Origin of the sequence: Methylobacterium marchantiae, assembly GCF_042679825.1 — a bacterium.
In the GTDB taxonomy this organism is placed as follows: Bacteria; Pseudomonadota; Alphaproteobacteria; order Rhizobiales; family Beijerinckiaceae; genus Methylobacterium; species Methylobacterium marchantiae.
In genome coordinates this window covers 1-57372 of the sequence record NZ_JBHTND010000028.1, presented here as the reverse complement: position 1 = coordinate 57372, position 57372 = coordinate 1, and the positions used below count along the sequence as shown (strand labels likewise).

General features: G+C 64.4%; 46 protein-coding genes, 1 pseudogene and 1 riboswitch (1 of these 48 only partly in view). Of the genes and pseudogenes, 22 read left to right on the top strand and 25 right to left on the bottom strand.

The window, feature by feature from the left end; genetic code table 11:
* Positions 1–712, bottom strand: partial view of a lysophospholipid acyltransferase family protein gene (locus ACFQ4G_RS17690; RefSeq protein WP_238207477.1) — the 5' portion only. Its footprint begins 26 nt before the window's first position; only the first 712 of its 738 coding nucleotides appear in the window; it begins with the start codon at positions 710–712; its stop codon lies off the left edge, out of view.
* Positions 713–851: 139 nt separating this feature from the next.
* Here ACFQ4G_RS17690 and ACFQ4G_RS17685 point away from each other — a divergent pair, with 139 nt between their 5' ends.
* A complete protein-coding gene (locus tag ACFQ4G_RS17685; RefSeq protein ID WP_238207479.1) occupies positions 852–1661 on the top strand; it encodes an exodeoxyribonuclease III in 810 nt (269 codons plus the stop codon).
* 229 nt (positions 1662–1890) lie between these two features.
* On the opposite strand, the gene ACFQ4G_RS17680 is transcribed toward ACFQ4G_RS17685, so the two are convergent.
* Positions 1891–3705, bottom strand: coding sequence for a hypothetical protein (locus ACFQ4G_RS17680; RefSeq protein WP_238207481.1), 1815 nt, complete (start codon positions 3703–3705; stop codon positions 1891–1893).
* 185 nt (positions 3706–3890) lie between these two features.
* A riboswitch (SAM-I-IV-variant riboswitch) is annotated at positions 3891–4001 on the top strand.
* Between the two features lie 51 nt (positions 4002–4052).
* On the opposite strand from ACFQ4G_RS17680, the gene ACFQ4G_RS17675 reads away from it, so the two are divergent.
* The gene (locus ACFQ4G_RS17675; RefSeq protein WP_238207484.1) at positions 4053–5111 is read left to right on the top strand and encodes a threonine aldolase family protein; all 1059 of its coding nucleotides are present in this window, start codon (positions 4053–4055) and stop codon (positions 5109–5111) included.
* A 36-nt stretch (positions 5112–5147) separates the two neighbouring features.
* Here the strand turns inward: ACFQ4G_RS17675 and ACFQ4G_RS17670 are convergent, their stop codons facing one another.
* On the bottom strand, positions 5148–5498 hold the full coding sequence (locus ACFQ4G_RS17670; protein ID WP_238207486.1) for a 4-fold beta flower protein: 351 nt from the start codon (positions 5496–5498) through the stop codon (positions 5148–5150).
* Between the two features lie 144 nt (positions 5499–5642).
* Complete coding sequence (locus tag ACFQ4G_RS17665) at positions 5643–5996, bottom strand: hypothetical protein (RefSeq protein ID WP_238207487.1); 354 nt, start codon at positions 5994–5996, stop codon at positions 5643–5645.
* Between the two features lie 406 nt (positions 5997–6402).
* Here ACFQ4G_RS17665 and rpsO point away from each other — a divergent pair, with 406 nt between their 5' ends.
* The 3 genes from rpsO to ACFQ4G_RS17650 all read left to right on the top strand — a co-directional run bounded on the left by rpsO (position 6403) and on the right by ACFQ4G_RS17650 (position 10181).
* Positions 6403–6672, top strand: coding sequence for a 30S ribosomal protein S15 (gene rpsO / locus ACFQ4G_RS17660; RefSeq protein WP_018044126.1), 270 nt, complete (start codon positions 6403–6405; stop codon positions 6670–6672).
* Between the two features lie 212 nt (positions 6673–6884).
* Entirely contained in the window at positions 6885–9056 is a 2172-nt protein-coding gene (gene pnp, locus ACFQ4G_RS17655) for a polyribonucleotide nucleotidyltransferase (protein WP_238207488.1), read from the top strand.
* Between the two features lie 540 nt (positions 9057–9596).
* Positions 9597–10181, top strand: coding sequence for a hypothetical protein (locus ACFQ4G_RS17650; RefSeq protein ID WP_238207489.1), 585 nt, complete (start codon positions 9597–9599; stop codon positions 10179–10181).
* A gap of 405 nt (positions 10182–10586) precedes the next feature.
* Here ACFQ4G_RS17650 and ACFQ4G_RS17645 read toward each other — a convergent pair whose 3' ends face one another.
* Positions 10587–11648 (bottom strand): tartrate dehydrogenase, encoded by a 1062-nt coding sequence (locus ACFQ4G_RS17645; protein ID WP_238207490.1) that lies wholly within the window; start codon positions 11646–11648, stop codon positions 10587–10589.
* Positions 11649–11872: 224 nt separating this feature from the next.
* Between ACFQ4G_RS17645 and ACFQ4G_RS17640 the strand changes: the two genes are divergently transcribed.
* The gene (locus ACFQ4G_RS17640; RefSeq protein ID WP_238207491.1) at positions 11873–12094 is read left to right on the top strand and encodes a YgaP family membrane protein; all 222 of its coding nucleotides are present in this window, start codon (positions 11873–11875) and stop codon (positions 12092–12094) included.
* 97 nt (positions 12095–12191) lie between these two features.
* Here ACFQ4G_RS17640 and ACFQ4G_RS17635 read toward each other — a convergent pair whose 3' ends face one another.
* A complete protein-coding gene (locus tag ACFQ4G_RS17635; protein ID WP_238207492.1) occupies positions 12192–12458 on the bottom strand; it encodes a GlsB/YeaQ/YmgE family stress response membrane protein in 267 nt (88 codons plus the stop codon).
* Between the two features lie 229 nt (positions 12459–12687).
* Here ACFQ4G_RS17635 and ACFQ4G_RS17630 point away from each other — a divergent pair, with 229 nt between their 5' ends.
* Positions 12688–13047 carry a RidA family protein gene (locus ACFQ4G_RS17630; protein ID WP_238207493.1) on the top strand — a complete coding sequence of 120 codons (360 nt, stop codon included), beginning with the start codon at positions 12688–12690 and terminating at the stop codon, positions 13045–13047.
* A gap of 42 nt (positions 13048–13089) precedes the next feature.
* Positions 13090–14226, top strand: a complete 1137-nt coding sequence (locus ACFQ4G_RS17625; protein WP_238207494.1) for a polyamine ABC transporter substrate-binding protein — start codon at positions 13090–13092, stop codon at positions 14224–14226.
* 90 nt (positions 14227–14316) lie between these two features.
* Here ACFQ4G_RS17625 and ACFQ4G_RS17620 read toward each other — a convergent pair whose 3' ends face one another.
* The 3 genes from ACFQ4G_RS17620 to ACFQ4G_RS17610 all read right to left on the bottom strand — a co-directional run bounded on the left by ACFQ4G_RS17620 (position 14317) and on the right by ACFQ4G_RS17610 (position 18064).
* Positions 14317–15417 (bottom strand): hypothetical protein, encoded by a 1101-nt coding sequence (locus tag ACFQ4G_RS17620; protein ID WP_238207495.1) that lies wholly within the window; start codon positions 15415–15417, stop codon positions 14317–14319.
* A 2-nt stretch (positions 15418–15419) separates the two neighbouring features.
* Positions 15420–16712, bottom strand: a complete 1293-nt coding sequence (locus ACFQ4G_RS17615) for a hypothetical protein (protein ID WP_238207496.1) — start codon at positions 16710–16712, stop codon at positions 15420–15422.
* Between the two features lie 944 nt (positions 16713–17656).
* A complete protein-coding gene (locus tag ACFQ4G_RS17610; protein ID WP_238208121.1) occupies positions 17657–18064 on the bottom strand; it encodes a DUF3597 domain-containing protein in 408 nt (135 codons plus the stop codon).
* A 269-nt stretch (positions 18065–18333) separates the two neighbouring features.
* On the opposite strand from ACFQ4G_RS17610, the gene ACFQ4G_RS17605 reads away from it, so the two are divergent.
* From ACFQ4G_RS17605 to ACFQ4G_RS17585, 5 genes are all read left to right on the top strand, one after another.
* A complete protein-coding gene (locus tag ACFQ4G_RS17605; RefSeq protein ID WP_238208120.1) occupies positions 18334–19362 on the top strand; it encodes an ABC transporter substrate-binding protein in 1029 nt (342 codons plus the stop codon).
* A 4-nt stretch (positions 19363–19366) separates the two neighbouring features.
* Entirely contained in the window at positions 19367–20119 is a 753-nt protein-coding gene (locus ACFQ4G_RS17600; protein ID WP_238208119.1) for an ABC transporter permease, read from the top strand.
* Entirely contained in the window at positions 20119–20874 is a 756-nt protein-coding gene (locus tag ACFQ4G_RS17595; protein ID WP_238208118.1) for an ABC transporter ATP-binding protein, read from the top strand. The genes ACFQ4G_RS17600 and ACFQ4G_RS17595 overlap by 1 nt, the downstream gene beginning before the upstream one ends.
* Positions 20875–21001: 127 nt before the next feature.
* Complete coding sequence (locus ACFQ4G_RS17590; RefSeq protein ID WP_238208117.1) at positions 21002–21217, top strand: hypothetical protein; 216 nt, start codon at positions 21002–21004, stop codon at positions 21215–21217.
* Positions 21218–21220: 3 nt separating this feature from the next.
* Positions 21221–21436 (top strand): alkylphosphonate utilization protein, encoded by a 216-nt coding sequence (locus ACFQ4G_RS17585; RefSeq protein WP_238208116.1) that lies wholly within the window; start codon positions 21221–21223, stop codon positions 21434–21436.
* Positions 21437–21439: 3 nt separating this feature from the next.
* On the opposite strand, the gene ACFQ4G_RS17580 is transcribed toward ACFQ4G_RS17585, so the two are convergent.
* Complete coding sequence (locus ACFQ4G_RS17580) at positions 21440–21697, bottom strand: hypothetical protein (protein WP_238208115.1); 258 nt, start codon at positions 21695–21697, stop codon at positions 21440–21442.
* Positions 21698–22052: 355 nt separating this feature from the next.
* Between ACFQ4G_RS17580 and ACFQ4G_RS17575 the strand changes: the two genes are divergently transcribed.
* Both ACFQ4G_RS17575 and ACFQ4G_RS17570 read left to right on the top strand, forming a co-directional pair.
* The gene (locus tag ACFQ4G_RS17575) at positions 22053–23867 is read left to right on the top strand and encodes an adenine deaminase (protein WP_238208114.1); all 1815 of its coding nucleotides are present in this window, start codon (positions 22053–22055) and stop codon (positions 23865–23867) included.
* Between the two features lie 205 nt (positions 23868–24072).
* Positions 24073–24255: a hypothetical protein gene (locus ACFQ4G_RS17570; protein WP_238208113.1), complete on the top strand. Its 183-nt coding sequence runs from the start codon at positions 24073–24075 to the stop codon at positions 24253–24255.
* Between the two features lie 574 nt (positions 24256–24829).
* Here ACFQ4G_RS17570 and ACFQ4G_RS17565 read toward each other — a convergent pair.
* The 7 genes from ACFQ4G_RS17565 to ACFQ4G_RS17535 all read right to left on the bottom strand — a co-directional run bounded on the left by ACFQ4G_RS17565 (position 24830) and on the right by ACFQ4G_RS17535 (position 31667).
* Positions 24830–24964, bottom strand: a complete 135-nt coding sequence (locus tag ACFQ4G_RS17565) for a hypothetical protein (protein ID WP_379040725.1) — start codon at positions 24962–24964, stop codon at positions 24830–24832.
* Between the two features lie 180 nt (positions 24965–25144).
* Positions 25145–25903, bottom strand: a complete 759-nt coding sequence (locus ACFQ4G_RS17560; RefSeq protein WP_379040723.1) for a GNAT family N-acetyltransferase — start codon at positions 25901–25903, stop codon at positions 25145–25147.
* A gap of 56 nt (positions 25904–25959) precedes the next feature.
* On the bottom strand, positions 25960–26670 hold the full coding sequence (locus ACFQ4G_RS17555; RefSeq protein ID WP_238208110.1) for a class I SAM-dependent methyltransferase: 711 nt from the start codon (positions 26668–26670) through the stop codon (positions 25960–25962).
* A gap of 117 nt (positions 26671–26787) precedes the next feature.
* A complete protein-coding gene (locus ACFQ4G_RS17550) occupies positions 26788–28269 on the bottom strand; it encodes an exopolysaccharide biosynthesis polyprenyl glycosylphosphotransferase (protein WP_238208108.1) in 1482 nt (493 codons plus the stop codon).
* A gap of 173 nt (positions 28270–28442) precedes the next feature.
* The gene (locus tag ACFQ4G_RS17545) at positions 28443–29438 is read right to left on the bottom strand and encodes an NAD-dependent epimerase/dehydratase family protein (protein ID WP_238208106.1); all 996 of its coding nucleotides are present in this window, start codon (positions 29436–29438) and stop codon (positions 28443–28445) included.
* 463 nt (positions 29439–29901) lie between these two features.
* Complete coding sequence (locus ACFQ4G_RS17540) at positions 29902–30690, bottom strand: WecB/TagA/CpsF family glycosyltransferase (protein ID WP_238208104.1); 789 nt, start codon at positions 30688–30690, stop codon at positions 29902–29904.
* Positions 30687–31667 (bottom strand): UDP-glucuronic acid decarboxylase family protein, encoded by a 981-nt coding sequence (locus ACFQ4G_RS17535; RefSeq protein ID WP_238208102.1) that lies wholly within the window; start codon positions 31665–31667, stop codon positions 30687–30689. The genes ACFQ4G_RS17540 and ACFQ4G_RS17535 overlap by 4 nt, the downstream gene beginning before the upstream one ends.
* Positions 31668–31935: 268 nt before the next feature.
* On the opposite strand from ACFQ4G_RS17535, the gene ACFQ4G_RS17530 reads away from it, so the two are divergent.
* The 4 genes from ACFQ4G_RS17530 (at position 31936) to ACFQ4G_RS17515 (ending at position 38386) form a co-directional block, all read left to right on the top strand.
* Entirely contained in the window at positions 31936–32793 is an 858-nt protein-coding gene (locus tag ACFQ4G_RS17530) for a glycosyltransferase family 2 protein (RefSeq protein WP_379040719.1), read from the top strand.
* 256 nt (positions 32794–33049) lie between these two features.
* Positions 33050–34480: a polysaccharide biosynthesis/export family protein gene (locus ACFQ4G_RS17525; RefSeq protein ID WP_238208100.1), complete on the top strand. Its 1431-nt coding sequence runs from the start codon at positions 33050–33052 to the stop codon at positions 34478–34480.
* Between the two features lie 97 nt (positions 34481–34577).
* Positions 34578–36923 (top strand): GumC family protein, encoded by a 2346-nt coding sequence (locus tag ACFQ4G_RS17520; protein WP_238208099.1) that lies wholly within the window; start codon positions 34578–34580, stop codon positions 36921–36923.
* 215 nt (positions 36924–37138) lie between these two features.
* Entirely contained in the window at positions 37139–38386 is a 1248-nt protein-coding gene (locus ACFQ4G_RS17515) for a hypothetical protein (protein ID WP_238208098.1), read from the top strand.
* A 65-nt stretch (positions 38387–38451) separates the two neighbouring features.
* Here ACFQ4G_RS17515 and ACFQ4G_RS17510 read toward each other — a convergent pair whose 3' ends face one another.
* Entirely contained in the window at positions 38452–39855 is a 1404-nt protein-coding gene (locus ACFQ4G_RS17510; RefSeq protein WP_238208097.1) for a right-handed parallel beta-helix repeat-containing protein, read from the bottom strand.
* Between the two features lie 212 nt (positions 39856–40067).
* Positions 40068–41510 carry an O-antigen ligase family protein gene (locus ACFQ4G_RS17505; RefSeq protein WP_238208096.1) on the bottom strand — a complete coding sequence of 481 codons (1443 nt, stop codon included), beginning with the start codon at positions 41508–41510 and terminating at the stop codon, positions 40068–40070.
* Positions 41511–41929: 419 nt separating this feature from the next.
* Here ACFQ4G_RS17505 and ACFQ4G_RS17500 point away from each other — a divergent pair, with 419 nt between their 5' ends.
* Positions 41930–42766 carry a LuxR C-terminal-related transcriptional regulator gene (locus ACFQ4G_RS17500; RefSeq protein ID WP_238208095.1) on the top strand — a complete coding sequence of 279 codons (837 nt, stop codon included), beginning with the start codon at positions 41930–41932 and terminating at the stop codon, positions 42764–42766.
* A gap of 44 nt (positions 42767–42810) precedes the next feature.
* On the opposite strand, the gene ACFQ4G_RS17495 is transcribed toward ACFQ4G_RS17500, so the two are convergent.
* The 3 genes from ACFQ4G_RS17495 to ACFQ4G_RS17485 form a co-directional block, all read right to left on the bottom strand.
* Positions 42811–44241 carry an HlyD family type I secretion periplasmic adaptor subunit gene (locus ACFQ4G_RS17495; protein WP_238208094.1) on the bottom strand — a complete coding sequence of 477 codons (1431 nt, stop codon included), beginning with the start codon at positions 44239–44241 and terminating at the stop codon, positions 42811–42813.
* Positions 44238–46010, bottom strand: a complete 1773-nt coding sequence (locus ACFQ4G_RS17490) for a type I secretion system permease/ATPase (RefSeq protein ID WP_238208092.1) — start codon at positions 46008–46010, stop codon at positions 44238–44240. Before ACFQ4G_RS17490 ends, ACFQ4G_RS17495 begins: the two co-directional genes overlap by 4 nt.
* A gap of 282 nt (positions 46011–46292) precedes the next feature.
* The gene (locus ACFQ4G_RS17485) at positions 46293–48194 is read right to left on the bottom strand and encodes a right-handed parallel beta-helix repeat-containing protein (RefSeq protein WP_238208090.1); all 1902 of its coding nucleotides are present in this window, start codon (positions 48192–48194) and stop codon (positions 46293–46295) included.
* A gap of 341 nt (positions 48195–48535) precedes the next feature.
* Here ACFQ4G_RS17485 and ACFQ4G_RS17480 point away from each other — a divergent pair, with 341 nt between their 5' ends.
* The gene (locus tag ACFQ4G_RS17480; RefSeq protein ID WP_238208088.1) at positions 48536–49570 is read left to right on the top strand and encodes an AraC family transcriptional regulator; all 1035 of its coding nucleotides are present in this window, start codon (positions 48536–48538) and stop codon (positions 49568–49570) included.
* Between the two features lie 151 nt (positions 49571–49721).
* On the opposite strand, the gene ACFQ4G_RS17475 is transcribed toward ACFQ4G_RS17480, so the two are convergent.
* The gene (locus tag ACFQ4G_RS17475) at positions 49722–51077 is read right to left on the bottom strand and encodes a UDP-glucose dehydrogenase family protein (RefSeq protein ID WP_238208086.1); all 1356 of its coding nucleotides are present in this window, start codon (positions 51075–51077) and stop codon (positions 49722–49724) included.
* Between the two features lie 412 nt (positions 51078–51489).
* On the opposite strand from ACFQ4G_RS17475, the gene ACFQ4G_RS17470 reads away from it, so the two are divergent.
* Positions 51490–55470, top strand: a complete 3981-nt coding sequence (locus ACFQ4G_RS17470; RefSeq protein ID WP_238208085.1) for a non-ribosomal peptide synthetase — start codon at positions 51490–51492, stop codon at positions 55468–55470.
* Positions 55471–55550: 80 nt separating this feature from the next.
* Here ACFQ4G_RS17470 and ACFQ4G_RS17465 read toward each other — a convergent pair whose 3' ends face one another.
* Both ACFQ4G_RS17465 and ACFQ4G_RS17460 read right to left on the bottom strand, forming a co-directional pair.
* Entirely contained in the window at positions 55551–56753 is a 1203-nt protein-coding gene (locus ACFQ4G_RS17465) for an FAD-dependent oxidoreductase (RefSeq protein ID WP_238208084.1), read from the bottom strand.
* Positions 56754–57270: 517 nt separating this feature from the next.
* Positions 57271–57372, bottom strand: a pseudogene (locus ACFQ4G_RS17460) (IS481 family transposase); the annotation flags it as partial.

The window sequence follows — 57372 nt, the reverse complement described above, 5'->3', positions numbered from 1 at the left end:
CGCTACCCCGCCAGCGATCCAGCTCCGCGTCGATCGCATCCTGCGTGCCGCGCATGAACTCGCCCCCGCTCAATCCCGGCTTCAGGGTCGCGAGGTAGCTCACCACCACGGTTCCGGGGATGTGGCGCGAGCCGCCATGGGGCCAGTACAGGCCGGAATTCACCGCCACCGGCAGCACCGGCAGGCCGAGCTTGGCGTAGAGAAGCTCGACCCCGCGCTTGAACTGCACCGGCGCGTCGATGGTGCTGCGGGTCCCTTCCGGGAACATCAGGATCGAGCGCCCTTCCGCGATGGCGAGCCGGCTCTCGTCGATCATGGTGCGCAGGGCCTGGGTGCCGTTGGCCCGGTCGATGATGATCATCGGCGAGCGGCGCAGGAACCAGCCGACGATGGGGATCGCCACGAGTTCGCGCTTGGCGACGATGGCGACGTTGGGGATCAGGATGAGGAAGGCCAGGGTCTCCCAGGCCGATTGGTGGTTGGCCACGATCAGGCAGGGCTCCGCCGGGATATGCGCCCGCCCCTCCTCCACGTAGCTGAGGCCGACGATGTGGCGCAGCCCGAACAGGATGCCGCGCGACCACAGCCGCGTCGCCGCCCGGATCGGCCGGGTCGGGCAACCGAGGATCGCGAGCACTACGAGGGGGAACGCGAACAGGGCGGTCCAGCCGGCCCAGTAGACGTTGAAGAGCGCAGAGCGGGTGCGCGACACGACGGGCGATCCTTCCTGTATCTTCTACGGCGCGTTCCTTCCGATGGCGGAACGCGGCACTTCTGCGGCGACGGGCAGGCCGATCCGGTCTATCGAAGCGGCCGGTCCCGATCCTTATGACACATGTGAGCTAGACCCGTTGCGCCTCTCCGTCACCACCTGGAACATCAATTCGGTGCGGCTGCGCATCGATCTCGTCCTTCGTTTCCTCGCGCTGGCGAAGCCCGACGTGCTCTGCCTGCAGGAAACGAAATGCCCGGACGACGCCTTTCCGCTCAAGGCCTTGCGCGGTTCCGGCTACGACCACGTCGTGTTCGCCGGGCAGAAGGGCTATAACGGCGTCGCCATCCTCTCGCGCTTTCCGCTGCTGACCCGCGACGTCATGGCCTTCTGCGAGCGGCCGGACGCGCGCCACATCTCGGCGGTGCTCGGGCCGGAGGCCGGCGCGGCCGCCGGTCTCGTGATCCACAATTTCTATGTCCCCGCCGGCGGGGACATCCCGGATGTCGGCCTCAACCCGAAATTCGCGCACAAGCTCGATTTCCTGCGCGATCTGCGCGCCTGGGGCGGGCGGCGCGTGGCCGGCCCGGCGATCCTGGTGGGCGACCTCAACGTGGCGCCGCTGGAGCACGACGTCTGGTCGCACAAGCAGCTTCTCTCCGTGGTCAGCCATACGCCGGTGGAGACCGAGGCGCTGGAACTCCTGCGCGGCGAGGCCGGCTGGATCGATGCCGCCCGCCTCCTGACGCCGGAGCCGGAGAAGATCTACACGTGGTGGAGCTATCGCTCGCCCGACTGGTCCGCGGCCAACAAGGGGCGGCGCCTCGACCATGCCTGGATCTCGCCGGACCTCATCGGCACCGCGCGCTCCGTGGACGTCTTTCGCGAGGCGCGCGGCTGGGAGCGGCCCTCCGACCATGTCCCGGTGACGCTGACGCTGGACCTGTGAACGGCCCGCCCTGACCCCGCGTCATGCATCCGATCGAGGAACGCAACCGCGCGTCGATCATTGCTCTCCGGACAGGCGGCCTCTCCCGAGGCCCGCATTCCCCTCGCTCCGGAGTTCCTCCTTCATGCGCAAGCTGATCCTCGCCTTCATCCTCCCCAAGGTCGTGTCCTACCTCCGCCGCCGCTATGCCGGCCGCTCGGGCCGCCCCACGGCCTGAGGACCAACTCCCTCACCTGTCCGCGCGGAAGCGCCAGAGCAGGATCGGGGTCGAGTCCAGGGGGACGCGTTCGAGCCATGGCACGGAGGCTTCGCTCCTGGTGAGGCGTATCGCGAAGGGAACCGGTCCCGTCTCGGGATCGGCTTTGCGGCACAGGACGAGATAGGTCGCGCCGGAGTCCGCGAGGGCGTGCCTCAGCGCCGCCTCGTCGCCATCGAGGCCTTCGATGGAGGCGCGCAGCCCGGCGATGGCCCGATGATAGGGCGCGGCCACCACGCCGTGATGGGTGTGGACCAGGATCGGCGGTCCGTTGTTGATCGCCGCCAGGACGGTCCCGGCCTCGACCCGGTCCAGGGGAGCGAGGGACGCCTGGGCGGTGCAGCTCTGCCATGCGGCGACCGGCGAGCCGGTCTGCTGGTCGCTCGATCGGGCCAGCGCCAGGGGCACGGCCCAGACCTTCGAGACGAGAAGCAGCGCCCCGGCCAGCATCGCGGCCTTTTGGCGGACCGGCGCGTCCTCGCGCAGCAGCGTGATCGCACGGTCGAGCATCGGACCGGCGACGAGGGCGATGAAGCCCGAGGCCACATAGATCCCCCTGAACTGGAACTGCACCAGGACGGCTCCGGCGAGCAGGAACAGGGCAGTCAGCATCGCCGCCCGCCTGATCGCCAGCGGGCCGCGCCATGCCGCCCAGCCTGCGATGGCGGCTGCCAGGAACAGCGGCATCACGTTGGCCAGGGCCTCGGCGGTGTTCGTCGCCAGGAGCGTGCGGAACGGCAGCATCTCCATCACCTGGTTCAGCCACGCCGTGCGCACGATGGCCGGCATGCCGGTGAACGGCCCCGAGAGGCACGCCGTGAACAGGGCGGCGAAGGCGGCGATGGCGGCCAGACCGAGCGATCCGGCGAAGGCGGCCCGGCGGAGCGGCGTCGTGAGGCGGGGTGCGAGGACGCGTGCTCCGATGGCGATCCCGGCGCCGCAGCCGGCGATCCAGAGCCAGGGCGGCGAGAGGGCATCGCATTCCGTGGTCAGCCACAGAGCCGGGTCGGTCTGCGCGGAGAAGAGGACGAGGGCGCCGCCCGACAGGCACAGGGCGAAGGCGAGGAGCCTCGCCAGGGCCCGTTCGCCGGTGAGGATCCAGTCTCCGACGAGGAACAGGGCGCCAAGGGCGATGAAGGGCAGTGCTTCGAGGCCGACGGCGAGGGAGCAGGCCGCGAACAGACCGCCGAGGGAGGCCTGCCGCCACGACCTGTCGTTGCCGGCGAGCGCCATGCCCAGGCCGAGGATGAACAGGATCTGGATGTTGTGGTGGTCGATCCGGCCGAAGGCGAAGAGGCCCGCGAGTTCGCCGGCCTGGGTCGCCGCGAAGAGCGACAGCATGGCGGCGCGTCGATTGAAGCGCGCGGCGACCGCCCGGTAGACCAGACCGAGATAGAGGCAGAACAGCAGCGGCGGCCATAGGGCGACCACGAGGCCCTCCGCCAGCGGGCGCCCGACGAGGGGGCTCGCCGCCGCGATCAGGCCGGCGAGCGGCGCGTCGACGAAGCGCGACCAGTGCATGCCGGCCCCCGCCGGCGGCATCAGCCGGTGCTGCACCATCTCGAACCAGCCCTGGCCGGCGAGCAGGTCGCGCACCTGGACGAGGCGCATGTAATCGTCGGTATCCGGCAGGTTCAGATGCCGGACCACGTCCAGGAAGGAGCCGACCGGATAGAGGCCGTAGAGGCCGGCGGCGAGGAGCAGCCACAGCACCGCCGGATGATCGAAGGGCGAGCGCTCCGAGCCGGCGCGTGACGGGAGCCGGTCCGTCGTCGATGCTGAAGTCACCGGTTGCCGTCCTCGACCAAGCGTGCAGATCGGCGCCGATACCACGCCACCCCCTTCGGGATTCTGTCCGGAGACGGTTAACGAGGCTCTCGCATCGGCCCGACGCGCGAGCTTCGCCGCGACAGGGAAAGGGCGAAGCGCTCGCCGCCCGGCGTTGCGGCCCGGTGGTGCCGCTGATATGCATCGCCCGGCATCAAGAGTCGCGGCGACGCCCGACGCCAACCTGCTGATCCGAGCAAGGTGGAGCCCTCATCGACAGAGGGGATGTGGCCGAACCGGCAACCAAACGGGTTTCGCCACGCGTCGCTTCGCCCCTCGTGCGGGACCGACCGAAGGCGAGCGAGACGATGAATTCCGAACTCCAGCAATTCGCCAGCGACAATTACGCCGGCATCTGCCCCGAGGCGTGGAGCGCCACCGAAGCGGCCAATCGCGGCTCGGTGCCGGCCTATGGCGAGGATGCCTGGACGAAACGGGCCTCGGACGCGTTCCGCGACCTGTTCGACAAGCCGGATGCGGAGGTGTTCTTCGCCTTCAACGGCACGGCCGCCAATTCCCTGGCGCTGGCCTCGCTCTGCCAATCCTATCACAGCGTCATCTGCTCGGCCTCGGCGCATGTGGAGACCGACGAGTGCGGCGCGCCGGAATTCTTCTCGAATGGCTCGAAGCTGCTGGTGGCGGCGAGCGCGGACGGCAAGCTCACCCCCGCCCTCATCCGCGGCCTCGCCACCAGCCGCTCGGACATCCATTTCCCGAAACCGCGGGTGGTGACGATCACCCAGCCGACGGAGACCGGGCAGGTCTACAGCCTCGACGAGATCCGGGCGATCTCGGCCACCTGCCGCGACCTCGGCCTGCGCCTCCACATGGACGGGGCGCGCTTCGCCAATGCCTGCGCCGGCCTCGGCTGCGAGCCCGCCGAGATGACCTGGAAGGCGGGGGTCGATCTCCTCTGCTTCGGCGGCACCAAGAACGGCATGGCGGCGGGCGAAGCGATCCTGTTCTTCGATCCCGTCCTGGCCGAGGATTTCGGCTATCGCTGCAAGCAGGCGGGCCAGCTCGCCTCGAAGATGCGTTTCCTCACCGCGCCCTGGGTCGGGATGCTGGAGGACGGCGCCTGGCTCCGCAACGCGGCCCACGCCAATGCCTGCGCGCAGCGTCTCGCCGAGGCGGTGGCGGAGTGCCCCGGCTTTGCCGCCATGTTCCCGGTGGAGGCCAACGCGGTGTTCCTGAAGGCCGCCCCCGAGCGGCTGGAGGCCCTGCGGCAGCGGGGCTGGCGCTTCTACACCTTCATCGGCGGCGGCGCCCGCTTCATGTTCGCCTGGGATTCGGACCCGGCGCGCATCGATGCCCTGGTGCACGACATCCGGGCGGTGAGCGCGGCGGCGGACCCCCTCTCGGCCTGACCCGCCGGGCCGGTCCGCGAGGGAGAGGACCGCGTTCTAGATCAGGTCCTTGAACTCGCGGCTCGACCATTCCCGCGAGAAGGCCGGCTTTGGCAGATGGGCCTGGGGTGCCCCCTGCTCCGGTCGCCGCTTGGCCGGGCTCGGCGCCTGGCGCGACTGCCGCTGCGGCTTCTCCGGGCCGCCCACCGCGTCGAACTCGAAGAGCAGCCGGCGGCCGTCATCGGCGAAGATCCAGCCGTTCTCGACCCAGCCGATGAAGCGGCCGGAATAGGCATAGATCCGGCCGTCCTGAATGAAGGCCGCGGCGTTGCCGTTCCAGAGGTAGACCGTCCGCTCGTCGGGACTGACCGCGGTCGCCTGCCCGTCGTGGTCGAAGAACTCGATCATGATGCGTGTCGCCTTCCCACGCGCGGCGGATCGGCCGAAGCGTCCTCGATTGGTAGCGACCCGCAGGGGGAAGCGCGAGTTTAATCGGGCTTAGGGGCTCCCAAGGCTTCGGGCTCGACAGGGTCGCGACCCGGCGCGGGCGCCCTACTCTTTCGGCTTCTCCGGTTGCAGATCGTCCCGCGGCTTCTCCTGCGGCACCGGATCCCGCGGCGGCGCAGGCGGCATCTTCCCGGCCAGCTCGTTGGAGAGCATGTCGGCGTTCTGCCTGACGAACCGCTTCATCTCCCCGGGCGTCACGCTCCAGACGACCGCCGCGATGAAGATCAGGGCTGCGATCGTGTAGGAAAATCCCGCGAAGATGCCCAGCCACCCGAGCAGCAGCGGGACGAGGCTGATGACCCCCGCCACGAAGAACGACGTTGTAAGGTAATAGCACGATACAAAAGTAATAATTGCAACCGCTATCGGTTTTACAATCCTGATGATCGATGATTCCATGCTATCTCCAATGTAAAAGCGGCTATAGGTTTGTGAAGAGCGGCGAATTTGTGGTCTTTCGCCGGTATGAATGGTCCGGTCACGCAAGTCCAGATATTGGGATATTCCCGACCGGTCCGAATGCGCGCGATCGCCGGATGCGCATGCCGCGGCTTCGATGCGGGGCCGGTTCCGTCGTCCGGCCTCGTCCCGAGCCGCGACGGGCCATCGGCGCCGGGGGTGGCACCGCCCGCGGATTCGTGTATGTGTTCCCGCGCCTCGACCCGGAAACGGGCACGGGGCCGAACCTGCTTGTGGACGCGACCGTGCTGGACGACATCCCGGCACAGGCCACGCCTCAGGCCGAGGCCGACCCTCCCGAGGAGGGCCACCTCGCTCCGACAACCCCCGTTTGAAAGGGACAGCGATGTCGATTTCGGCAGAGCGCAAGACCGCGCTCATCAAGGAATACGCGACCGGCGGCAAGGATACCGGTTCTCCGGAGGTCCAGGTGGCGATCCTCACCGAGCGGATCACCAACCTCACCGGCCACTTCAAGACCCACGGCAAGGACAACCATTCCCGCCGCGGCCTCCTGAAGATGGTCTCGCAGCGCCGCTCGCTGCTCGACTACGTCAAGCGCAAGGACGAGGCCCGCTACCGCAGCCTCATCGAGCGTCTCGGCATTCGCCGCTAAGGCGACGTTCACGCGGTTCCGGGCCCGGCCCGGGGCCGCGTTTTGACAGTTCGGGCTGCCGGAATGGGTCCGGCCACCCGAAAACCGGGCGACTTGGAGGCGCGGAAGCGCCGGGGACAGGATCGCGCGGCGCTTTGGCTCCGTCTGCCGAGCGCCGCGCCATCTTGCCCCTGGCGGCGCCGGGTTCGCCCGACCGCAGGAAGGCAAGACATATGTTCGACGTACAACGTGAAGAGCTGATGTGGGGCGACCGCAAGCTCGTCCTCGAGACGGGCAAGGTCGCCCGCCAGGCCGACGGCGCCGTGATGGCGACGTATGGCGAGACTTCGGTGCTGGCCACCGTCGTGTCGGGCAAGGAGCCCAAGGCCGGAATCGACTTCCTGCCGCTCACCGTGAACTACCAGGAGCGTGCCTACGCCGCCGGCCGCATCCCCGGCGGCTACTTCAAGCGCGAGGGCCGTCCGTCCGAGAAGGAGACCCTGGTCTCCCGCCTCATCGACCGCCCGATCCGCCCCCTCTTCGTCGAGGGCTGGCGCAACGACACCCAGGTCGTCGTCACCGTCCTGACCCACGACCTCGAGAACGATCCCGACATCCTCGCCATGGTCGCGGCCTCCGCCGCCCTGACCCTGTCGGGCGTGCCCTTCATGGGCCCGATCGGCGCCGCGCGCGTCGGCTACGTCAACGGCCAGTACCTGCTGAACCCGCCGGTGCCCGAGCTCGAGAACTCGACCCTGGACCTCGTCGTCGCCGGCACGCAGGACGCCGTGCTGATGGTGGAATCCGAGGCCAAGGAGCTCGACGAAGAGGTCATGCTCGGCGCCGTGATGTTCGGCCACAAGCATTTCCAGCCGGTCATCGAGGCGATCATCCGCCTCGCCGAGAAGGCCGCCAAGGAGCCCCGCAACTTCCAGGCGCCCGAGAACGGCGACGTGGAGAAGGCCGTCCTCGACGTGTGCGAGGCCGAGCTGCGCGACGCCTACAAGAACACCGTCAAGCAGGAGCGCTACGCCGCCGTCGACGCCGTGAAGGCGAAGGTGATGGCCGCGCTCTGCCCCGCCGAGGGCGAGGCCAGGTTCCCGGCCGAGAAGGTCAAGGCCGCGTTCAAGGAAGCGCAGTCGAAGGTCGTGCGCTGGAACATCCTCGACACCGGCTCGCGCATCGACGGACGCGACGTCCGCACCGTGCGCCCGATCGTGTCCCAGGTCGGCGTTCTGCCGCGCGCCCACGGTTCGTCGCTGTTCACCCGCGGCGAGACCCAGGCCCTCGTGGTCGCCACCCTCGGCACCGGCGAGGACGAGCAGTTCATCGACGCGCTGGAAGGCACCTACAAGGAGACCTTCCTGCTGCACTACAACTTCCCTCCCTATTCGGTGGGTGAGACCGGCCGCATGGGCTCCCCGGGCCGTCGCGAGATCGGCCACGGCAAGCTCGCCTGGCGCGCCGTGCACCCGGTCCTGCCGCCGGCCCACGAGTTCCCGTACACGATCCGCGTCGTGTCCGAGATCACCGAGTCCAACGGCTCGTCCTCCATGGCCTCCGTCTGCGGCGCCTCGCTGTCGCTGATGGATGCGGGCGTGCCCCTGCGCCGTCCGGTGGCCGGCATCGCCATGGGCCTCATCCTCGAGGGTGAGCGCTACGCCGTGCTGTCCGACATCCTCGGCGACGAGGATCACCTGGGCGACATGGACTTCAAGGTGGCGGGCACGGAAGCAGGCATCACCTCGCTGCAGATGGACATCAAGATCGCCGGCATCACCGAGGAGATCATGAAGGTCGCCCTGCATCAGGCGCAGGAAGGCCGCGTCCACATCCTCGGCGAGATGGCGAAAGCCCTCACCGACGCCCGTCCCGAGCTCGGCGAATACGCGCCGCGCATCGAGACCATGCAGATCCCCACCGACAAGATCCGGGAAGTGATCGGCACCGGCGGCAAGGTGATCCGCGAGATCGTCGAGAAGACCGGCGCCAAGATCAACATCGACGACACCGGCACGGTGAAGATCGCCTCCAGCGACGGCAAGGCCATCAAGGCCGCCTATAACTGGATCCGCTCGATCGTGGCGGAAGCCGAGCCGGGCATGATCTACGACGGCACCGTCGTGAAGACGATGGAGTTCGGCGCCTTCGTGAACTTCTTCGGCGCCAAGGACGGCCTGGTCCACATCTCGGAACTCGCCGCCGCGCGCGTCGCCAAGGTCACCGACGTCGTCAAGGAAGGCGACAAGGTCAAGGTGAAGTTCCTCGGCCAGGACGACCGCGGCAAGATCCGCCTCTCCATGAAGGTCGTCGACCAGACCACGGGCGAGGACATCACCGAGAAGCTCAAGGCCGAGCGCAACGCCGACCAGGACCGCGCCCGCGGCCCGCGTCAGGACGCGTAAGCAGGCTGACATATGAAGAAGGGGCGGTTTTCACCGCCCCTTCTTTGCTTACAAGAACTACAAATTTCAGGCGAGTTGGGTGAGCACCCAAGTCACTGCCTGCCGATTGTAGGGCGGCATTGTGTTGTGCTTAGCGATAGGTGCCGTGGTGGAGGGCGTTCCCTCGACCCGCCAAATACCAGACTCAGGACATTTTTCCCCGGTCTTTGCCCGGGTCCCGATGGCTGCTGACATGTCTACGTTCCTTAACCGAAAAAAGGCGTAGACCTTGACGCAATCGATCAGATGACGCATCAGAGATGCGTCGCGTAAGCGACTGCCCCGGCGTCTACACCGGTGCCGGGCCAAACTACACAAGGCCGTCTGCTTGCTTTACGAGGGCTGGGCAGACGGCCGTTTTAATTTGAGCCAGAATTTCGGAGTAACCCGAGTCTGAAATCGGGTCAACAGCCGCTTTGCAGGGTTTTCGGTTTCTGCGGTTTGCAACGTTGCAAAGAGTCCGCGGCGCTGCTTTTCTAAGTGTCATGGCGAGGTTACCCCATGACGTTGGATCACCAATTTTTGAGTCAAGCGCGGCGAGACTTGGAGCGTGCTGAGATTGCACGTTCCAAGGCGGAGACTATGGTTATTGCTGCCGAGAAAGATATAGCACGACTGCAGGGTTTTATTGAGCAGTATGAGCTTTACGCTAGAGAGCTAGAGAAAACACAAAGTACAATTCGCAGCCGTCTTTCAACGCGCAGTTTAACCGACGTTGCTGTTTCGATTATTGAAAAAGCAGAAGGGCCTATAAGCATTCAGGCTATATTGAACGGACTTCAGGTTATGGGTATTGAAGTCGGTGGTGAGAATAAATCTGCGAATCTCGCTGCGTATTTATCTAAAGATAATCGTGTCCGGTATGAGAGGGGGTCGGGCTGGATGATCTCAGTCGATGCGTTGTTCCAGGATGCATCGACAAATTCTTCGAATCTGGCTCAGGGATCGAATTTTGATCAAAATTTATCACCTTCAACCTTTGGAGAGGTAAGGAGGAGATACAGAGAGAGTAACGCCCACTCCAACCCAACGCGATCAAATCACCCCCATGCATCTCTGAACCGAGATGAGGATATTCCAGTATAAGAATATAGTCTTATAATGGAGTTATGCACATGTCATTCGCGGCCTTAGGATTCCTGTGGAAAACTCAGCGTAGATTTTGTGGTTAAACCAATTTTCCAACGGCACCGATGTCCCTCATACTCGAAATTTGACGGAGTTGCCGTGTGCCTTACGGCTTTGCAAAAGCCGTTCACCAGAGGTCCTAGCCCTCAAGGGTAGAAATTTTGCTTTCGCCGTGCCGGCCGACTTTATTGATCGATTTAATCATATCCGCGCCACACTACTGTGATTTTGGAGCCTCGTGCGTTTGGGGAACAGCAACATCACGCAACAGACTGTTCGAATGCATGATGGCGGTTCTCAGCTTGCTGGTTGCGATGTCTAAACTCTTGCAGGCGCCTTCATTGCGGATGCCCTGACCCCGGATCAGTTCGAGACGGCCTCGGCGATGGCCCGGCCCAGCTCCTGGGTGGTGGCGGTGCCGCCGATGTCGGGCGTGCGCGGTCCCTCGGTCAGCACGGTCTCGATGGCCCGCACGATGGCGTCCGAGGCCTGGCTGTGCCCGAGATGGTCGAGCATCATCGCGCCGGACCAGATCTGGCCGATGGGGTTGGCGATGTTCCGGCCGTGGATGTCGGGGGCCGAACCGTGGACCGGCTCGAACATCGAGGGGAAGTCCCGCTCCGGGTTGAGGTTGGCGGAGGGCGCGATGGCGATGGTGCCGGTGCAGGCCGGGCCGAGATCGGAGAGGATGTCGCCGAACAGGTTGGAGGCCACCACCACGTCGAAGCGGTCCGGGTTGCGCACGAAATGCGCGGAGAGGATGTCGATGTGGAACTGGCTCGGCGTCACGTCCGGGTATCGCTCGGCCATGAGCTGGAAGCGCTTGTCCCAATAGGGCATCGAGATCGACATGCCGTTGGACTTCGTCGCCGACGTCACCTGCCGGGCCGGGCGGGACCGGGCCAGTTCGAAGGCGTAGCGCATGATCCGGTCGACGCCGCGGCGGCTGAAGACGCTGGTCTGCATCACGACCTCGTCGTCGGTATCCTCGAAGCTGATGCCGCCGATGGCGGAATATTCCCCCTCGCTGTTCTCGCGGACGACGATGAAGTCGATGTCGCCCGGCAGGCGGTCGCGCAGGGGCGAGGTGATGCCGGGCATCAGCCGCACCGGCCGGATGTTGGCGTATTGCTGGAAGCCCCGCCGGATGGCGATGAGCAGCCCCCACAGGGACACGTGATCCGGCACGGTCGGGTAGCCCACCGCGCCGAGGAAGATGCCGTCGTGATGGCGGATGGTGGCGAGCCCGTCCTCGGGCATCATGCGGCCGTGCTCGAGATAGTAGTCGCAGCTCCAGGGCAGCTCGTCCCAGCGGAAGTCGATGCCGAATTTCCGGCCGGCCGCTTCGAGGACCCGGATGCCCTCGGGGACGACCTCCTTGCCGATCCCGTCTCCAGCGATGACTGCGATGGTGTGGCTTGGCATGGCGGATCTCCCTGGGTGCCGCGATGGTCGGCGTCTTCCAGGGTGTACGTCCTCCGCGTTCGATGCAGAACGGCGAAAGATCGCAGGTCGAACGTGACGAAACGTGCACGATCGCCCTGCCGGCGGAGGCGCCGCTGCGGGAGCCGAATTGAGCCGGCTCGAGGCGGAACACCCATCCTCATGCCGCGTTCGCCCCGCGACGCAACACGAGGAGTCCTTCGACCATGGCAGACCCGATGATCCCGAGCATCTTCGAGGGTGAGAGCAACCTGTCGACCACCGAGCGGGCCGTGTCCGTGGTGCTCGGCCTCGGCATCGCCGCCGCTGCCGCCCAGCCCCGCCCGAACAAGTGGCTCAGCCTCGCCGCCCTCGTGGTCGGTGCCGGCCTCGCCATCCGGGGCGCCACCGGCCATTGCCCGATCAAGCAGGCCGGCTACATCTCCTGACCCCGGACCCGGACACGAAAAAGGGGCGCTCCCATGGGGCGCCCCTTTTTCGTCGTCTCGATGAAGCGCGGGCCGCGAGGCCCGCGCCGGTAGTGTCTCAGAGGGTGGTGGCACGACGATTCTGAATAAAGCCCCAAATTGCCAGCACGAGGCATGCCCCTATGATGGAGGCAATCCAGCGAGCTCCATCGTTTGGTCCATACCAACCCGTCAACTGACCTAGGAAAGTCATCAGCACGGCGCCAGCGATTCCAAGAAGGGTAGTCATAATGAAACCTGACGGCTCATTGCTGCTACCGGGCATGATAAACTTCGCAATGACACCGGCGACGAAGCCGATGATGATGGTCCAGATGATACCCATGGGATGGTCCTCGATACGCGGAGGCCGGGGGTGTCCCGTCCTGACTTGGCCGTATGTGCTCATGCAACGCCGCATCGCGGGATGGGTTGCGCGCCCGACGGCGATTGTGTCGCATTCGGGCCACGCAAGGTGCATCGCCCCTTTACGGCCGGGCGCCCCGCGCGGCACAACGGGCGCCGTCCCCTCCTCCTGGCGCCTCCTGTCGGCGCCACGCCACGAGTTCCCCCGCATGACCACGATCACCCGCTTCGAATCCGGCGCCCGCATGAGCCAGGCCGTCACCCATGGCGACATGGTCTACCTCGCGGGCCAGGTGGCCGGCACGGTGGTGGGGGCCGGCGTCACCGCGCAGACGCAGGAGATCCTGGCCGAGATCGACCGGCTGCTGGCGCTCGCCGGCAGCGACAAGACCCGGCTCCTCACCGCCACGATCTACCTCGCCGACATGGCGACCTTCGCCGAGATGAACGCGGCCTGGGATTCCTGGGTCTCGAAGGAGAACCCGCCCACCCGCGCCACGGTGGAGGCCAAGCTCGCGGGGCCGGAATACCTCGTCGAGATCGTCGTCACCGCCGCCAAGCTCGCCTGACGCCAAGCTCGCCTGAATCTGGAACACGCGAGGAGCCCGCCGATGCGCCGGATCGTTTTCGTCATCCTTCTGATCGCGCTGGCCCTCAGCCTCGCCGGGTCGCTGTTCCTGGCCTTCGCCTTCCTCAACTCGGCGCAGGCGCAGGAAACCAAGGAGCGGGTGGTCAACATCTACAACTGGTCGGATTACATCGACCCGAAATCGCTGGAGGCCTTCACGAAGGAGACCGGCATCAAGGTCGTCTACGACACCTACGACAACAACGAGATCCTGGAGACGAAGCTGCTCGCCGGCCAGTCCGGCTACGATCTCGTGGTGCCCACCGGGCCGTTCCTGCAGCGGCTGATCAAGGCCGGCGTGTTCCGGCCCCTCGACAAGGCCAAGATCCCCAACCTGAAACACGCCTGGCCCGAGATCGCCCAGCGCCTCGCGGTCTACGACCCCGGCAACGCCTATGCGGTGGACTACATGTGGGGCACCACCGGCATCGGCGTGAATCTCGGCCCCGTGCGCGAGCGCCTCGGCCCGAACCAGCCGCTCAACACCTGGACCCTGGTGCTCAACCCGTCGCTGATGGCCAAGCTGAAGGATTGCGGGGTGATGATGCTCGACAGCCCCGAGGACCTGATCCCGAGCATGCTGCCGGCCTACGGGCTCAAGCCCGACACCAAGCGCTGGGACGACATCTCCCAGGTCACCGACGCCCTGTTCAAGGTGCGCGGCTCGGTGCGAAAATTCCACTCCTCGGAATACATCAACGGCCTCGCCAACGGCGATCTCTGCCTCGCGGTGGGCTATTCCGGCGACGTGATGCAGGCCAAAAAGCGCGCCGAGGAATCGAAGAACGGCGTCGAGATCGCCTATTTCATCCCCAAGGAAGGCGCGCTGATGTGGTTCGACGCCCTCGCCATCCCGAAGGACGCGCCCCACCCGGAGGAGGCGCACATCTTCATCGACTACATGATGCGCCCCGAAGTGGCGGCGGCCAACACCAACTTCGTCGCTTATGCCAACGGCAACCTCGCCGCCAAACCCCTGGTGAAGCCGGAGATCCTGGGCAATCCCGGCATCTACCCGGACGAGGCGACGATGCAGCGCCTGTTCACCAATCAGGCCTGGGACGACCGGACTCAGCGGTTTGTCACGCGGAGTTGGACGCGGGTGCGGACGGGGCGGTAATAATAAAATCCACAAGATCTAAATAAAACGATTGCCATCGATGAGTAAAAATTGATGGCAATCGAAGCTTTGTATTTTTATTTACAAGTTTTAAGTCGTAAGTGCCACTAATTCGTCTATTTCTTTGTCCATTCTTTCCGAAAACTCTATCGGAAGTTTAAATATCTCTGTTGCATAAACTCCTATACGCTTGGTGAACTGTCGGGCTCTTGGCTTAGCGAAAAGGCGTCCCGCCCGCACATCTGATGCGTTATCTCGGTCACCCAAGTAGCGTAAGCTTAATTCACGTAAAGCTATTGAGCTATTGCGCACTTGCGTTGGTGCTTCAAGCATTCCGCGCAAAAGTTGAATCATTTGAGGCCAGGCGACTAATGTAGTCTCCGGTTCAATTTTCCTATCGTTTGTAGAAAGGAGTTCATACATTCGACGAAGCGTGGAAACTCCTTCTTGTCCTCCCCAAACGTAGTATCTCAATATCGAAGTGAACTCTCTTTCTTCGTCTGACAAATCAAGAATATTACGTATGTCGCCTATCATCATGCTAAGTAAAATAGAAACAGATAAGGTGGCTTCCGTAAATATTGCCATATGAGCTTGTTTTTTTGGGTTTAATTCCCCCTTGTGATCTAGGACTCGCGATATCAATCGGCGAAGCGATTTGGGGGCATCTGTCGTAAGAGGAACCTCCTGCTGGATTGCTTTTAGTATTCCCTTAATACAGAATTCCTTGGCCGATTCATCAAATAATCTATGCCAATTTTCCAATGATCCGGCATATGAGCGAGCAATTTTGTATTCTGCATTTGATGCCGCTGCATAATCATCAAACAAGCCCGATCCGAAGATTCTGACATTTAACTTCCGCGCGGCCAATCGATGGGCTCGCTCAGCGGGCTTCCCCATCAAAATTATGCCTTCATCGGCTCCAGCATATTTCATCAATCCCGACAGCCAAAGTGCTCTAGCAAATGCAGGGCCACCTGTTCCTTTGCAGTCAAATATTGTTCTTGTTACGCTTCCGTCTTCTCGGAGGAGTAGTCCGAGAACATCAATGTCGGTTAATAATTTTGGAGATTCTGAAAGGTCGACCCCCGTTCGTACATCGACTTCTAGGAATGGAATTAGTCCAGAAGTAATGCAGAATTTAAGCGCGCGCTCTTTCTCGCCGTTGTCCTTGTCGCTACGTGCCATTATTAAACAAGCCTCAGTGTTAGCTGTCCCCATTGCTCCATTGCGGCAGCGCTTGGACTTATCTTTTGTCTTTCACGAAGATTTTTACTTCCAAGAACTGAGCTAACATATTTATCATCCATTTGCATCAAAGCGCGGGCTTCGTTATCGATCCGCATCTCGGGCCGAGATTCTCCACCCTCAGCAAGGGAGATCGCAAGTCTCACGGCTTCCATATTTTCTTCGGTTTTCCGCAGATGAAATTGATGCCACCCTGGCTGTGTTTCAACAAAATATCCAATGTTAAACGTCGCTGCGACTTTTCCATATTGTTGCCGTGCCTCGGTATTTGCGCGGAGGTATCCATCTCTCAACAGAGCATTCAAAACTACTGCGGGCTTCCTTATCGGGTACGAGAAGGGAAGAAGCTGACCCTTCCGGACAGCGGCGAGCAACGCCATGGCGCGCTCATATATTTCTCGATTCCCTGGAGAAAGTCGCGCGGAACCAGGTCGTGGAGTAAATAGAAATGTCTCATTAAATGTGCCAATTTCGATTGTCGGAGGTTTCAGCATATTTTCAGAAGCTAGCATTCGTATTAGTTCGATCTGAACAGCGGTAAGACGTTTTCCTGAAATTTCCTGACGTGCAATAATCAAGCTCAGCGGCCACCCTTGATTTTCTTTAATAACCGATAAGACATAAGAAAAATCGGAACCGCCGACTTTGGCAAGCAGATCCGCAAGGCCGCTATTATTGTCTGAAAAATAAACTGGGCTTAATAATACTGTTTGTCCTCTGACTCTGTGGCCTGTGATAAGTCCACTTTGCTCGCCGATAGTAAGACATCGATCCGCAAGATTCTTTTCGATTCCAGTCTGTGCTAACAGGCGATCCCTGTTCTCCGGTCTGTTTTGTAGTTTAGCCATAATTGCTACCATGGCTTGTTCGGTTTCACTCAGTTTAAATTCGGCTGAGTAATCTCCTATTTTCTCGTAAACATCTTCAAAGTAGGGAACTTGCGGATCAACTCTGTCAATTGTGCGTCCAGTCTCATAAAGGCGGACCATTCCAACTTCGCTTAAGTTGCGAAGGACAGATTTTAGGGCAACTGTTGGAATGTTAAATAAGCTATCGGAAACCTTTGCTAAAACTGAGTAGCTCAGTTCTGGCAGTCCTCGTATCTGAATGGCCAGAGATGCCGCCATTCCGATTGTTCGAAGATCATCAAAATCCCCGACTTCGTAAGATCCAATGCCACTTTGGATATCGCTTGCGAACTCAGCCAAATTTTTGCCTTTAAGCGCGTCGCTCACTTTATAACATCTCCTAACCGTAATTATTTATACTCGAATTTCTTATTCTCACTAGAACATTCGAGGCGGAGACCAAAGATATTCGTTGTTTCTCCCTACAGACACGTTACGGGAAAATCATGATCGCATCAACCTTAGGCTGCGAAACTGCCGTGCCGGGAGCTAACTATGTTCAGGAGTATGGCCTAGCTTCATCGCTCTTGGTTGGATGGTCGTAAGAAGCCTACGTAAAAACATTGACAAAATTCCTATCCCATGCCTATATCCCCACACCTGCCGCCCATCGAAGGGGGCTCGCCCGGTGACCGACCGGGTGGGCTTGAAGGGCGGTGGGGCGGTGCCCGCGTCGGTGGTGTCGGTCACCATCGCCCCGGGCGGCGGCTCGATAGTCTGGGGCTCGGATGAGGGCATGGTAGGTCGGGAGTTAAATGCCCCGCCACTGACCCCGTCTGGGCTGCCGAGATGAGGTTTGCGGCCCCTCCAATACGAGAGGGCGTGCGGGGCAAAGTCCGTTCGGTCAGCCGGGTCGGGATGCACACGACCACCTGTGGCGCGACGCAACGCGAGGACCGCTGGAGACACCGCGACGCGAAACAGGCCCCGGCGGGAACGCCGGAGCCTGACGGGACGCCGGGGGACCGGCAAACAATTCTAGCGCTCAATGGGTTCCGCGGCGTCCCGCGTCCCCCTCTGGTGCTGCGACTTGGGTCGAGTTTCTCGGGTCGGGTTTCTTGGGCCATGCCCCCGGCGCTTTTTTGCGCGCGGGGGTGAAGGTGTTTGGGGAGGAGGTAAGGCTTCCTACGAATCGCCCCGTCTTCCCGGGGCCGCGAAGCGGAGCCCCGGAATGACGGCCGGTCGTTTCGCGTTGACGCGAGGCACCCTCCCCTATCCGAAGGTCGATCTCGGGCAAGCCCGAGATCGGGTGGGGAGGGGTCAGATCGGAATCAATCCTTCAGGTCGGCCGGCACCTTGCCGCCGTTCTCCTCGAGCTTCTTGATCACCTGCTTGTGCAGCCAGACGTTCATCGTGGCCGAGTCTTCCTTGTCGCCGGTGTAGTGCAGCTCGTCGGCGAGCGACTTGCGGGCGCTGAGGCTCGAATCGATGTCGAGGAGCTTCATCAGGTCGACGATGGAGGTCCGCCAGTTGAGGGTCTGCGGGTTCTTGGCGGCCATGCCGTTCAGCACGGCTTCCACGTCGACGGGCTCGCCCGAGGCGGCCGGGGCCGAGCCGGTGGAGGCCGGCGCGCCGGTGCCGGAGCTGCCGGACGTGTCCGCAGGGGCGGCGTCCGCACTGGTGCTCCCGCCACCGAACGGGTGGAGAATCTTGCTGACGATGCTGCCGAGGAAGCTCATGGCGTGGTGTCCTTGTCGTTGACCGGCCGCCGAGACGGGCGGCCGGGTTCCTGTCTTAACATGGCAGGGCCGAGCCCGTTCCGGTTTGACGCGGCCGGCCGGCGAAGAAAGCCGTCGCGGCGATGCCCGGACGGAGAAGACGCGTCCCGATCGACGGCGCGAGGCCGATCTTGTCCTCACGGGTGTTTGAAGATTCCGGCAGCTGTGGCATGGCCGGGCCTCGGCTCCTCGCGGGCCGGCCTCTCCCGCCCCGGAATCCGGACCACCCGATGCGCCCTTCCCTCCCCGTCCTCGCGACGATCCTGGCCACCCTGGCCGGATGGCTGATCGCCGCCCCCGCCTCGGCCCAGACGGCCCCGATCCCCATGCGGATCGGCGTCATCCCGGTCATCGGCGCCTCGCCGATCTTCGTGGCGAACGGCGAGGGCTGGCTCAAGGAGGCGGGGCTCGCCCCCTCCTTCACCACCTTCGAATCCGGCCCGAACATGATCCAGGCGCTCGCCTCGGGCACGATCGACGTCTACGTGGCCGGGGTCGCGCCCCTCGCCGTGGCGCGGACCAAGAACATCGACGTCCGCGTCGTCGCCGCCACGGCGGTGGAGGAGATGGTGTTCGTGGCCGGGCCGAAGCTCGCCCCCTACTTCGCCGACGGCGCCGACAAGGCGGAGGCCTTCGCGCAGTTCAAGGCCAAGGAGGGCCGCTCGGCGCGGCTGGCGACGCAGCCCCTCGGCTCGGTGCCCAACACCACCCTTCAGCATTGGCTGTGGCAGGTGGCGAAGGCCGACAAGGCCAATGCCGAGGTGGTGCCGATGGGCATCGACGCCACGCAGCAGGCGATGCTCGCCGGCGCCGTGGACGGCGCCTCCATCCGCGAGCCCGCCCTCACCATCGTCCAGGGCCGCAACCCGGGCATCAAGCTGATCGCCACCGGGGCCGAGATGTTCCCCGACCAGCCGGGCACGGTGGTGGCGGTCTACGGGGCCTATGCCGACCGGAACCCCGCCGCCGTCGAGGCGCTGGTGCGCTCGCTCATCCTCGCCAACGACATGCTGAAGACCGATCCGGCCCGGGCCGCGACGCATGTCCTCGCCGCCCTCGGCAAGGGCATCATCGACGCCGCCACCATGCAGAAGGCCATCACCTCGCCGGCGGCGAAGTTCACCGTCGATCCGCGCGCCATCGTCGCCGCCACCAGGGCGATGCAGGCCTATCAGGTCTCCATCGGCGCCCTGGAGAAGGACGTGCCCCTCGATGGGCTGTTCGATTCCCGCTACTACGAGAAGGCGATCGCGCGCTGACCGGATGACCGCCCTCCGCGCACCCGCCCTCGCCGCCCTCGGGCTCCTCGCCTTCCTCCTGTTCTGGGAGGCGATGCCCCGGCTCGGGCTGATCAACCCGGCCTTCCTGCCGCCGCCGAGCACGATCCCCGCAGCCTTCCTCAACGAGATCCGCCTCGGGGTCTGGGGCGAGGCGGTGTGGTCGAGCCTGAGCCACTACCTCGTCGGCCTCGTCACCGGCGCCGGGGCGGGCATCGCGCTCGGCGTCCTCGTCGGCATGTTCCGCGGCTTCGAGGCGCTGACCGCCTGGATCGTGCGCCTGCTGCGCCCCATCCCCGGCCTCGCCTGGGTGCCCTTCGCCATCATCTGGTTCGGGGTCCAGCCCTCGGCCGCCGTCTTCATCATCGCCATCGGCGTGTTCTGGATCGTGTTCTTCGCGACGCAGGGCGCGGTGCGCGGCGTCGACCGCGACCTCGTCGAGGTGGCCCAGGCCTTCGGCTTCCGCTCGCCCCTGTCGCGCCTCACCAAGATCCTGCTGCCGGCCGCCACGCCGGGCATCCTCGTCGGCCTGCGCACGGCCCTGGGCCAGGCCTGGATGGCGGTGGTCGCCGCCGAGATCTTCGGGGTGCCGGGCGTCGGCGCGCGCATGATGCAGGCCTCCAGCCTCCTCTCCACCGACATCGTGGTCGTCTACATGCTCACCATGGCCGGCCTCTACGGCCTGTTCGACACGGGCTTCGTCGCCCTCCAGGGCTGGCTCCTGCGGTGGCGCGCCTGATGGACCCGATCATCGCCATAAGTGGCCTCAGCCTCGCCTACGAGCGCGACGGGGTGCGCAACGTCATCCTGTCGGAACTCGACCTCTCCATCGCTCGCGGCGAGTTCGTGGTCATCGTCGGCGAATCCGGCGTCGGCAAATCCACCGTCCTGCGGGTCCTGATCGGGCTGGCCGAGCCCAGCGGGGGGACGGTGCGCCTCGCCACGCGCGAGGGCTGCCGCACGCCGATGGCGCTGGTGTTCCAGGACGCGCGCCTGCTGCCCTGGCGCCGGGTGATCGCCAACGTCGCCTTCGGTCTCGAAGGCAGCGGCCTGTCGAAGGCCCAGCGCTTGGCGAAGGCGCAGGAGATGCTCGACCTCGTCGGCCTCGGCGATCTCGGCCATCGCTGGCCGCACCAGCTCTCCGGCGGCCAGCGCCAGCGCGTCGCCATCGCGCGCGCGCTCGCGGTGGACCCGGACGTGCTCCTGATGGACGAACCCTTCTCGGCGCTCGACAGCTTCACCCGCGAAGGGCTTCAGGACGAATTGCAGCGCATCCAGGCGGCGACGGGCAAGACCATCCTCTTCGTCACCCACGACATCGACGAGGCTGTGACCCTCGCCGATCGTGTCGTGGTCCTCGCCGGCAGTCCCGGACGGGTCGCGGCCGACATGGCGATCGACGTTCCCCGCCCGCGCCTGCGCAGGGATACGGCCCTCACGGCCGCCGCACGACAACTGCGCGCCGAATTGTCCGGGCGGTCGGCGGAACTGTGAGCGTCGGCGACGGCGAGGCTTCGCTCAGGAGGTATCAAGGCGACGCGCCATTGCATCCCACGGGCAAAGCCTGCATCGCTCCGCACCCGAGGCCGCTCCGACGGTCGATCGGTATGGAGACCCTGCCATGACGTCCGACGAGATTTCCGACCTCAACCGCGCCCGCGCCAGCCTCTCGCGCCAACGCAATGCGCTCGCCAAGCGGATCGGTTCGAGCGAGCTCGCCGCCGCCTCCGCCGCCGAGGATTTCATGCGCATCCTGCTGGCCATCGAGGCGGTCGACCGGACGTTGGCCAATGCCGGCCAGCCCTACATGCCTCCGGCCGTCGACGCGGAAGCCTGAGCCATGGCCGACACCAAGGATGCCAACGGCACCAAACTCGTCGACGGGGATTCCGTGACGTTGGTGAAGGATCTCAAGGTGAAGGGCACATCCACCACCTTGAAGCGCGGCACGCTCATCAAGAGCATCCGCATCACCGACGATCCGGAAGAGATCGAGTGCAATGCCGAAAAGGTGAAGGGTCTCGTCCTGAAGACGCAATTCCTCAAGAAGGCCTGAGGATCAATCGCCCGAGACGGTACTCGGCACGCGGATCGGCGAGCGGCTGAGGCTCCGGATGGCGCGGGAGGGACGACCTGACTTCTCGGCGATGGCGCGATCCTGCTCTTCGATCAGCTGACGGGCCGGCTCGTCGCCGTCGAGGCCTCCGAGGATTTCCATGGGAACCCGGCGGTTCGAGGCACGGGACTCGTCTTCGTAGAGGACGTCGAACAGGACGGAGCCCCGCTCCTGCGGTTTCGACTTGGTGCGCTTGGCCATGACGGATGCTCGATCGAGAAAATGGAAGACGTCTACGGTTGAAGGTCCTGGAGGCTGAATGTCCGGCGTTCGACCAGCGGTCTCGTCGGCACCCCGACATCACGGCTGCCTCCGATCGATTGGAGCGGCTGCGACGGGACTCGAGGCGCTACATGGTCCCGGCGGAATGGGTTGGCAACCCGCTTCGCGCCCCGGCATGCTGTCGCGCGGGATCACGATCACTCGTGAGGCGAGTTCGTCTTCGAGGCGATCCGTCCCCCAGGCGAGCCGGACGGTGGCACGCTGCGTGCCACCGTCTGAAGGAACCGGGCCGCCATAGGCGGTGCCGACGGACGCGACGAGGAGCCGACCGACGATGACCGATCCGATGCCGCTGACACGCTTTTCCGTCGCGCCCCTGAGCCGGATGACTCGCCTTCTCGCCGCTGTCGCCGGCGGACGGGCGGAGCCGGATCTCGTCATCACCGGCGCGCGCATCCTGTCCACCTATTCTGAGCGCGTGCGGCCCGGCTGCGAGGTCTGGATTGCCGGCGGCCGCATCGCCGCCGTGAAACCGGCCGGCACCTATAAGGGGTCCGCTCCGCGCTACGATGCCGGGGGCGCCATCCTCGCGCCGGGCCTCGTAGATCCGCATCTGCATATCGAGAGCAGCATGGTGACGGCCTGCGCCTACGCCGAAGCCGCCCTGCTGAATGGCACCACGACCATCGTCTGCGACAGCCACGAGATCGGGAACGTCCTCGACGCCGACGGGATCGCCTGGATGCTGGAAGATGCTCGCGCGGCACCGCTCAACATCTACCTCACGGTTCCGAGCACGGTCCCCGCCACGTCGCCGGAATTGGAGACCGCCGGCGGCGACCTCACTGCGGCAAAGATCGGAGCCCTGTTCGATGCGTGGCCGGAGGCGATCGGACTCGGCGAGAAGATGGATTTCGTCGCGGTCGCCGAGGGAGACGAGCGGGCGCATGCCATCATCGAAGCGGCTCTCGAACGCGGGCGGCCGGTCTCCGGTCACATCTACGGCCGCGGCTTCGTCGGTGCCTATGCTGCCAGCGGCGTCACCGACACCCATGAGGCCATCGACCAGAACATCGCAGACGACCTTCTGGAGGCCGGGTTGTGGATCTATCTACGCGGCGGGCCGCCGACCACGCCGTGGCACAGTCTGCCCAAGGCCATCGGTACGATCATCGAGCTCGGGGCCGCGGCCAAGCGCGTCTGCGTCTGTACCGACGACCGGGACGCGCAGGACCTCCTCGCCTACGGGCTCGATTGGGTGGTGCGCGAAGCCATCCGCATGGGCATCCCGCGTGAGCAGGCCTGGTCGATGGGCTCCCTGCACCCCGCAACCCGTTACGGACTCGACGGCGAGATCGGCGGATTCGGCGGAGGGCGACGGGCCGATCTCGTTCTCCTCGACGACGATTTCATCCCGCGGACCACGTGGTACGGCGGCCAATGCGTCGTCGAGGACCGCACGATCACGCCCCTCCTCGACGCTGCTCTCTCGCGGCCCTACCGCTACCCGGCACCGGCCTATGCGACGATGCATCTGCCACGACCGGTGCCGCCCCTGGTCCCCGCACTTCCCGCGCGCGCCTGTGTCGTCAATGCTATCCGCACCACATTGCCGGGTATCGAACTGACGCACGAGCGATACGCCCTGACGCCGGGGGCAGACTGGCCGACGACGCTGCGCGACAACGACCTGTGTTTCGTCACCGTGATCGAACGCCATGGTGGAGTCGGCAATGTCGCGCATGGATTGCTGCGCGCTTTCGGCCTCAAGCGCGGCGCGGTGGCGAGCAGCGTCGGCCATGATTCCCACAACGTCATCGTTGCCGGACTGAACGAGGACGACATGCGTGTCGCCCTCAATGCCCTGTCGGCGACCCAAGGCGGCGTCTGCGTCGTCGAGGAAGGCAGGGTCATGGCCATGGTTCCGTTGCCCGTGGCAGGGCTCATCTCCGATAAACGGGTCGGGGTCGTCGCAGAGGAGGTCCGTCTGTTGAAGGAAGCCTGGGCGCGGGCCGGATGCACGATTCCCTATATGGGATTCAACCTGATCCCCCTCTCGGTCATTCCCGAGATCCGGATCACCGATAAGGGACTCGTGCTGGTGCCGGGCATGAGAATCGTTCCGCTGTTCGAAACGCACGACGCATAAGAGCAGCGGCAGGGAACCCGGTCGCGACTCGCCCCGTTAAGTTTACAGGTCTCAACAGCCTTTCCCATGCCGGCTTGCCCAAGCCGGGCAATGCCATATCGGTCAGCCATATTGTCCGTTGAGGCGATTGGCTGGCCGTTTTTGCGTTGACGTCAGTAGGACCTTTCAGGTCCGCTGGATGGAACGCCGTTCTTGGAGTGAGTTTATGCGGAATCTTCTGACGCTCATCGTTCTCGGTTTCGTCGGCTTCGTCCTTGTGGCGATGTTTGTCGCGCCGACCCAGCCGGAATTACGCGCTTGGTACCTGAAGAATGCCTGCGAGCATCTCGACAAGGTCTCCGCTAAGATCTGCGATCCCCTGCGTGAGGGAAGCGGCCAAGCGCTCTGATCAGACAGGCATTCGAGATTTGTCGTTTTTGGCGGGAGAGCAACCAAGTGTTCCAAAAGCTGACGGAGTCCAGCGTTTTGTCCCTCATCTTGCTGATGGCTGCTAGATCTCTGGATGCTGCACTCGCTCAGGCTCGCTTCAAACGGCTCGATCGAGGCTGGTATCAGGATCGCATGGCGGGCGCGGTGACAGTCTCGGAGCGGCTTCGCCGCGTGAGAATATGAAGCGAGGTGATCGCAAACCCCACATTTGCTATCGCCCCGATACCGGCCGTCATTCGCGGTTGATCCCGTACGAATGTTAATCGAGGGCATAAGTAAAAGCCGGTTTTTATCCGTCTTTTCGTCCATCGTCTGTGGGCGTACGGGATCAACGATATGACGACCTGACGCACCAAGCAAAAAAAACCGGGCTTCCATCCTGCTGGAGCCGGGCTCTCTTGTATCGAATGGACTGGGTATGAACAGGGCGCCCCGATCAGCGGTAGGCTTCCCGAGACGATCGTATCCTTTGTCTGGAATGAACGTGTAGACGCAATTCTTTTCAGCGAGCCCTTGTCCGGCTCACCGACTTCTCAGATCAAATAGAGCGTTACCGTTGCGCGGAATACCTTCGGACAATGGGCGGCGCTCACCATTCGCATGGCTTCGTCGACTGTGATCCGGCGGTCGAGTGCCAGTTCTTCGATCGTAATCCAGGTCGATGTCATGTGGCTCCTCACGCATTGTATCTAAACACAACTGGGGTAGCCCGAATTTGTTCAACATCACCGTTTCGGTGGAATCGGGCCAGTACACCATCGGTGGGTATGGCGAGAGTGTTCGCAATCCCGTCGATCCGGCCGAGGTTCGTCCAGGTTTCGGCCTCGGCGAGGTTACCGGCTTTTGCATCAGGAGGGTAGGGTCGCGCCTGCCGAAGCGAGTTCATCTGCATACGGCGACAAACCGGAGAAATGCCGCAAGGCCATCGCGCCGAACAGTGAACGTCGTTCGACCCTTACGATGTAGGGTGAAAAGCCCGCTTTCCTGCAGCCGCGAAGCGACGGGACGTTGTTGCTATCGACGAAAGTGATGACACTGCGGCAACCGATATCGAGCCCGCGCTCGGAGATCAGCGCCATTGCCGCCGACATGATACCTTTTCCACGATAGGCCGCCAGCGTGTAGGCGTTTTCGAGGAGCGCCTCGTCCTGCTGGAGCACAGGAAACCACGATTTGGGGAAGAAGGCCTGGATCCGCGTGTTCTGGTCAGATCCCATCAACCATTGGCAATAGCAAGGCATGCCATTTCGAAGGTCCACGGCCACGTAGCATTGCGGGATATCGGCCGAGAAATGGGCTCGTCGGGTCGCCAGCTCCACCCGCTCCCTCCGGCTCAGACTGTCCTGATTTTCAGGGAAGAGCAGCGGAACGTCCTCTGCCGTGAGCTTGCGCACCGAGATCGGAATTTTGGCGGAGGGCGCCGAGAGGGCGACCTGAAGGTCCCGGCGGAGCCCGAGCGTCAGCCGTCTCTCGTAGACCAAACCGAGAGATCGCTTCCCGAATTCGGAGAACCGCCGCTGCGATGCCAGCTCACTGGCGACCGCCAGAGCATTCTGGAACGTGCCCATGTCGATCTCCCTGAGATTGCTTGAGGATTCGAGGAACACCGCCGCCTGTGATGTCGGTCATGGAGACGGCGGAAAACCGAGACGGTCTCTTCTGCTCATCTCCTTATGGAAACGAAAGACTTCGTCAGGGGACCGAACCTTTCCCGGTGCAATTCCCCATCGGGGAACAGTTCGGTCATCTGGCGAGCATCCAGCATGTTGGTCCCGTCTATCAGGGCCATCGCGGCATCGAAACCGTCCGGCTTCTTGTAGAAGCCCCGGGATTTCGACGAATAGATCGACCGCTGTACGGGGCCGGGCAGCCAATGCGCGCAGAGTAGATTGCTATGGGGATCAATCGGGAACCAGAAATTCGGCGTCTGAACGTAATAGGCCGACGAGAGGCGGCGGATCTCGCTCGCTGCCCGCTTCATGTCGCTCCAGCGGCCCACATGCTCGATGAGTGAATTGGAGTGCACCAGATCGAAGGCATCGTCGGGGAGTTCCGGAGCGTTGCGCGCATCGCCCTGGATTACCTCGAAGCGTGAATCGGACGGCCTCTCGCGCGCCTCGATGTTCAGGAGACAGATCTTGATGTTCCGGTTCGGGATGCTGCCCGCCCAGTAACCGATATCGCCCCCCATATCGAGGATAAGGCAGGTCCCATTACGCTCGATGATCGAATCGATGAGGGGAGTTATGTGGGCTCGGAACCGCGCCTCGCGAAACTTGGACCGGCCCTCGACACGTCGGTCTGCGTCGAAACCCGGGACCGTGCTCTTGTCGCTGCGGCCGAAGGCATGCCAGGTACTCAGTGAGGGTATCATCGTCTCATGTCCTCGCGGCAGGATACAAACAACTTCAAAGTCTAGATAAGATTTGGTTCGCGCCGGCGGACTTTTTGGATCAGTGCTGGTGAGATTCAGGATTAGGGCGTCTGAGTGTCAGCGCGCCCCGGATCCGCTGAAGACGGCCGGGACGGTCGCTAGAAGGATGTAGAGATCGAGCCAGATCGACCAATTGCGGATGTAGAAACTGTCTTGGCTCTTCTGCACGGAGAGATCTCCGTCGCTGCGCGACGAGACTTGCCAAAGTCCCGTGAGGCCGGGCGAGACACTGGATCGAAGGGCCTGAAAGTCGGGGTCGAACCTGTCCGTATGGTATGACGGAAACGGACGGGGACCGACGAGGCTGATGTCCCCGCGAACGACGTTCCATAGTTGCGGTAATTCATCGAGGCTGCTGCGACGGATCAGGGTGCCGATTCCGGGCAGGATGCGGGGATCGTTGGCGAGTTTGAAGAAGCGATGCCATTCCGCATGGGCCTCCGGCTTGGCGGCCAGGTGATCGTCGAGGCGTTTCTCGGCGTCGCGGTACATGCTGCGCAGCTTGAGCACGCGGATCGGCCGGCCGTTCCGGCCAACGCGCATCTGTCCGTAGAAGGCCGGTCCCGGATCGATCAGCTTGATGGCCAGAGCGAGGATGCCGATGACCGGCGCCGCGAGGAGGAGCGCAGGCATTGCCAGCAAGGCATCCATCATGCGTTTCAGGCGAAGGTTGCCCGTCCGATAGAGGTCGCGACGGATCTCGATGCCGACGACTCCGCCGAGCGTCCGGGTCTGCAGCCAGAGGCTTTGGAGATCCTGGATCTGCTGAGCGACGACCACCTTGGGGAACGGCAACGGTCCCGGATGGGCGAGGTCGTTCACCGTAAAGTCGACGCAGGAACAGAAGACGGCCACTTCGATGCCGGGACGCAACCGAGCTGCGTCTTCGAGACTGCCCAAGACCGGCAAAGGCGTATCGTCCCCCGTTCCGCTCCTCCCCGCTCCTTCGGCGACGTTGATGAAGCCGACGGGATTGAAGCCGAGCTCAGGCTGGGCGAGAAGCGCGTTCGCGAGCGCAATACCGCAGGCATCCGTGCCGACGATGGCGGTGGTGGCACCCCAGAGACGGCGGCGTATCAAAATCCGTCGCACCACGACTTCGGCGTAGAAGCCGAGGATCAGCAGGAGCAGGGCGGTCATTCCGCTGCAGGCGATCTCGGCCATCGTCAGCCCGTCTCCCGCCTGAAACACGCAGCAGCCGAATATCAGGATGGCGATGCTCCCGGTTCTGAGGCGGAGCCGCTCAGCGGGGCTCGGGCCATACCCGCCATAGAGACCGGCGGCGGCGTAGATCGCGCAGGCTAGGGCCGGTATCAGAATGAAGTCCGGAACTTGTCCCTTCAAACCCACCGACTGGTCGCCGATCAGGATCGACCCTCCCTGAACGGCAATGGCCGAGACCGCCGCATCGACAGCGGCGAGGCTGAGGACCGTGGTGAGGCGGCGCCCAGACCCGGTCTTCGAGACTTGGCTCAGGCTCTTCTTCTCGACGCCGTGCAATGTGGGCGCGAAAGTCGGCGCCAGGATGTTGGAACTCATCGGACGGTCTCTCTCGGCGGCAGAAGAGCTGAGCGGCAAGCGTTCCCGATCCGGGCCTCAGCACGGAGGCAGGCCTTCGGTTGGACCCGGTCGGGAACGATCACGCGCAGCGGTGGCGAAGGAGGCGGTTCGGCGCCGAGGCACCGAAGACCCGAGGCGAGAGCGGAAGCGCCCTATTCCGCTGCGACAGCCCGGATCGGTAGCGGCTGATGGGCCTCAAGTTCCCCTGCGATCCAGTGGAAGGTCGGAACGAGCCCCTCCGCCAGCAAGATACTGGGTTCCCAGCCCAAGATCTCCCGAAGCCGGCTGTTGTCGCTGTTGCGACCGCGAACGCCCTGGGGCCGGGAGAGATCGTGGCGTTTCGTCAGGCGCTTGCCGGCGATTTCGGAGACCAGATCGACGAGGCCGTCCACGGAGATCAATTCGTCGGTTCCGAGGTTGAGCGGCTTGTCGTAGCCGGATTCCATGATGCGGCTGATGCCTTCGACGCAATCGTCCACATGCATGAAGGAGCGGGTCTGCTGGCCGTCACCCCAGATCTCGATCTCGCCCCCATCCTGGCTCAGCGCGACCTTCCTGCAGATCGCGGCCGGCGCCTTTTCGCGACCGCCATCATAGGTCCCGAGGGGACCATAGACGTTGTGGAAGCGTACGACGCGGGTCTCGAATCCGTAATCCTCGGTCACGTACTGGCAGATCTTTTCCATGTAGAGTTTCTCGAGACCGTAGCCGGCCTCCGGATCGGCCGGAAAGGCATCGTCCTCCTTTAGCGGTGTCACGTCCGGCTGAAGCTGGAGATATTGCGGATAGATGCAGGCCGAAGACGAGAACAGGAACCGTTCCACGCCCTGGTCGCGCGAGGCGTCCATCATGTGGATATTGATCTTCGTATTGTTGAGCACGATGCCGGCATGCGAGGCGGTGATGTATCCGATCCCGCCCATATCCGCGGCCAGATGATAGACGTCTTGGACGCCGCTGGCGGCGATGCGGCAGGCCCGGGCATCGCGAAGGTCGAGGAGCTGAAACTCATCAGCCTCGGATGCCTCGTATTCCGGGCTCTTGATGTCGACGCCCCGGACCCAATGGCCTTTGGCTTTCAAGAATTTCACCAGATGATGGCCGATAAAGCCGCCTGCACCGGTTACGAGAACTCGTCGATTGTCCATGCCCAACCTCCTCGGATCGCTCCGGGGAGAAATGTTGTTTAATAAATAATTAAAATCGATATCTAACCCGTAGTAATCCCTTCGCTCCCAGACGATCATTCCAAATCGTCCATGCCGATCCGGATGAAAGGTTTGTCATCTTCAAGTTGTCATTCGCGGCGCGCCGCCGAGACATATTGCGGGCTCGTGAACAGGCTGTGCGATTCGGTGTCCAGCTCGATCGATGCAAGTACGAGCGCCTGCCCGACCTATCCGGCGAGCGGCGGACAGGTGGAGAATACCCTGGCACCCGGCCCCCAGTTCGGCTCGACGGGGAGTGCTACCGCCCGCATGGGGTTGGCGAAGGCCATACCGAGAACCTGAGGACGGTGTGGCTCCGTGACGTCGGTCATGCATACGACAAGGGCCCCACGCGGGGGCCCAAGCGCAAATCGCCGTCGTCTCACAGTCTCGTAGGGCCGTCTCAGCCGGCGCGTCCGCGCAGGGTTCCTCGCTGGCGAACGAGCTGCATGCCCGCAAGGAGGAGAAACCGGGGGACGATGGCGGCGTAGCGACGCCACAGACGCCTTGGCTCGGAGCCGAGTCGGAACGCCCATTCGAGCCCGTTCCGCTGCATCCAGACCGGTGCCTGGCGCTTGGTGCCGGCGAGGAAATCGAATGCGGCGCCGACACCAATCATCACTGGGGCATCGATCCGATCCCGGTGTGCCGACATCCAGCGCTCCTGCTTCGGCGTGCTCAGGCCGACCCAGAGGATGTCCGGCCGCGCGGCATTGATCGTGGCCACCATGGCCTCGTCCTCGAATTCGGTGACGGTGCGGAAGGGAGGCGAGAGCGTTCCAGCCACGTCGAGTCCGGGATGCGCTGTCGTCAGCTTCGTCGCCAATGCCTCTGCGAGGCCAGGACCGCCGCCGAAATAGAAGTGGCGATAGCCTCGCTCGGGCGAGAGCCGAGTGATCTCGCGCATCAGGTCCGGCCCGTAGACCCGGCGGACCCGGCCGAAGCCGAGTCGGCGCGCCATCCAGACCAAAGGCATGCCGTCCGGCGTGACCATTCCGGCCTCGTCGTGGATGGTCCTGAGAGCCGCGTCGTGCCGGCATTCCATGACGCCGTGGACGCCTGTGATGCAGACATAGTGGCGGCTGCGGGAACGGACCCATTCATGGATCGTAGCGACCGCATCCGTCATGTCGATAGCACTGACCTTGACGCCGAGGATGTCGGCCCGCGGGAAGAGAGATTGCGCGCTCATGACGCCACCTTCTCGAAGGCGTGGATTTCGGCAGAGGACCGCGTCAGCAGGGCGTCGAAATAGGCGATCGTCCGGCGTAACCCGTCTTCCAGATCCACCTTCGGCTTCCAATGCAGAAGGTCACGCGCCCGCGAGATGTCCGGGCAGCGCTGGGTCGGGTCGTCCTGCGGCAGGGGGCGATAGGAGATGACGGAGCGCGAGTGGCACATCGCGACGATCCGATGCGCCAGTTCCGCGATCGTGATCTCGGTGGGATTGCCGATATTGACGGGAACGGGGATGTCCTGGTCCACACCCATTAGCCTCACCAGGCCATCGACCTGGTCGTCCACGTAGCAGAAGGATCGCGTCTGCTGCCCATCGCCGTAGAGAGTGATCGGCTCTCCGGTAAGGGCCTGGATGATGAAGTTCGAGACCACACGCCCGTCATTCGGATGCATTCGGGGGCCGTAGGTATTGAAGATTCGTGCGACCCGGATCGGCAGGCGGTGTTGACGCTGGTAGTCGAAGAACAGCGTCTCGGCGCAGCGCTTGCCCTCATCGTAGCAGGCGCGCGGTCCCGTGATGTTCACGCGGCCGCGATAGTCCTCCGGCTGCGGATGGACGTCGGGATCGCCATAGACCTCGCTGGTGGAGGTTTGGAGAATGCGCACGCGCAACCTCTTGGCGAGGCCCAGCATGTTGATCGCTCCGACGACGCTGGTCTTCGTCGTCTGGACCGGATCGCGCTGATAGTGGATCGGCGAGGCTGGGCAGGCGAGATTGTATATCTCGTCGACCTCGACATAGAGCGGAAATGTCACGTCATGACGGAGCAGTTCGAAAGAAGGGTTCCCGACGAGGTCGCTGACGTTACTGCGTGACCCTGTGAAGAAGTTGTCGACGCAGAGGACGTCGTTTTTCTCCTTCAGGAGCCGCGCACAGAGATGAGACCCAATAAAACCCGCTCCGCCTGTAACGAGGACACGTTTGTTCATGTCGCCTCTCCTGCGCGCCGTTGTAGCTGAATGAGATGCTGTTTAGCGACGTCGGACGTCATCGTCATGGACGGCCCCGGCCGACATCCCGAAGTCGCGGAAAGCTTGCCCGTTCACCGTATCGCTACAAGTGAGGCATTGGAGGAAGGCCCGGAATAGCCATCCTCCCGAAGATGTACCCCTTCTGGATCGACGACGGTCCAACGACCTGCGCTAAACTTGTCTGAAGAAGCATTCGCCGCGGACGCACGTCCATGAGGAGGCATCCATGAAGGGCAGGCCCGTGGACCTCGCTGTCCTGGCACTCGCCAGGGATTGCGCAAAGACGCTCCCGAATTTCCTTCGCATGATCGAGTCTCTCGAGGCCGGCGGCGTATCGACCTTTGCCATCGTCGGTGAGAACGGCTCGCGCGATGCGACCCGAGCCCTGCTGGTGGAAGCGGCCTCGCGCGGACTTCTGCGTATCGAGGACACCGGGTTCATGAGTGGCCTTCCCCGGCTGGAACGGATGGCGCGGGGACGGGAGGCGCTGGCCATGCGGTTGCGCCGTACCCCCGTGGTGAGCCCGCTCGTCTGCATCCTCGACCTCGACGAGCCGATGAGTGCCGCTCCGGACGTCGCTTCTCTGCGGCGTGTGATGGCGCGGCTCCTCGACGATCATGATCGGTTCGCCTCCGCTGCCACCTCGCGGCCGACCTATTACGACCTCCTCGCCTTTGATGACGGCAGCCTCTCCTTCGACCGGCTCGACGAGGAAATTCACGCCCGCGAGACCAACCCCTTCCGCTACTGGTCGTTCTTTCAAAAGACGATCTATCCGGCCCAAAGGCAGCTCACGTCGGATCGCACCATTCCGTGCGTCTCGGCCTTCAATGGCCTCTGCCTCTACAAGGGCGAGGACTTCGCCCTGGGTTCGTATTGTGACGGCAGTGATTTCCGTCTGTGCGAACATCTTACTTTCAATCGATCCGTCGCGGCGGCCACCGGGCGCGCGATGGCGATCGATCCGGACTTGGTCGTCACCATGCCGGTCGAGCACGGATCCCGCAGCTTCGGGGCATTTTGGGCCCAACGGGTGCAGAAGCTCGCGCTCCGTCTGAAGAGCCGCGTCCCGGCGGCTTCCTGACTACCTGCCTGTCAAGCATCGGCCGCCGGCGAGTCGGGCAATCGGACTAATCCCAAGGAGCGCGGCGCTCGTCCGGAAGAACGTCGGTGTGACAGGCAAGTATTCTCTAGAATGAGCACATGCCGGCCTCGGCGGAAGCAAATTGTTCCGATCGAAAAGATGGTGGGACGACCATCTGCCGGAGCCATCCATGCACCAGAGCATCTTTAGGAATCCCAGCCCATCCCCGACCCAGGTCGCATCAGGAGCACGTCCGATGACGCCATTCCTATGCGACCGCAGCCGAAATGCCCGCACCATGTTCGAGCGAGCCAGCCCTCCTTCGATTCTCCCAAACTGGAAGCGCGGTCGATTCCCTGGCCTTGCGCTGGTACTTCTTCTGACGCTCGCACTTATCACGGTCTCCACACCGTCCGAGGCACAGGACAGGAGCTACCGGATCGCTCCGGGTGACCGTCTCGTCCTCTCTGTCTTCGGTCAACCCGAATTCGCCGGTGAGTTCCTGGTCGGGAGCGAGGGCAGCGTCTTCCTGCCCATCCTCGGCGAGGTGCAACTCGTGGATCTGACGGTGCAGGAAGGCCAGAAGCGGGTGACCGAGAGGTTGGCCGATGGCTACCTCCAGCAGCCGGTGGTCAATTTGCGGATCGGCGAGATGCGGCCGATCTACGTGATCGGCGACGTGAAGACGCCCGGCAGCTACCCGTTCCGCTACGGCGTATCGGTCCTCAGCGCGATCGCGCTGGCCGGGGGATTTGCAGTACCGGAGCAGGCGCAGATCGGCCTGCGCACCGAATTTCTCCTTGCCGAGGAGCGGGTCCGCTCTCTCGAATCGACGCGCCGCACCCTGGTGGTGCGGCTGGCGCGGCTCCAGGCGCAGCGGGACGACACCGCGGATCTCACGATGCCCGCCGACCTTCCCGACGACGCCGGGATGCGCGCCCTGATCGCTGCCGAACGCGAAATCCTCGACACTCAGCGCAAGGCGCTCCTCGCCGAACTGACGCTCCTTCAGCAGCAGAGGCCGCGTCTCGAGGCGGAGATCGCGGGCAACCGGGCTCAGCGGGAGGCGGAACAGACGCAGCTCACGCTGATCCAGGATCACCTGGCGGATTACAACCAGCTCGTGACCAACGGTCTTGCCCGGCGCTATACCGGGATCGAGCTGAAACGGGAGGAGGCCCGGAACAAGGGCAACCTTGCCCGTCTGTCCTCCGAACTCGCGCGTCTCGACCTCAGCATCGGCGACCTGATGGTGCGGGTCCAGGACGTGCGCAACGGCTACCAGCGTCGGGTCATCACCGAACTCCAAGAGGTCCGCTCGCGCCTCGCCGAAGTGGAGACGACGCTGCCGACGGCGCGCGAGGTGCGCGAGGCCCGGATCCAGCAGGGTGGCACCCTCGGCCTTGCGAACAAGAATGAACTGCGTCGTACCGCCCTGATCACACGGCGGCGCGACGGTAAGGCCGAGACGATCCGAGCGGATTCGGCCACGGAACTTGCCCCTGGCGACATCGTCGAGATCCGAAGGGACGGCAGGCCGGACGACGCTCTCGCCGCCTCGACACCCCTCACCGGGACGAAGGCCGCCGAGCTTGCCGGGATCGGGCGTCCCGTCACCTGGGACGCGGCGGGAGCGGTCGATGGTGGGTTCGAACGCGGACTGCCCGCTCCCACGGTTCGGCGGTGACGCGCCTGGCGGCCCCGTTTTGCGCCGGCCGCGCCGAGGCTCCCGTCGAGGGACGGCTCTGCATCACGACGACCAATCTGCCAGCAGCGAGGACACGATGAATCAGGTTCCGCGGTTCGATTCCCTGCTGCGTGAGAACGTCGTCCGACACCATTACGAGGGCGTCGCTTTCGGTGCCGCGAAAGTCGTGTGGCGCCGTCGGCTCCTGATCCTCTCCATGATGGCCGCCGGCCTCCTCGGCGGCCTCGTCGCCCTGGCGCTGCTCCCACGGACCTACACGGCCGATGCAATCGTCCAGCTCGATTTCGGCCGGGACGAACAGGGTCGCGGGACCTCGTCGTTCCAGTCCACCGGGCCGACCCTCGACGCGGCCGCGATCGTGGAGAGCGAGGCCCGGCTGCTGCGGTCCCGCGCCATTGCCCGCCGCGTGGTGGAACACCTCAATCTCGCCGAGAATCCCGCATTCACGCCGGTGATCCCGACCTTCACCCGTCTGATGACTTGGCTATCGACCAAGACGCCGGAGGCAGAAATCTCGGAAAATGGGGAGACGTCGATCGCGCAGGCAAGGGCACTTCGCGGCGATCTGGTCGCCCTCGACCTTCTGCGCAACCTGACGGTGACAAACGATACGAGAGCCTATCTCATAACGGTCGCCTACACCTCCCCCGATGCGGCGCGCTCTGCCATCATCGCCAACGCTTTCACCGACGAGTACCTGCGAAACCGGATGGAAGCCGGGCTTGCCACCGCGCAACGCACCAGCGAGTGGATCGGCGTGCAGATTCAGGGCACGCGGGCCGCGCTCGAATCCGCGGAGGCCGGGGTCAATGCCTATCGGCGCCAGTCCGGCTTCCTCGAAGTCGGCGCGGAAGGGACGGACCTGCGCCAGCAGCAACTACAGGACCTGACCGCTCGCCTCGACGCTGCGACCGCGAATCGACTTGCCGAAGAGGGGCGGCTCTCCCGCAGCCGGGAAGTCTTCGCGGCCGGCAACGTCCCGTCCGCTCAGGATCTCGCCGGTGCGCCGCTCATCCAGAGATTGCTCGAGGCTCGTGAGACGGCTCAGCGCGATTTCTCCGACTTGAGCCGCAACGGCCCTAAACATCCTGGACTTGCCCGCGCTCGCGCCACTCTCGACGAGACCCAGGCTCGCCTGCGCACGGAGGTCGACCGGGCAATCGCCAACCTGGAAGGCGATGCCAAGACCGCCGCCGAGGCAGAATCGGCGCTCGCCACGCGGATCCAGCAGATCAAGGATGCGGTGATCGACTCGAAGAAGCGTGAGAGCCAGTTGCGGAGCCTCCAGCGCGACGCCTCTTCCCTGCGTGACCGGCTCAAGTTGCTGACCGATAGCCACGCCCAGGCCATTGCCGCAGCGGGCCTGAAATCCGCGAGTGCCCAGGTGGTGATGCAGGCTGAGGCACCACCGGTGCCGACAGGGCCCAATCCCGTCTTCGTCCTCGGTCTCGCCCTGTTCGGCTCCGCGGGAGCCGGGCTCGGCCTGTCGTTCCTCATCGAGAGCCGCAAGACGGGCTTTACGTCGGACCTTGATCTCGCTGCCGAGACGCAACTGGCCTGTCTCGGCATGCTGCCGGTGCGGAACGCCAGGCCTCGCCTCGGAGAAACCCGGATGTCCGACGAGGCCGTCGGTCTCATCGGCGCCGGGATCGAGGCCAGGGGCATGACGGCCGTCTCTCGCGTGGTTCTGGTGACGTCCTCGGTTCCTGGAGAAGGCAAGACCGAGTTCATTGATGCCCTCGCCGCCGCAGCCGGCAAGAAGGGCCGGCGCACGCTGATCATCGACGCGTCGTCGGGCCGGACGAGCAAGGATCCAAACGTAAGCGCATCTCGAAGCCGTTGCCTCGCCGACATCCTGGCCGGCGGTGAGCCGGCCGCCTTCCTCGCCGGGATCGCCGCAGAACCGGTCGTTCGCGTCTCGGCTCCAACCGGCGTCACGGCGGCAGAACTCGATGCCGAGGGACGGTTGACCGCCCTCGTCGCCGCGGCGCGTACGACGCACGACCTCGTCCTCCTCGAATGTCCACCCGTCCTGCTCGCCCTGGACGTCGTGCCGCTCGCCCGCTGCGCCGACACGGTGGTGCATGTCGTGGGCTGGAATCGGACGCCGCGCCGGACGGTGATGGCCGCGCTTCATCGGCTCGACACCCTGTCGATCACGCCCTCCGGAACCGTCCTCACGCGGGTCGATATGCACGCGCATCGCCAGTACTTCCTGGCGGATCAATGCTCGCATTACGCCGCATATCGTCAGTATTTCGCGCGCGAGGAGAGTGCCGCCGTCAGGACCACGCCGCTGGCGGCGACCGATGCAACCGGACCGTCGCCGGAGCGGAACAAGGTCGTGCCGCTTCGACCGGTCGAGGAAGATCATTCCGTTCCCGCTCGATCTCTGCGCACGGCGTCCACGGCACAATCGTGAGCGCCTTCGCGCTGGCCTGTCGATCCGCCCGGGGCGGTCGCGGCACGGCTTCCCTCGCCTCTTCTAGATTCCCGCGGCAATGATGAGGACCTGACATGGGCTCAGGCAGTGATCGACCGGCAGCGACCTGGAGCGGAAGGCTCCGCCTCGCGTCGACTTGGCCGATGGGGCTCAGCTATTTTCCTCTTCGGCGTCGACGGATCGATTTGATTCTTTTGCGGGTTCGCGAGTCCCAGGCCGTCTCCCCGCTCGTCGATCAGGCCATCGTCAGCCTGGGGACCTTCATCCTCGGAATCATGCTGGCGCGGGTTCTCGTTCCCGCCGAGTACGGCGCTTTCGCTCTCCTGTTCGGCACGTTGTTCGTGCTTCAGATCGTAAACGCGACTCTCGTCTTCTACCCGATGGCGGTGCGATGCAGCGTGGCGGAGCCCGCGCGAACCGAGATACTCGTGCGCGCGAGCCTCGTGATCGTCGCGGCCCTCTGCGGGCCGCTCTGTGCGATCCTCGCCCTCGTCAATGTCGCCACCGGACGGCTCGACCTCATCCTGCCTTCGATCCTGTACTTTCTCAGTTGGCAAGCCCAGGAGCATTGTCGGCGGGCGTTGTTCGCCGACATGCGCCATGGTGGCGCCATCATCGGCGATGCCATCAGCTATGGCGGCCAGACCTTCCTCGTCGCGATGATGATCTGGTCGCAGCAGGCCATCACGATCGAGACGATCCTCTACACTATGGCGCTCACTTCGGCGGCGGCGGCGATTCTTCAGGCGAGGCAGCTCGGGCTCCGGCTCGGGCCCGTCGGCAACCTGCGCGAGATCGCCGCCGATTACTGGCGGATCGGTCGGTGTTCGCTGGCCAACAACGTGCTGTGGGTCACGCGCGTACAATTGTTGATCTGGATCCTGGCCTATCTCTACGGTGCGCTGGCGACGGCTTCGTTCCAGGCCGTGCTCAATACCTTGAACCTCGCCAATCCGGTGATCCTGGGCCTGTGCAACATCATCCCGCAACTGGCCGCACGGGCGGTGCGCTCGCCCCATCCCCACGGCTGGCGCGCCGTCTGGACCTGTGCCCTCCTCGGCGCCCCGGTCGCCCTTATCCTCTACGGAATCGCCCTGTTCGCGCCGAGCCTGCTGCTCCAGACCTTCTACGGAGCGGGATCGCCCTATCTCGCCCTCGAACTGCCGGTCCGGATCCTCGCCCTGGCGTTCATCATCGGCTATCCGACCGAGATGATCTGCTCGTTCCTGCATGGGATCGACGCCCCGCAATGGGCTCTGGCGATCAATGCGGCCGGGATGGCGATGTCCGCCTCCCTCGCCCTGCCGCTGACCCTAGCCTACGGGGTCGACGGCGCGTGCTCGGCACTTCTCATCTCCGCGATCCTGCGACTGGCGCTGGGCGGTATGGTGATGATGCGTCTCGGCAGGGTCGGCAACGAGGTCGGTGAGATCGGCCGCTGATGTAACGGGTCTCGCGCACGATGCTCGGGCAAGCCTCGATGAGTCACACTCATCGAGGCTTGGTATTACTCCGGCCCGGTGCGCGATTCCACGTCACGCGTGACCAGGGACGGTGCCGAAGACGTCTCCGGAGATCGGGTGATGTCCGAGCGCAATGTGCCGGAGGCGTCCTGGCCGAGGGCCTGAAAAGCGGCGAAATCCATGTCCCTGCGCCCCCAGGTAAAGCTCGGGGGAGAGCCCGGAAGAGAGAGGTAGCGATTGCGCTCGAAGCGATTGTTGCCGGTCTCGATGATCCGCGCGTTCGGGGCCTCCGCTGGCGCATCGGATGCGCCGCCGGCCCGGCCGCGGCCTTCGAAGACAAGGGTATTGTCGTGGATATGATTGTTCTCCGTCCGGTAGATCCCACCCGTATCGGTCCGGCGGCTCTGGTCGATCAGCATGATCCCGGCGCCGCCTCGCCTGACCGTGATCCTGTTGCCCACGACCTCGACGTCGCGTGAGGCCGCGACCTGGATGTCGGCTCCCCAGACCCAGCCGGCCGGAACGCGTCCGTTTCGGTGCAGGACATTGTTGCGGATCACCGCATTCCCGGAAATCTCGTGGAAGATGCCGGCGCCATCGTTCTCCTCCACGATGTTAGCGTCGATGGTGACGTTGCGACACTCCATGTCGCACCAGAGGCCGGGGCCATGATTGTCGTAGACCTCGTTACCGCGCATGACGACTCCGTCGGCCGAGGCGATCTTGACGCCGCCCGCCTCCCAGCCGGGGTCGAAGCCGGACAGGTTGTTGGCGTAGATCGCGTTGGCCTCGACGACGAGCCCGGTACCGGCGCCGGTCACTCCGAGCTGCCCGTTATGGTGAATGCGGGAGGCGACGACCGAGCCGCCGCTGCCGATGGAGATGCCTGCTCCGCTGTTGAGGCGGACATCCGAATGCCGGACGCGCCAGCCATGGGCGCTGCGCCCCTGGATCGCGCCTTCCTGAGCCGGAGAATAGTATTTTTCGATCCGTAGGTTGTCGATCCGCACGTTCGGCGCGGCACTGCGGAAGGCGTAGCGCGCGACGCTCGCTTCGACCACGTGCCCTGTCGGGTCGTCGGCGAATACGATCCGCTCGCCGGAATGGTCGAAGACGAAGGTCCCTTCGGTAAGGTCGGCAAGGCTCGCCACTTGGCGCAAGGGCTTGTCGTCGATGAAGAATCCCGCGGCCAGTACGCAGGTTTCACGTCCCGCCAGGCATGTCCCGTGCCTGACCCCCATCTGCCTCTGGCCTGGAGCGACCCAGTAGGGTCCCTGGCGCTCGAACACGGTGACACGGCGTGCTCCGCTGAGGGTCGCCCCGGCCTCGCCATGGAAGCGCTGATCGGCCTTCGGCGAGATCACCTGGAGGCGATGGGTTCCGGACTTGATGCAGAATGCGGAGCCCGGCTTTGCCTGCTCAACGATGGCCTGGATGGTTTGGCCCACCTCGATCTGAATGGCGCCATCGGGACATCGGGCCGCCGAAGGGCCGGCGCGGGAACCGGTGTTCGGATTGTCCGACGAGGCGGGTCCGGACAGCAAGCAGGCCACGGAGAGCACGACAGCCCGGGGGCCCGTTCTCCGGGCCTGGTGGCATGGGAGACGCCTTCCGGACATACGAGGCCGCGACGCGCCGCCGGCTCCTGCTCCATCTGCCTTCATGACACCCCTCCCGGCGCGTGCGGGCTCATGGCCGGGGAAGGAGACTGGCTGACCGGCCCGCGGGACGGGAACGCCGGGCGGTGCTCCTGAGCGGCCGGGAAGGGGAACGGGCAAGGGGCGCGGGGTGAAACCCGGTAGATCATCGAGGCGCCGAGGCCGAAACCGAACAGACACCAGAACCAGATGCCCAGCATCGGTCCCTCGAGCGCCACGTCGAAGGACGCGTCGATCACGATGGCGGAGGCATAGCTGACGATCCAGAGAAGGAGATTCGACCAAGCGACATCGCCATCCCGCCGAGCTTGAAGGACGTCGCGCATCAACCTCGCGAACCACGTCGCTCCGATCGTCGCCCACAGCACGAGACCGGGCACGCCGGACCGCGCCAATATCGTCATATTGGCGTTGTGCGGACTTCGCAGGGCCGGTCCGTTGCCATCGCCGACGACCGAATCGTCATCGACGGCCAGATTGATCCCGAAGCCCTTGCCGGTCCAAAAATAGGGGCCATGCACGGTATAGTCCTGGATCTTCTGCCACCAGCGCAGACGCCAAGTCTTGGTATCATCGAGGTTGTAGGCCTTGCTGGTTCCAAGGATGCTCTCGATGTTATCGATGATCTGGGCGGGCCCGGCGGAACGTTCGACCCCCGGCGGTGTGAAATCGACGCCGATGGCGGTCAGGCTGCCGAAGATCGCCACGGCGAGGGCCACGGCAGGGATGATGCGCGAGAGCTTCCGCCCGATGATGGCGGCAAAGAGCAGCGGCACCAGGCAGGCCAGCATACCGCCGCGGCTCGGTGTGACGAGACCGATGCCGAGCAGCAATCCCGCCACCCAGGGAAGGCCGACCCGGCGCATCCCGAGCAGGACGAAGATCGCCGCTCCTGCGACATGAACGGCGGCCTCGCCGGGGCGGATCTGCAGGATCTGCGTTCCCAAGCCGGGCCAGACCGGCATGCCGTCGCCTGCCATTCTGGTCAGCACGAAGAGCGGGCCGCCGAGCAGACCGTAGAGCCAGGCGAGGCGCGAATAGCGACTCACCACGAGGGAAAGCCGGTGCGGCCGTTCCACCAGAAGAGCGGCGACAATGAAGGCGAACAGGCCGTAGAGCACGATCATGCTGTCGCGAACGGCATCGAGGCCGAGTTCGGACAGATACGGAACCGTCCGCACCACCACCCAAAGCATCAGGATTGCAAGGAGCTGAGACTGCAACGGGACCAGAATCGCGACCCAGCAGCCCGATCGCATCAGCGCGACGATTCCGAGACTCAGCAGAATCTCGCCGACGAAGAGGGGCGGCACGCCGAGATAGGCGAAGCCCTTGCCGAGGATCGCGTAGCCGAAAAGTCCGAGACAGAGAGCGTACAGGTAGCGGTCGTTGAAACCGATGGATGCGTCCGCATCGGCGTGGGATCGTCGGGCCGCGAGACTCATCCGAATTCATCCCCGTTCAAGCCCGTGCGGACCGAAGCACGGCCGCCCGCGCAAGATTTGCACGGCCCGTGGTGACGCCGGCGGGCTCAAAAGGAGAGGCACGGATACTCCCGACGGATGAGGCGGTTGCGGGGATTGCCGGTCCAAACGGACGACGACGGGGCACGTCGCTGCGTTTGTAGACGGCACTGCGGGAGCGATGCCGCCTCTGGCCCATCTCGACGAAGAGATGAGGCCACACAAGGACACACGATGATCATTGACGAAAGAGGCGGCGGAATTCTTCCTAATCCATAAGGAGTGCTCACCAAAAGAACCGACTTCGATCGTATTCGCTGATTTAAAGTGCAGCTTATTGCCGTGCCTTGCCGAAAGGACAGACGATGGGTGCCCGATTGAAAACCGTCCGAGGGTCCGCCTTGAAGGCTCGGGGGGCGCGGAACAGGCGTCCCGGACCTTCCGTCGCCACTGCTCTGATCGAGCCCAACATCCTGTTCCGCGAAGGTCTCGAACGCATCCTCGCGCCGACCCGTTTTCAGGTGGTGATGAGGACGGACAACGTCTCCAGCCTTGGGGTCGCGACCGACAGGGGAAAAACCCCGGCCATCTTCGTCCTGTGGACGGAGGGGAGTTCCGACCTGTCCAGATCCGACGTGACGAAACTGAAATGCAAATATGCCGGGAGCCAGGTCGTCTGCATCGGCGAAAGCTACCGCACGGACGAAGTCGTCGATCTCCTTCGAGCGGGTGCGGACGGCATCCTGCTGCGGAGCATCAACGCCGACGCTTTCATAAAGTCGCTGGAACTGGTGCTGCTGGGAGAGCGTGTCATTCCGCCAGCTTCCCTGACGCCGACGTTGCCGCAGCGGATCGACGCGGTGATTTCCCTGACGACCTCACGACCGATCGAGCAGGTCCGGCCCGCCGTCACGCACGGAAACTGCGGGCCGCAGCTGTCCGTGCAAGAACTCGCCATCCTCAAATGCCTGGTGCAGGGCGAGGCCAACAAGATCATCGCGTTCCGGCTGCACATCGCCGAGGCCACAGTGAAGGTCCACGTCAAGACGATCCTGCGCAAGATTCACGTCAAGAACCGCACCCAGGCGGCGATCTGGGCCCTGGGTCATCTGGCCGACGGGCAGGACACGGCCAACGCGCCGATGAAGACCAACGGGCACGCCAACGATGCGATGATCCGGCGAAATCCCGTCGGCGACGTGCTCGATTTCGGTTTCCAGTCCACGATCCTCGCCTGAAGCGCAGGCACTCGGAGAAGTGCCGATGCTCCGGGCTCGCGACATCACTGCTCGCGCCAGGCTTTTGCGATCTGGTCGGTGAGCGGCTTCGTGAGATAGGAGAAGACCGTGCGCTCGGTCGTCTTGATGAAGGTCTCCACTGGCATCCCGGGAAGCAGGGCGACGCCGCCGAGGCGTGTCCGCTCGCTCTCCGAGATCGCGATCCTGGCCCGGTAGAAGGCGAACCCGGTCTTCTGATCCTGGGTCACGTCGGGCGACACGCGGACGACGACGCCGTCGATCTCCGGTGTGGTGCGCTGGTTGAAGGCCGAGAAGCGCAGGCCCGTCGCTTGGCCAGGATGGACGTGGTCGATGTCCTGCGGCTGAATCCTGACCTCGACGGCGAGCTGGTCCGCCTCGGGCACGATCAGCATCGCTGGTTCGCTCGGGGTGATGAGGCCTCCCACGGTGTGCACGCTCATCTGGTGTACGGTACCGTTTTGGGGCGAGCGCAGATCGATACGACGGAGCTGGTCCTCCGCCACGATCCGCTTCTCCACCATCTCCGATGTCCTGGCGCGGACCTCGGCCAGGTCCTTTGCGACCTCGGAACGCATGTCCTGATCGATCTGGATGATCTGCAGTTCGGTCTCGCTTATCTTTCCCCGCCCCTGAGCCGTGGAGGCCAGCAACTGCCCACGCTCGCCTTCCAGCCGTGCAGCCTCCCGCTCCAGAGCCGTGACCCGCGAGACCGGTACGAGGTTCTTCTGACGCAGTTCGCGCAAGCCCTGCAATTCCGTCTCGATCAACGCCATCTCGCGGTCTTTCGCAGTGGCCTGATTGATCAGGCCGACGATCTCCTGGCGAAGCTGGGCGATCCGCTCGGCCAGTTGGGCTTTCTGTCCGTTGCGCGCGGCGAGGCGGATCCTGAAGTAGGCGGTCTCTCCCTCCACCAAGTGACGGACGTTACGGTCGGTCACGGCCCTTGCCAGGAAGTCGGCCGGGAATTCGAGATGCTCGGAACCGCGGCGCTCGGCCTCGTCCCGCACCCCGCGGGCGGTCAGTTCGTCGAGGGCCTTGACGACGATGTCGAAATTGGCGCGAATCTGGGTGTCGTCGAGGCGCACCAGGACTTGTCCGGCCTTCACCCGGTCGCCCTCCTTGACTAGGAGAGCGCCGACGACGCCGCCGACGGGATGCTGGATCTTCTTCAGTTCCGATTCCACGACGAGCTGCCCTGGTGCGATCACCGCACCGGAAAGCAAGGTCATGCCGGCCCATCCGCCGACGCCGAAGACGAGCAGGGCGCTCAACGCGAGTGCCGCCCTGATCTGACGGTGCAGTGAGGCCGTGGCCGGGCTCGCGGAATCCGCATCCGAGGCGAGGTCGGCGGGATTGCCGGCCTTCAGAAACCAGATCGCGGCCCGTCGCCAGTGGGCGAGACGCTCCCACTGGTCGTTCCACGCCCAGCTCCGGGGATCAAAACCCGCGATCATGCGCTGGCCCTCCGCAGAAGGATCGGCGATGCGCCGGCGGGCGGCTGATTGCCGGCGACCGCGGCCGGCCGCAGCATGCGCTTCAAGACTTCGTCCTTGGGACCGAAATCGATGCACCGCCCCTCCGAGAGCGTGAGGATCAGGTCGACCGTCGCCAGCACGTTGGGCCGGTGCGCCACGACGATCACGATGCCGCCACGCTGGCGCACTCCGAGCATCGCTTCGGCCAAGGCGGTCTCGCCATCGGCGTCGAGATTGGCATTGGGCTCGTCGAGGACGATGAGGAAGGGGTTGCGATACAGGGCTCGCGCGAGTCCGACGCGCTGGCGCTGGCCGGACGACAATCCGGCTCCGCCTTCGCCGATGACGGTGTCGTAGCCGTCCGGCAGGCGCAGGATGGCCTCGTGATAGCCGGCGGCCTTCGCCGCTTCGATCACCGCCTCGGGGGAGGCATCGGCCTCGAAACGCGCGATGTTCCTGGCGATGGGACCGGGAAACAACTCAACTTCCTGAGGCAGGTAGCCGATATGGCGGCCGAGGGCAGTCTTCGCCCATTGGTCGAGGGACGCACCGTCGAGACGGACGGTACCCTTGATCGGGCTCCAAACGCCCACGATCGCCTTGACCAGGGACGACTTGCCGGAGGCGCTGGCGCCGACGACCCCCAGGGCCTCGCCCGCCATCAGGGTGAAACCGACCTCATGGACCACGACGCGCCCCGAGGCCGGCGGGGTGAGGCACAGGGCGTCGAGGCTCAAGCTGAGATGCGGGGCCGGCAGGGGATGGGGGCTCGGGACGGGAGGCAGGGCGGAAAAGAGGATGTCGAGCCGGTGCCAGCTCTGCCGGGCGGCGACGAAGCCGCGCCAGTTGGCGATCGCGAGCTCCGCCGGTGCCAGCGCTCGCGAGACCAGGATGGAGCTGGCGATGATGACGCCGGAAGAGGCCTGACCGTTGATGACGAGATAGGCACCGAGCGCTAGCACACCCGATTGGAGCGCCAGCCGAAACACCTTGGAGGCGGCGCCGAACCCGACCGCCACATCGGCCACGCGCGCCTGCGTTCGCAGGTAGCTGGCGCTCGCCTCGGCCCACCGCACGGTAAAGGCCTCCTGCATGCCCATCGAGGCCAGGACGGCCGCATTGCGGCGGCCGGATTCGGCAAGCCCGTTGCGGGACAGGGCAAATCCCGTCGCTGCCTGGGAATGCGATCGGGTCAACCGATCGTTCAGCACGGTCAGCGTCAGGAGCACGACCCCGCCGAACAGCGCCGCCACGCCGATCAGAGGGTGAAACAAGAAACAGATCGCCAGGTAGAACGGCATCCACGGAAGGTCGAACAGGGCACCGGGGGCCGGCCCGCTGAGGAAGGCGCGCAGGGCATCGAGGTCGCGCACCGGAAGAAGCCCGTCGCCCGGCATCGTGCCCTTCAACGGCGCCCGCACCACGGTATCGAAGACACGGGGGCCGATCGCCTCTTCGAGGGCGGAACCGATTCGGCCGAGAGCGCGGGAACGCAGGATCTCCAGGCCGCCCTGAAAGACATAGAGCGCGAGGGCGATCAGGCAGAGACCGACCAGGGTCGGGATGCTGCGGCTCGGGATCACTCGGTCGTAGACTTCGAGCATGAAGAACGAGCCAGTGAGGTAGAGGAGGTTCACGAGACCGCTGACGACCCCGAGGCTAATCAGAGCCCAGCGACAGGGAGCGAGGGCGGCGGTGAGTTCGGAGGCTTCGGTCTTGGAAGGCGATGGATCTGTCTTGATCTGCAACGAGGCGGACTCCCGGAGACGGTCGACGCAGTCGTGAGGCGCCCCGTCGGCGAATCGAGAGGCAAGCGCGGGGACGCGAACAACGACCGGACGTGATGGGATGGGAGCGACGGCGATCCCGCGCTGATGGGATCGCCGTCGAAGTAGGCATGGCGGGTGCCGTGAAGATGTCCTTCGGCCGGACGCGAAGCCGTGCCCCATCCCTCTTGGGCGGGCACGGCTTCGGACTATCGGTCGTGCGGTCCTCGATGCTGCGCCGGCATCAACCGGGACGGAAGCGACCTAGCTCAGCAGACCGGACATCTCGGCCCAATGGCCGCACGGGACCTTTCCGAGATCGTGGAGAGCGGCTGCGTCGATCGTGGGGTGCTTCTCGTTGCCAAAGCCCTTATCTGCGAGGTCGGCATAGGATTCGAACAGGTTCTTGAGGTGGTGGCCGACCTCGTCCGGGTTCCAATGATGTCCCGCCCATGAGCCCGAATGCCCGCCCCCCATGGGATCGGGCCCGGTGGACGGGTCTGGAGCGGTCGCCACGGGCACTGGTGTTACTGGAGTTGGCGTCTCCGGAACGACGGGGGCCGTCGGAGCGATGGGGGTTTCGACGACAGGTGTCGACGGTTCCGGCGCCGGCGGCTTGGCGGTCACGGGTCCGGGGACGACCGGTTCGGGAGTGGCCGGCTCCGTGGGCGCGGGCTGGCTGACCGGATCCGGTACGACCGGGCTCTCGGGTGTCACCGGACTTTCGGGCACGACTGGCGCGGCGCCGACCGGCAATGCCAGAGAATCGGGAATCGTGGTCGAGACGGTGCTGTGGGCATCCTGCCCCGAAGCCTGACGATAAGCGTCCCAATCCAGCGTGTTGTTCCAGGCCCAATGCGCGTCCGACGTATTCGTCACGTGGTACTCGTTGTTGTCGAACGTGTTATTGCCGTTGAGGAGCCCTGAGGGATTGAAATCGGCCACTGCGCCGGAAGCACCCTCCTTGGGCGTTCCCGTGACGATGACATTGTCGGTCACGCTGTTGTCGGTCGTGCTGTGCTCGCCATAGGCGCCCGAGCCGCGATCCTGCTGGATCAGGCTGATGGCATTGCCGCCGTTCGATGATTCGACGTGGTTGTTGTAGACCTTGACGCCGCTCGAGTTCTGGATCTGGATGCCGGCGCCCCAGAGCCAGCCGTCCGAATCATTCCCGTTGTTCGTGATCAGGTTGTTGCGGATGATGGCGTCGTAGCTGATCTCGTGGCTGATCCCGCCGCCCGAATTGTTCGCGACGGTGTTGCCGTCATAGACGGTGTTGATGTTGTCGATATCCGTCCAGAGACCATATCCCTTGTTGTCGTGGGAGTAGTTTCTCTCGACGACCAAGTTGTCCGTCACGGAGAATTTGGTTCCGCCGCCTTCCCAGTTGGGATTGATGCCGGAAAAATAGCCGTTATGGGCGATCTCGTTGTCGGCGACGCGGATATTGTCGCCGCTGCCGCCTAGGCCGAGTTCCCCGTTGTCGTGGACGTAATTGTTCTTGATCTGACTGTTGTCGCCCACGAACACGCCGGCGCCGTAGTTCAGTCGGACCTCGTTGTGCTGCACGGTCCAGCCCTCTGCCTCGGAGTGGCCGCCGATGGCGCCGTACTGGGTCGGGCTGTTGTATTTCTCGACGACGAGGTTCTCGATCGTGACGTTCTTGGCTGAACCGCTGAAGGCGAACGGGCTGACGCCGGCTTCCACCTTATGGCCTGACGGGTCGTTGTCGAAGTAGATCTTGTCCTGAGCATAGTCGAAGTAGAACTTGCCGGGAGCTAGTTTCGACAGGGCATCGACGGGGGTCAGCGGCTTGTCGTCGATGAAGAAGGTCTCCGGGTAGCCGGCGCGCTCAGCTCCGGGAAGGCCTTGATCCGTGGCGCGTCGCTCGCCCTCCTGGCTCTGGCCGCTGGCGACCCAGTGGCCGCCTTCCCGCGTGAACTGGGTGATCTGGGTCGCGCCGCTCAGCACCGCACCTTTCTCACCGATGAAATGATCGCCGTCCTTCGGGATGATCGACTGCATACGATGTGTGCCGGCCTCGATCCAGAAGGTCGATCCTGCGGGAGAGGAATCGACGAGAGCCTGGAGATCGTCACCGGGGGCGACGCTGATCGCGTCGGCGGGTCTGACGGTCGTGGTAATACCGAATTTCGATGATGCCACTATTTCGCTCCTCGCGAGAGTATCGTTTCCATTGACGTCGGAGCCGCCTGTATTTAGATTTTATTTAAGTTGCATTCAATATTCTGTTAGTTGTCATCTAGATCGATGAAACGCGGTGGCGGCTTGGCCATTGACTACTATCGATTGACCGCCGCCGTCTTGTCATAGCTCGCCAGACACTCGGCGCGACTCGCCGCGTCTACGCAGTTTTGAACGAGGCAATTGCGGTCGGTCGCCGCCGCCTTGGCCTGGGGCGCCAATCCGTCATCCCGCCGATCCAAAGGGGAAACATGGTTCCCTCCGGCTCCCCTTCCGAATCACCTTCCGGCGGGTCGAGCCCGATGGTTGCATTGACGGTCGAGCGGCTGGTCCGGGCCGGCCTCGATCCGGAGCCGCTTCTGCAGCAGGCGGCCCTTCCGGTTGAGCCTCCCTTGAAAGCCGTCCGGGAGAGCGACCGGCAGGTCGCGTTCCTGAGCGCCGCGGCGGAGGCACTCCACGACGTTGCCCTCGGCTTCCATGTCGCCCGTGATTACGACCTGCGCCGTCTGGGGCTGTTCTTCTACCTGTTGGCTTCATCCGAAACCGCCGGAGAAGCACTCGCCTGTTTCGAGCGTTTCGTGCCCGCGGAAGATCCGTCCCTTCGTGGCTCGTGCCGGCTTTCCGACGTGGCCCTGACGGTGGCCGTGGATACCGGAGGCGCCTCGGAACAGGCCCGGAAGACGCTTTCCGAATTCTGGCTCGTGACCCTGCTGCGGCTCGTCCGGTCGCTTGTTGCCCCGGAGACCATGCCGATCGGTGCCAGCCTCTCTCGGCCTGCACTGGATCCCACCGCGGAATCGGAGATGGAGACCGAATTCCGCGTAGAAATCGCGTTCGGGGCACCGGAAGACAAGATCGATTTCGAGCCGCAGCTCGCCGATGTCAGGCTGGCGAGCTTCGATCCCTACTTGCATGCCTATCTTGTCGAGCATTTCGAGCGGGTGGTGGCGGAGAATGGTGGCGATACGAGTTCCCTGCGGGCGCGGGTCATCAAGGCGATGACACCGCGGCTGCCCCACGGGACCGTGACGACGGAGGCCATCGCCAAGGATCTCGGGATGAGCACGCGCACGCTTTCGCGCCGGTTGAGCGAGGAGGACAAGACCTTCAGCCGCATCCTCGACGAACTCAGAGCCGATCTGGCACTGCACTACATTAAGGTGCGGACGCTGCCGATCTCCGAGATCTCCTGGCTTCTCGGCTACCGCGAGCCGAGTGCCATCGTGGTGGCGTTCCGGCGCTGGACCGGAATGTCGCCGACGGAATGGCGGCGCATGCACCTCGCCAAGCCCACGCACCTCGCCAAGCCCACGCATTTCGCCAAGGCGCCGCAGTAAGCGGGACATCACCTGCGGGCACCGCTCGGAGATGCTGTCCGACGTCCGTGGCGGCCCCTCGATCAGCGGCCTGAAGGAAGCGCTTTTCGAGAAATGGCCGATGCCGCGGGAGGGCCGAGACCCGCGTCGCGACCGGGAGGCGCCGGCGGCCTCACCCTACGAGGGCGAGAATCGGGGCACCCTCTTGAACCGGCGGGACCTGACGCCCCCTGCCGACGGAGACATAGGCGAAGCCGGCCTTCGTCGCTTCGGCGGCACCGTAGATGTTGCGCAGGTCAACGAGGACCGGCCGCCTCATCAGGCCGCGGATCTTGTCGAGATCGAGGGCCCGGAACATGTCCCATTCCGTGACGATCACGAGGGCGTCAGCATCCTCCACGCAGGTATAGGCATCGCCGCAATAGGCGACGTCGTCCAGCACCGTCCGAGCCTGGTCCATACCCTCGGGATCGTATGCCCGTATCCGCGCTCCGGCATCCTGCAGGCCGGTGATGATCGCGATCGCGGGCGAATCGCGCATGTCGTCGGTATTGGGCTTGAAGGTCAGGCCGAGGACGGCGATCGTCCGGTGGCGTACGCTGCCGCCACAGGCGCGAATGATCTTGCGGGCCATCACCCGCTTGCGCTGATCGTTGACCGCAGCCGCGGTTTCCACGATCCGCAGCGGGGTTCCGTGATCCTGGGCCATCTTGATCATGGCCTGCATGTCCTTCGGGAAGCACGACCCTCCGAAGCCCGGGCCGGCATGGAGGAACTTGCCGCCGATCCGCTTGTCGAGGCCGATCCCGTGCGCGACCTCCTGGACATCGGCACCGGCCTGCTCGCACAGGTCCGCCACTTCGTTGATGAAAGCGATCTTGGTGGCGAGGAAGGCATTGGCCGCGTATTTCGTCACCTCGGCGCTGCGACGGGACATGACGACGATGGGCGACGTGTTCAGGAACAGCGGCCGGTACACCTCGGACATGACCTGCCTGGCCCGATCGTCCTCGACGCCGATGACGATGCGGTCTGGCCTCTTGAAATCACCGATGGCAGCGCCTTCACGCAGGAACTCGGGGTTCGACGCCACCGAGACATCGGCCTGCGGGCGCACCTCGCGGATCAGTCGCTCGATCCCGTCGCCCGTCCCCACCGGGACGGTGGATTTGACCACCACCACCGTGTAGCCGGACATCGACATGGCGATATCGCGCACGGCCGCATGGACGTAGCTGAGATCGGCTTGGCCATCCCGTTGCCGCGCCGGCGTCCCCACGGCGATGAAGACCACCTCCGCCTCCGCCACGGCCGGGCCGAGATCGGTGGAGAAGGACAGCCTGTCCTCTCGCTGGTTCTTGATGACCAGATCGGCCAGTAGCGGCTCGAAGATGGGGATCTCGCCTTGCTGGAGGGCGCGGATCTTGGCGTCGTCGCGGTCGATGCAGACCACGTTATGCCCGAAATCGGCGAGGCAGGCTCCAGACACGAGGCCGACATACCCGGATCCGATGATGGCGATGCGCATCGCGAAGCTCTCCCGACAGGACTTGGCGAGGTCGACGGGATTATCGAGCGCCGCTCCGTCACGTCCTGAAATGTGAGGCGTCGCCCCTGCTCGACTCAAGAAATACGATGGCTGATGAGCGACTTAATCGAGTGAGCCGATCATCTTTATGAGTAGCTCTTTGGCTCTAGGAGCGGGTTGAAGACATCGTGCGACGGCGCCCCTGATGCTTGGCGGGTTAGACGAGATTTCATCGAGAGAGCGTCCGTCTGTCCACCGACAGGTGGTCGCCGATACTCCTTAATCGACCGGAATGAATGGCGATTCCCGTGTCATCGTCTTCGTCTCATCGACATGGCCGGTGACCGCGGCGTTCTCCGATCCTGCGCGATCGAGGCGTTTGGCGGCTCAGGCAGAGGATGGAGAATCGATCATGGATTTGGGCATCGCAGCCGGTCTCGACGCCGAGGCCGTCGATGACAGGATCGCTTCCGGGAGCCGGTCTCCGGGATCGATCGCATCGTCCGTTTCCGCGATTCAACATCGCCTGCTCGACCTGCATCGGGACCGGCCGGAGATGCCCGTACAGAACGTTTCGATCGGCTGGCGCCTCGAAGGCCGCGTGGAATCCGGCCGATTGGAGGAGGCGTTCGGGATCATCCTGCACCGGCATCCGGTTCTGAGCAGCCGATTTGCGATGGCTCCGCCGAACGATGCCGTCGCGCCTGCGGCCCCGTTCCACATCTCCATCATCGATCTCACCGCCCTGCCCGAGTGCGAGCGCATGACGGAAGCCGAAGAGATCGCTCGCCAGCAGGCCGACGCTCCGCTCCGGATCGACACGCCGCCGCTGCTGCAGGCGACTCTCCTCAGAATCGGTGCCGTCACGTCGATCCTGCTCGTCACGGCTCACCGGCTCGTCTGCGACCATACCTCGCTCGGCCTGATCGCCGGGGATCTCGCTCTGATCTATGACGCGCTCGGGCAAAGCACGGTACGAGACGATGCGACGCTCTTTCCGCCGCCTCCGCTTGGATATGCCGATGTCATCGCCCGATGGGAGTCCGCCTCCGATCCGGACGTCGCCGTCGGGGACGCGCGATACTGGCGCGACGTCACGGCCGGATCGGTGGCCTGCGATCTCCTGGCGGATCGTCCGCACCCGCCCGCTCCTACCCTGCAGTCAGAGCGGATCGAGTTGGACCTCGGGAAGGATCTGACGACCAGCCTTCAGGGGCTCTGCACCCGGCTCGGGACGACGCCGTTCGTTCTCGGCCTCGCCGCGCTCAAGCTGGTCCTGCATCGGCGAAGCAACGCGACCGACATCGCCGTGATGACCCATTGGGCGAATCGCGACGAAGCGGCGTTCGCGTCCGTCGTCGGGCCGTTCGAGACGGATTTGTTCCTGCGCAACGACCTCTCCGATGATCCGAGCTTCACCGAACTGCTCCTGCGCATCGGGAAGAATGTGGCCAAGGCCGCCGCTCATGCCGCCGCCGGCTCCGTACTTCCGCTCGAGCCGCTGTCGCCGGTGAGCTTCACCTATCGGCCTCCCACTCTCGCGGAGGAGAGCTTCGGCGGGATCACCATCAGCGAATGGCTCGTCCCGTCGGGCGGCACGCGTTTCGAACTCGAATTCGTCATGAGCGACGGCGGCGCGGGATGGTGCATCGCTTGCGACTATCGGACCGACCTGTTCGAGCGCCAGAGCGTGGCCGATCTGCTCGCACGCCTGCACCTCGCCTTCGAACGGGTTCTCGACGATCCGGATCTACGCCTGTCTCAGGTCGACCTCCTGACCGAGGTCGAGCGTCGCAGCTTGTGCGGCGACTGGTGCGCCAGCGTGGTGCCGTATCCCGCCGAGAAAGGCGCTCACGGTCTGTTCACCGACCAGGCACGCCAGCGTCCCGACGCGATCGCGGTGACGTATGAGGGGCAGTCCCTCACCTATTGGGAACTCGATGCCGCGTCCAATCGGCTCGCGCATTGTCTGCGCGACCGCGGCATCGGTCCCGGAGAGCGGGTGGCGATCTTTCTCGACCGCTCCCTCGACATGGTCGTCGCGGTGATGGCGGTGCTGAAGTCCGGGGCCGCCTACGTGCCCCTCGATCCTTCGTTTCCATCGGCCCGCATCGCCTTCATGATCGCCGATTGCGGTGCGGCGCTGATCCTGACCAAGCAAGGATTGCAGGCTGCCCTGCCGGCCTGCGCCGTACCCATGCTCGCCCTCGATTCATCCCGCGACGCGATCGCCGCACAACCCTCGACGTCCCTCGAAATCGATGGCCCCCTCCCCAACGCGGCCGCCTATGTCATCTACACGTCGGGTTCCACCGGGCAGCCCAAGGGCGTGGTGGTCGGGCATGGTTCCCTCGTCAATCTGCTCTGGGCCATGCGCGAGCGGCCGGGCCTCACCGAAAACGACGTCCTCGTCAGCGTGACGACATTGTCCTTCGACATCAGCGTCCTCGAGCTCCTGCTGCCGCTCGTAGTCGGCGCCCGGCTCGTGGTGGCATCGCAGGCCACGAGCCGCGACGGCGACGCGTTGCTCGCCCTTCTGAAGCGCAGCGCGGCGACGGTCCTTCAGGCGACCCCCATCACCTGGCAGATCCTGCTGGCGGTGGGCTGGACCGGAACCCTGCGTCTGACCATGCTCTGCGGCGGGGAACCGATGCCGCGGGAACTCGCCACCCGGCTGATCGCCACGGGAGGGGACCTGTGGAACATGTACGGTCCGACCGAGACGACGATCTGGTCGTCCGCCGACCGCGTCGTCGCGAGCGAGGGGCCGATTCCCGTCGGTACCCCGATCGCCAATACCCACTTCTACGTCCTCGATGCGCGAGGCGACCTGTCATTGCCGGGGAGCATCGGTGAACTCGCCATCGGCGGTGACGGCGTGGCCCTGGGATATCACGGCCGACCGGACCTCACGGCGGAGCGTTTCCTCAGGGACCCCTTCCGCCAACAGCCTGGCGCACGGCTCTACCGCACCGGCGACCTCGCCCGCTGGAGGACCGATGGAACGCTCGAGCTTCTCGGGCGAGCCGATCAGCAGGTGAAGATCCGCGGATACCGCGTCGAAATCGGCGAGATCGAGACGGCGCTCGAGCGGATACCGGGTATCGCGGAAGCGGCCGTCGTCGCCCTCTCCGATTCGGCGGTGGAGGCTCGCCTCGTGGCGTATCTGGTGGTCGAGCCGGACTGTCCGGTTCCGTGCTTCTCGGCCGCCGAGTTCAGGAGCCGCCTTTCCGGCTTCCTGCCCAGCTACATGATCCCCGCCAACTTCGTCCGTCTCGAATCGTTTCCGCGAACGCCTAACGGCAAGCTCGACCGCAAGGCGCTTCCGTTCGTCGGTCCGATCGATCCCGTCATCGGCATGAGCGACCTCTCCGAATTCGAGAGCCGGGTGGCCCGGATCTGGGCCGAGACGCTGCACGTCGAGGACATCGGGCCTTCGGCCCATTTCTTCGAGCTCGGCGGACATTCGCTCCTGGCCGCCAGGATGTTCTCGCGGCTCAAGGTCGAACTCGGGCTGCGGGTGAGTTTCGGTGCCCTGTTCGATGCGCCGAGCCTGCGCGAGTTCTGCCGGCATCTCACCGCCCGTTCCGAGCCCACGGGCGCCAGGATCGTCGCCGTCCAGCCGAAGGGCGGCCGTCCGCCGATCATCGCGTTCCACCACACCAGCATCTACAACGTGCTGTCGCGCGAGCTCGGCGACGACCAGCCCTTCTACGCCATCCGGATCGCGACCTCCCCAGACGGGAAACGGCGCTCCATCGACGAGATGGCCGAACTCTATCTCGATCTCGTCCGCCACGTCTGCCCGGAGGGCCCCTGCACGTTCCTCGGGTTCTGCGAGGCGGGGAGCCTGGCCTTCGAGACGGCACGGCGACTGGGATGGGAGGGGCGCCAGGTCGAGAGGCTGATCCTGATCGATTCCTGGGAACCGGGCTATCTCGGGCGACTGGGCCGGACGAAGCGGCTTCTGGCCCGGTCGTCGATCACGACCATGCGGAGCTTCACTCGCCTCCGCTTCCTCCTCACCGAGAGCCCGGCTTCGCTGATGGTCCGACTCGGCACGAGCCGGCTCGCCCGGCATGCGCGTCGGATGGCCGGACGTGTGCTGGATTCCGAGGCCATCGCCCATCCGGGAGACGACGGCGATTTCTGGCGGCTTTCGGACGAGCTCGAAGTCTCGGTCCGCGCCTATCAGCCGAAGCCTCTCCAGCGGCCGGCGATGGTTTTCCGCAACCAGTACGAGCCGTCCGGCCGCTTCCTCGACGGTGCGCTCGGGTGGAGCCCGTGGTTACAGGCCGGAACGCCGGTCCATGAGATCCCGAGCGATCATCTCGGCACGTTCCGCGAGCGCGGGGCCTGCATCATGGCCCGGCACCTCGCGGCAGCGCTCTGACGCGATAGGGTGTGCCGCCGGGTCCCGGTTCGGATGCCCTCCCTCGGGCCGAACCGGCATCCCCGTTGCGGGCCGATGCTCTAGCTCGGATCGATCGTCAGTTTAGGGCTCGCCGACGCCATCCTTGCGCCTCTCACCCGTTGCCCGATCGAGCGGAGAGCCCAGCGCAGCCTGCGGGTCAGGAAGCGCAGCCAATGGACCGTCTTGGAGCGCATCCCGGTCTTCATCGTCGTGGCACGCAAAGCGTGGGCTCGCGCCGCCGAGTTCGTGTCGCACGCGACCTTCGCGGGGTCCCGGTAGAAGTCCGCGATCGTGTCGGCATCGATCTCGGGGAGGGTCAGCCATGCCGGGACATGGACGTTGCAGAGCCGTTCGATATCGGTGAACACCCGCAGGGTTCCGGTTCCGGTCGCGGGACACGGCGTCGCGAACGCGTCGCCCACCGCCACGATACCGGGGACGGACGTCCGGTGCAGGATGTGCAGATGCGTCGGACGAATCTTGATCGGTCCGGCGACCGTATAGGGGCCGATGAGGCGGGCGAGACTGGGGAGGAGCGCCTGCAGGGCGGTATCCGGCTCGCTCTGGAAGGCCTTGAGCCACGCCATCTTGGACGGCCTTTCCGCCTCCAGATGCAGGAACAGATTGGCCCTCATGGCGGATCCGATCCTGAACAGGCTCAGGTAGGCCATCCCGTCGCCGAGCCGCTCGGGATTGTACTGCAGCGCCGGAAAAGCGAAGTCGCTTCGGCCGACGGGCACGACGTCGAAGCCGACCGCGGTGGAATGGTGCGGGCTGACGAGTTGCGGAGCCATCCCCAAGGTTTCATGCAGGGACCAGTTCGTACCGCTGGCCAGGATCGTCAGCCTGGCTTCGATGGCCTCGCCGCCGGCGAGCACGATACGCTGACGATCGGCCCCCTGTGTGACCTTCGAGACCATCGACCGGACCACCTGGACGGAGGGCGGAATCTCGCCCCTCACGGTGTTCACGAGATGCTCGTATCGCATGCCGAACTGGTCGAAAGGAGCCTTGTCGACGATCCGCCCCGACCGGGCGATCCAGAGCTCTTCGGTACGGGTCGAGGCCGCGATGATCGCCTCGCTCATGCCCGTCCTGGCGAGAATCCGGATATGTCCCTGTTCCAGTTTCTCGCAGCGAAACGCGGGGGGGAAGACGGCGTTTGGGTCGACGAGGATCACCTCTCTTCCCTGACGCCCGAGCATCGCCGCAGCCATCGAGCCGGCCAGACCTCCCCCGACAACGACGATATCCGTTCGCATCGCCCTCTCCCGCCCGCTGGGTTCCCCGACACGAACACGTCGCATCAAAAATCCCGGCAAGGGCAGTGTGCATGAGAACTAGTCCGATCGGGCCGAGGTCACGGGTTGCGGCGCTTCGACGAAACAGAGGGGAGCCCCCCCCCGCGCGAATTCGCTATCAGAGGCCGCCATATCGCCGGCAGGGAGCCTCACGGACCGGGCTGCCGGGGGAGCGGAAACGAGTGGGCTCATCGTCGATCCAAGCCAAGCCCTTGAGCGATCTGGAATTTTTTCCTCGGGGAGCCCACCCCTGCACTTTCGCGGAGATTCCATCACTTCGGAATTCTCATGCCTTCGGAAGCCGGGCCCTTCGCGAAACCTCGGTGCGCATCGGTCTCGGACATCGCCCGACCGCAGGATCATCTCATAACCGGCTCGCGCCGAAGCGAAAGCCTATGACGACATCCGGAGTATCGGCCCGAGGAACGGCCACCGACGTTTGAAGAAGCCGGTCCGAGCCAGAACTCCGGATGATCGTCTAGTTGTGGAGCATCAACAGGTTGTCCTCGGAGAGGCGGAGTCGGCTGATGGGTGTTTGTCGGTTGATGCCCATGTGAGGGCGCTGCCAGTTGTAGCGGAA

What these genes read in the sequence shown, in the direction of transcription:
- ACFQ4G_RS17605 (WP_238208120.1), top strand. Translation starts at nt 18,334, where the DNA reads ATGCGCCCTTCCCTCCCCGTCCTCGCGACGATCCTGGCCACCCTGGCC.
- ACFQ4G_RS17620 (WP_238207495.1), bottom strand. Translation starts at nt 15,417, where the DNA reads ATGGCACGTAGCGACAAGGACAACGGCGAGAAAGAGCGCGCGCTTAAA.
- ACFQ4G_RS17545 (WP_238208106.1), bottom strand. Translation starts at nt 29,438, where the DNA reads ATGGACAATCGACGAGTTCTCGTAACCGGTGCAGGCGGCTTTATCGGC.
- ACFQ4G_RS17470 (WP_238208085.1), top strand. Translation starts at nt 51,490, where the DNA reads ATGGATTTGGGCATCGCAGCCGGTCTCGACGCCGAGGCCGTCGATGAC.
- ACFQ4G_RS17535 (WP_238208102.1), bottom strand. Translation starts at nt 31,667, where the DNA reads ATGAACAAACGTGTCCTCGTTACAGGCGGAGCGGGTTTTATTGGGTCT.
- ACFQ4G_RS17520 (WP_238208099.1), top strand. Translation starts at nt 34,578, where the DNA reads ATGAATCAGGTTCCGCGGTTCGATTCCCTGCTGCGTGAGAACGTCGTC.
- ACFQ4G_RS17635 (WP_238207492.1), bottom strand. Translation starts at nt 12,458, where the DNA reads ATGGGTATCATCTGGACCATCATCATCGGCTTCGTCGCCGGTGTCATT.
- ACFQ4G_RS17575 (WP_238208114.1), top strand. Translation starts at nt 22,053, where the DNA reads ATGACCGATCCGATGCCGCTGACACGCTTTTCCGTCGCGCCCCTGAGC.
- ACFQ4G_RS17600 (WP_238208119.1), top strand. Translation starts at nt 19,367, where the DNA reads ATGACCGCCCTCCGCGCACCCGCCCTCGCCGCCCTCGGGCTCCTCGCC.
- ACFQ4G_RS17480 (WP_238208088.1), top strand. Translation starts at nt 48,536, where the DNA reads ATGGTTGCATTGACGGTCGAGCGGCTGGTCCGGGCCGGCCTCGATCCG.
- ACFQ4G_RS17650 (WP_238207489.1), top strand. Translation starts at nt 9,597, where the DNA reads ATGACGTTGGATCACCAATTTTTGAGTCAAGCGCGGCGAGACTTGGAG.
- ACFQ4G_RS17570 (WP_238208113.1), top strand. Translation starts at nt 24,073, where the DNA reads ATGCGGAATCTTCTGACGCTCATCGTTCTCGGTTTCGTCGGCTTCGTC.
- ACFQ4G_RS17525 (WP_238208100.1), top strand. Translation starts at nt 33,050, where the DNA reads ATGACGCCATTCCTATGCGACCGCAGCCGAAATGCCCGCACCATGTTC.
- ACFQ4G_RS17580 (WP_238208115.1), bottom strand. Translation starts at nt 21,697, where the DNA reads ATGGCCAAGCGCACCAAGTCGAAACCGCAGGAGCGGGGCTCCGTCCTG.
- ACFQ4G_RS17610 (WP_238208121.1), bottom strand. Translation starts at nt 18,064, where the DNA reads ATGAGCTTCCTCGGCAGCATCGTCAGCAAGATTCTCCACCCGTTCGGT.
- ACFQ4G_RS17665 (WP_238207487.1), bottom strand. Translation starts at nt 5,996, where the DNA reads ATGGAATCATCGATCATCAGGATTGTAAAACCGATAGCGGTTGCAATT.
- ACFQ4G_RS17530 (WP_379040719.1), top strand. Translation starts at nt 31,936, where the DNA reads ATGAAGGGCAGGCCCGTGGACCTCGCTGTCCTGGCACTCGCCAGGGAT.
- ACFQ4G_RS17585 (WP_238208116.1), top strand. Translation starts at nt 21,221, where the DNA reads ATGGCCGACACCAAGGATGCCAACGGCACCAAACTCGTCGACGGGGAT.
- ACFQ4G_RS17645 (WP_238207490.1), bottom strand. Translation starts at nt 11,648, where the DNA reads ATGCCAAGCCACACCATCGCAGTCATCGCTGGAGACGGGATCGGCAAG.
- ACFQ4G_RS17540 (WP_238208104.1), bottom strand. Translation starts at nt 30,690, where the DNA reads ATGAGCGCGCAATCTCTCTTCCCGCGGGCCGACATCCTCGGCGTCAAG.
- ACFQ4G_RS17670 (WP_238207486.1), bottom strand. Translation starts at nt 5,498, where the DNA reads ATGATCGAGTTCTTCGACCACGACGGGCAGGCGACCGCGGTCAGTCCC.
- ACFQ4G_RS17630 (WP_238207493.1), top strand. Translation starts at nt 12,688, where the DNA reads ATGACCACGATCACCCGCTTCGAATCCGGCGCCCGCATGAGCCAGGCC.
- ACFQ4G_RS17495 (WP_238208094.1), bottom strand. Translation starts at nt 44,241, where the DNA reads ATGATCGCGGGTTTTGATCCCCGGAGCTGGGCGTGGAACGACCAGTGG.
- rpsO (WP_018044126.1), top strand. Translation starts at nt 6,403, where the DNA reads ATGTCGATTTCGGCAGAGCGCAAGACCGCGCTCATCAAGGAATACGCG.
- ACFQ4G_RS17675 (WP_238207484.1), top strand. Translation starts at nt 4,053, where the DNA reads ATGAATTCCGAACTCCAGCAATTCGCCAGCGACAATTACGCCGGCATC.
- ACFQ4G_RS17625 (WP_238207494.1), top strand. Translation starts at nt 13,090, where the DNA reads ATGCGCCGGATCGTTTTCGTCATCCTTCTGATCGCGCTGGCCCTCAGC.
- ACFQ4G_RS17505 (WP_238208096.1), bottom strand. Translation starts at nt 41,510, where the DNA reads ATGAGTCTCGCGGCCCGACGATCCCACGCCGATGCGGACGCATCCATC.
- pnp (WP_238207488.1), top strand. Translation starts at nt 6,885, where the DNA reads ATGTTCGACGTACAACGTGAAGAGCTGATGTGGGGCGACCGCAAGCTC.
- ACFQ4G_RS17565 (WP_379040725.1), bottom strand. Translation starts at nt 24,964, where the DNA reads ATGACATCGACCTGGATTACGATCGAAGAACTGGCACTCGACCGCCGG.
- ACFQ4G_RS17465 (WP_238208084.1), bottom strand. Translation starts at nt 56,753, where the DNA reads ATGCGAACGGATATCGTCGTTGTCGGGGGAGGTCTGGCCGGCTCGATG.
- ACFQ4G_RS17595 (WP_238208118.1), top strand. Translation starts at nt 20,119, where the DNA reads ATGGACCCGATCATCGCCATAAGTGGCCTCAGCCTCGCCTACGAGCGC.
- ACFQ4G_RS17475 (WP_238208086.1), bottom strand. Translation starts at nt 51,077, where the DNA reads ATGCGCATCGCCATCATCGGATCCGGGTATGTCGGCCTCGTGTCTGGA.
- ACFQ4G_RS17590 (WP_238208117.1), top strand. Translation starts at nt 21,002, where the DNA reads ATGACGTCCGACGAGATTTCCGACCTCAACCGCGCCCGCGCCAGCCTC.
- ACFQ4G_RS17550 (WP_238208108.1), bottom strand. Translation starts at nt 28,269, where the DNA reads ATGAGTTCCAACATCCTGGCGCCGACTTTCGCGCCCACATTGCACGGC.
- ACFQ4G_RS17640 (WP_238207491.1), top strand. Translation starts at nt 11,873, where the DNA reads ATGGCAGACCCGATGATCCCGAGCATCTTCGAGGGTGAGAGCAACCTG.
- ACFQ4G_RS17555 (WP_238208110.1), bottom strand. Translation starts at nt 26,670, where the DNA reads ATGATACCCTCACTGAGTACCTGGCATGCCTTCGGCCGCAGCGACAAG.